Source organism: Pseudoflavonifractor hominis (assembly GCF_014288125.1).
Classification (GTDB): Bacteria; Bacillota; Clostridia; order Oscillospirales; family Oscillospiraceae; genus Pseudoflavonifractor_A; species Pseudoflavonifractor_A gallinarum.
In genome coordinates this window covers 113,116-168,429 of record NZ_JACOPR010000005.1, presented here as the reverse complement: position 1 = coordinate 168,429, position 55,314 = coordinate 113,116, and the positions used below count along the sequence as shown (strand labels likewise).

Genomic DNA, 55,314 nt, shown 5'->3' with positions numbered 1-55,314 from the left:
ACCTGCGAGACCGACTGGGATACAAGTCCAGCACCGCGAACAACTTTATGCGGATCTTTGAGGCCTACGGGGCGGAGCAGCAATCCCTCTTTGGCCCGGTGGCAAAATCCCAAGCGCTTGGCAATTTGAGCTACACCAAGGCCCTGGCTCTGCTGGTTTTGCCGGATGAGGAGCGTGAAAGTTTTCTTTCTGAAAACGACGTGGAGGGCATGTCCACCCGGGAGCTCCAGACGGCCCTCAAGGAGCTGGCTCAGGCCCGGGAGGATGTGCAGGCTGCAGAGGCTGCCCGGAAGAAAACCGAGGAGGACATCCGCCTGGCCAACGAGCGGCTTTCCGGGATGGGCCGGGAGGTGGAGGCCGCCCGGGAGGCCCAGCGCACCGCAGAGAACCAGGCGGAGGGATACCGCCTAAAGCTGGAAGAACAGCGCAGAAAGACCGAAGAGGCGGCAGCTTCCGCCGACGAGGAGGTCAGCCGCCTGCGTGCGGAGCTGGAGGAGCTGCGTGCCAGCCCGGTGGATGTGGCCGTGGAGAAGGTGGTGGACGAGGAAGCTGTCCGCGCCGCCGCGGAGCAGGCCCGGGCAGAAGCCGAGCGGGAGCTGGAGGAGCGCATCCGCAAAGCGGAGACGGAAAAAGAGCGGGCCCGAGAGAAGGCCGCCAAGGCAAAGGGCGCGCTGGAAGAGCTGAAGCAGCGGCAGGAGAAAGAGCTGGAAGAGGCCCGCACCGCCCGGGAGCGGGCCGAGGAGCAGCTGGCCCAGGCGGAAAAGAAGATCCAGGTGGCCAGCAGCGGGGAAGTGGCATCCTTCCAGGTCTACTTCCGACAGGCGCAGCAGATGGCGGAGGAGATGTGGGAGATCATCCGCTCCATGCGCGGCAACGGACAGGCAGAGACCGCCGACAAGCTCGCCCGCGCCATGGAGGCTCTGGCCGACAAGCTGCGTGAGGAGCCGAAGCCGGAGGACACGCATGAATGAGCGGATATGGGGGCGTGTCTCCCTGGCGTTCCGGAGCTGCGCGCCAATCGAAGAGAGGTTGGTTTTTCCGGGTGGCGTGGAGCTTTTCATCCAGGTATGCCGTGCGCCGGCCGTCTGGAAGCCGGCGGCGATGGTGATCCAGATGCGCCTGGAAGAACCGGGGATGACCCAGACCCAGACATTCGGCTCTCTAGAGCAGGCCAGGGACACCCTGGAGAAATGGAGGAATCGCATATGAGTCAAAGACAGTGCAAGCGCGCCAGAAAGGCGCTGAAAGAGCTGGAACAGAGGGACCGGGAGCTGTGGGAGTTTTTTGTGTACCTGTGCCGCCGTCCGGCTCCGTGGCGGATCGCCGCATACCTCAGATGGAGGCTGGAGGGAAAACGAACATGGGAGATCTGAACCGAAAAGAGGAGGCCATCCGCTGGCTGACCCAGGAGCTTCGGTCGCTGCGCCTTGCACCGGACATCAACGGATGCGATATGCAGCCTCATTGGCAGGAGCAGATCGACATCCTGGAGACCTGCCTGGAGGCGGTGCGGGCCTGCCATATAGGTGACACATCTAAAATGGTTCCACTGGCGCAGGCTGATATAGAAACAATGCACTTTGAGCGGGTCTGGATCGACTATGGAGAGGACAGAGAGGATGGAGTTGTCCTCTATGGCAGACTATACTCCATCGATACCCTCGATGGAGCCGGTTTTGAGGATTTGCTCTTGGACGCGACGGGACACGGCGGGGAAAACATTGAAAGCTCAAGCGGAGCGTATACGCTTTACCGCAGGCCGCCGGAAAGGAAGCGCCCGTAATCAAACAAAAAGCCGCCCCCTGAATGGGGGCGGCAGAGATCACGGATCACGGGAGAAGGTGGCCCACAGGGCCCAGAGGAACATGAGGAGCGAACACACGCCCAGCGCTCTGGACGAGAGATCATCCAGCATCGTACCGGCAAGGAGGCATACGATCAGCAGGAAGGCCGCGATGAACCAGATGATTCCAAGAAAAGACCGGCTGCGTTCCCGAAACCGGGCGGCAGGAGAGGAGGCCCGTTCGATCTGCTCGTCCAGCTCCCGCAGGCGGGCCTTCTTCTCCTCCAGCTGCTCCTCCAGATGGTTGAGAAAGGCGCGGCCGGGTGAATCGTGCGCCATCGCACGGACGGGCGCCATATCGGGACCGAGGGTGATGGAGGTCAGGCTGACGATTTGCTGGCGCAGCCTGGCGCGTTCCGCCTCCAGTTCCATCCGTGTCATAGCGATCTCCCCCTTTCTTATCTGCATCATAACAAAAATTGCAGAGAAGTCAAGGATGGTAATTATTTTGATAATCCAGAAAAAGGAAATCGCAGAACAGCCCGGAGAGGTGGACAAGCCCTCTCCGGGCATCCGACTCTGTGATGACGCCCCGGGCACTCGCCGGGGGCGCGGTCAGAGAGCCGGCACTCCTTATATATCTTATATATAAGGATACGCGCGTTCTTATGCGGGGCCCTTAGACCGCTAATTATCGCACCAGAGCCACAGGAGAAGAAAGAACAGAGAGCGGAGCAGGAGGAAAGGCAGTGAAGCAGCTCATGCGGTACAAGATCATATCCGGCCGGGTGGTGGAAAAACGGGATGTGCTCATGGAGGTAACCAGGACCCGCAAGCCAAGGGGAGGCCGCAAGGGAAAATCGACCATCAAGCAGGTAGAGCGGAACGAGCGGGAGAGCGTGCTTGCTCTGGCCCGGTTTCTGAATTGCAACTACCGGGGCGGGGATCTCTTCCTCACGCTGAAATATTCCGACAGACGTCTCCCGGCGGATCGGGCGGAGGCAAAGCGCATCGCCAAGAACTTCATCCGACGTCTGGCCAGGGCCTACCGGAAGAAGCACGGCAAGGCGCTGATCTGGGCGCTGGTCACGGCAGACCGCTCCTCAAAGACAGGAGACCCTGTGCGCCTGCACCACCATGTGGTACTCAACGCCATGGACTGGGAACTCATCGCCGCCAACTGGCCCGCCGATGAGTTCTCCTGCCGGCATTTGGATGACAGTGGGGACTATACCGCCGTAGCCCGGTACATGGTGCGCAATGCCGGATATGGACGGGGGGAGCAGTGCTGGAGCTCCGCCAAGAAGGGGGCAAAGCGGCCGGTCTACTCCACGCCGGTCCCAGTGCAGCAGGCAGGTTCTGTGCGAGTGCCCAAGGAGGCCAGGATCGTGGAGCGGGAACTGCATGAGAGCGCCGAGAGCGGATTCTCGGCGGCCTACATACGCTACATCATGCCCAGGGAGCGGGCGGAACAGTCCCACAAGGGGAGAAAGGCAGGTGGCAGACAGGATGAATGAGGGATTTCCCACACGCCTGCGCAGGCTCCGGGAGGCCAGGCGGATGAGCCGCCGGACGCTGTCCGAGCTGTGCGGGCTGAGTAAGAACATGATCGCCGTCTATGAGCGGGGGGAGGCGGACCCATCGGCGGCTACGCTGTGCCTGCTGGCGGATCACTTCGGCGTCTCCACCGACTACCTGCTGGGACGGTCAAAAAATTTTTGACGTGCCCAATATATTGGGCAACTTGCCTCCGGGGTGTGGTATGCTCAACCTGAACATTTGCAGGCAGGAGGGGAGGCATGAGGTGTGAACTACGAGGAGATGACTCTGGAAGAACTGGAGCGCACCCTGACCAGGAAGGAGCGGCTCTTCGTGGAGGAGTACGAGAAGGACGGCAACGGGACCCAGGCGGCCATCCGGGCAGGTTACACCCCCGGAAAGGGGAACGCCTCCGCGGCTGTGCAGGCCAGCAAGCTGCTAAGATCGGCTAAGGTCTCCGCGTACAGGCGTGCGCGCGCGATTGAATTGTGCCGTCAGCTGGGGCTGAGCCCGGAGCGCATTAGGCTCCACGCCATGGATGTCTACCGGAAATGCATGAACGAAAAGCCGGTGATGAAGTACGATCCGGACACCCGTGAGTGGGTGGAGTCGGGTGAATATGTGATCGACTCAAAGGGTGCCCTCAAGGCGCTGGAGCTCCTGGGCAAGCCGATCGGGGCATTTGAGCGGGACAGCCAGGCGGATCGAATGCGTGTCGAGGACGATCCCATTACCAAGGCTCTGAAGGAGGAGCGGAGCGATGGGCTTCTCTGAGAAGCAGCGGCAGATCCTCCGGTTTCCATACAGCGGCTATGAGGCGCTGATCTGCGACGGGGCCGTGCGGTCCGGAAAAACCTCCGTCATGTCGCTCTCGTTCTTCCTGTGGGCCATGGCCAACTTCAATGGCTGCGCATTCGCCTTCTGTGGGAAATCGGTTGGGGCAGTGGAGCGAAATATCGTGACCCCGCTCCTGGCCGTCCGGTACCTGCAGGAACACTTTGCGGTGAAATACAACCGAGCGGGACACGTCATTACCATCCGCCGCGGAAAGGTAGAAAATCTGATCTATCTCTTTGGCGGAAAGGATGAGTCTTCCGCGGCTCTGATCCAAGGCGTAACGCTGGCGGGAGTGCTGCTGGATGAGGTGGCTCTGATGCCGCGCTCATTTGTGGAGCAGGCCCTGGCCCGCTGCTCCGTCCGCGGGGCAAAGCTGTGGTTCAACTGCAACCCGGAAGGGCCGGAACACTGGTTCCGGAAAGAGTGGATACTCAAAGCCGAGCAGCACCGTGCCCTGCATCTCCACTTCACGATGGACGACAACCCTGCGCTGGACGAGGAGACCCGGGCGCGGTATCGCACCATGTACAGCGGCGTATTCTACGAGCGCTTTGTGATGGGACGCTGGGTGATGTCGGAAGGGCTGGTCTACGATATGTTCCACCCGGACGCCAACACCTACGAGGAGGGGCCGCCGTCCCTCCGCTTCAGCGGGACACGTACCATCACCTGCGACTATGGGACCACCAACCCCACCGTATTCCTGGATGTTTACGACTATGACGGGACGGCCTATGTCGAGAGGGAATACCGCTGGGACAGCCGGGACCGGGAGAACGGAGGCCGGCAGAAGACCGACGAGGAGTATGCGGATGATCTCCAGGACTTCATGGGAGACGATGTCTGCGCCGTGATCGTAGACCCGTCGGCGGCCAGCTTCATCGCCGCTCTACGTCACAGGGGAATCTATGTGATCCCGGCGGACAATACCGTACTGGACGGCATCCGCCGGACGGCCACCCTGCTCCGGCGGCGCAAGCTGCTGATCCATCGCCAGCGCTGCAAGCCGCTGCTGGGGGAGATGGGCACCTATCTCTGGGATGAAAAGGCGTGCCGGCACGGGGAGGACAAGCCGCTGAAGGAGCGGGACCACGGGCCGGACGCGCTGCGCTATTTCTGCAATTCTCTGCCAGAATGGAGGTTTGAATAAGTGTCCAGACGGAACAAAAATACATCCAAAGGAAGACAGACGAATGGCCAATTGGTCAGCGTTGCGGACGCGTTTTCTAACCCTCTTTTCCGGCTTGGGTACGGCTCCCAGTCTCCTATGGAGGCAACGGAATACCCCTTGACCCGTATGACCGACAACTATGCCCTGCTCAATTCCCTTTACCGGGACAACTGGGTGGTACAGAATGTGATCGGCCTCATGGTCGACGATATGCTCCGGGAGTGGTACACCCTGGGAGGAAGCCTGTCTCCGGACTATCTGGATGAGCTCTCCCAGCTGGAGCGCACCACCCGGATGCGGGAACGGCTGTCCGAAGGGCTCAAGTGGGGCCGCCTGTACGGAGGTGCGGCCGGACTGATCCTCATCCGGGGGCACGAGGGGATGCTGGACACGCCCCTGGATCTCGGTACCATCATGCCGGGCAGCTTTGCCGGGCTGTACATACTCGACCGTTGGAGCGGCATCACGCCGGACATGGGACTGGTGATGGAGATCCATGATCCGGACTTCGGTCTCCCGGAGTTTTATCAGATCAATAACGCGGAGGGGCGCATGGTGGCCCGGGTCCATCACTCCAGAATCGTCCGCTTCACCGGCCGTGAGCTCCCATACCTGGAGCGGGTGGCCGAGATGTACTGGGGCGAGAGCGAGGTGGAAGCCATCTACAAGGACGTAGTAGCCCACGATAACGTGAGCGCCAACATCGCCGCGCTGACCTTCCGGGCCAACATTGACACCATGGAAGTGCAGAACCTGGAGCAGCTCTTCGCCCTGGGCAGCGTAAAGCAGCAGGAGCGATTCTGGAGAGTCATGCAGGCACAGAGCGTTATGCGTTCGAATTTCGGCTTTCAGCTGGTCAACAAGGGGGACCAGGTGACCAACACGCAGTACAAGTTCGAGGGCATTGACAAGGTCTATGAGGCCATGTGTCTCAATCTGTGCGGCGCGTCCCACTATCCCATGACCAAGCTGTTTGGGCGTTCTCCGGCCGGCATGAACGCCACGGGGGAGAGCGATCTGCGCAACTACTACGACTATGTGGATACCCTGCGGGAGAACAAGCTGCGCCCGGCGCTGGAAAAGCTGCTCCCCATCATGGCGCTCTCCGCCTGGGGCGCCGTCCCCAGCGGACTGGAGATCATCTTCCCGCCGCTCTGGACCCCAAGCGCAAAAGAGACTGCCGACATCGCCAAGGCCAAATCCGAGAGCATCGTCTCCGTGTTCCAGGCCGGGCTTATGGATGTGCCCACCGCGCAGAAGGAGCTCAAGAAGCTGGCCGACGATACGGCCATGTTCGACAGCATCACCGACGAGGCCATCGCCGCCAACAAGGGGAGGACCTATCAGGATGTCACTGCGCTGCGGGACCCCCTGCTGGGCCTGGGGTATGGAGAGGAACTGACGCATGCCGACACTGGAACGAGCGCCGAATGAGCAGGAGCTGAAAAAACTGATATCCATCTACCTCAAGGCGGAGACCGACGTCATCCAGGAGATCGGACGGCTGCGGTCGAGGGGGCTGGTCGATTACCACGCGGTGGCCGCGCTGGAGCGGGTGCAGGCCATCCTGCAGAAGATGGAATCAGACTGCTGGGAATACGTCCCGAGGATGATCGAAAAGCAGTTCTATGTGCGGGTGCCCGAGGCGCGCAAGATCCTGGAGAGCGTGGAAAAGCACACGGCAGGCTATGAGAATGCGGCGGCCCTGACCGGGGAACAGACCGCGATCGTGGACCGTCTGACCATGCAGCTCATGGGGGAGATCACCGACGCGGCCGGGACCGCTCTATCCACCCTCCAGCGCGTCATCCTGGGCCGGACGGAGCCGGACCTCTTCCGGCGCATCGGCCTGGAGCAGGTGACTGCCATGCAGGCCGCCGGAAGAGGGGTAAACCGCAGTGTCCCCGGATTCGTGGAGGCGATCCGCCGGGAGGGCGTGACCGCATTCATAGATCAGGCAGGCCGGAAGTGGAGCCTCCACACCTACTGCTCCATGGCCACGCGCACCACATCCAGACAAGCGGAGATCCTTGCGGTCCTGACCGCTGACCCAGAACACGATCTCTATCAGATCAGCAGTCATGGGACCACCTGTAAGCTCTGCGCCCCCTATGAGGGGCGGGTCTATTCCAGAAGCGGCACGCATCCCGTCTTTCCGCCCTTGGCCGCCGCCTTCGGAAAAATCGATCCGAGCGGGCCGGACAGTCTGGCAAACACCTATCTGAACATCCATCCGAACTGTCTGCACGTCATCCTCCCGTGGACGCCCGCCGGACGCTCCCCCGAGGAGATCCGGAAGATCGAGGACTTCTCCGATCCGAAGAAGAATCCGTTCACGGTGGACCCCCGGAGCAAGAAGCAGATTGAGGCATACCGGAAGAAGGAACGGGCCCGCGCCAAGTGGCTTGCGGATTACCGGCAGTGGGAGCGTTACCGGATAACACTGGGAGACAGGGCGCCCAAGCGCTTTGAGACCTTCCTGCGGCACAAACGGCAGGGGGACGATATATTTAAAAATTGGACGCAGGAATATATCAAATCCACCCGGAATTATGATATAATCAAACAAAAACAGATGCGCGGCGAGCTGAATCTGAGCCTAAATCCAGGCCATCAGGCCAAGCACATCCGAATGGGCAAAGGATATGTGAAGGGGAAAAGCTACCTGTACGGCAGTATGGATGACGCGCAGGCGCTGGTTGAGCGGTACAGCGGAGCGGGCGCCCCTAAATTTGACAAAAAGGGCCGATGGGTAAAGAAGGAGTTCGTGACTGCTCCCGATCCTATCGGTGTGTATGTGAACCAGGATACCGGCGAGGAGCTCCAGACACGCCGCTTCGCAATTCATTACGGAAAAAACGGTGTGCATATCGTGCCGGCGAAGGAGATAGAAGAATGAAACTGTATGAGGCCTGTGGGAAACGAGTCCGCATTGTGACCGATGATGGGCAGATCTTTGAAGGCAAAGCCTATGACTACACATCTGCTCTGGACAACGAGCCAAATCCAGCCAGTATTTCCATCGGGGACACCGAGCTGTATGAGAACGAAATCATTTCCATCGTGGAATTGCCGGATTAAAGATCGGATGGAATGGTTGCCTGCATGGAGGGGATTTCATGGCAAAGTATCAGCAATACGAATCCGTTGTCCTGAAGGACGGGCAGATCGTTACGATTGTGGAGGTCTATGAGCCGAACGGCTATGATGCGGATGTCGGACATTCCCCCAAGGATTGGTCCATGGTCTGCGGTATCACGGATGCCGATATCGTAAGAAAGGCGACCAGGGAGGAACTGGAACAAGAGTATCAGGAGTCCATGCGCCAGCTAAAGGAGCAGGGGATTTTGAAGTGAGGCAGAGCATGACAGAACAGATGATCCGGGCCATCGAGGCCGCTTTGAAGCGCGGCTTGCGGGTGGAGCTGCTGATGGATAAGGACGGGACCATTAAGGTCCAGACCGTTTCCCGCAAAAAGCTGAATATTGTTCCCACGCCCTAAATGGTGGGCGGGAAGAGCTGAATGGAGCTGACAGGAGAAATCCTGCCGGCTCTTTTTTATTTCCCTGTGAGGTGATGACAATGACCTATCTGGAACTCCTCCAAAAAAATCTGGTGGATGAGATCGAGGCCACCCGTTCCTATGCGGCAACGATGGCTGCTGCGCCGCAGGAGGATATCCCGGTGCTACTGGAACTGCTGGCAGACGAGACTGACCACATCGCCCATGTAGCACAGCTGATCTCCCGCCAGAGCGGGAAGCCGGTGGACTACGCCGCGTTGGTATCGGGGGTGGACTGATGGCGCTGGCTTATTACGGGACCAATATCTCGCCCAATCAGACCGAGACGGCCGAAGGGTACCTGATCTGCCGGAACGTCCCCATCGCCCGGACCGGTCAGCAGGACTATCTGGCCCGGGAGCTTATGCTGGACGGCGATCCGGACCGGATCGTATCGGTGGAACGAAACCCCGAGGACGTCTTTGAGGCGGCCACGCTTGCCAGCTTTGAGGGGAAGCCCGTGACCGACGGGCATCCTCCGGAAAATGTAGGGCCGGAAAATTTCGCGGCGTATGTACGGGGCCATGTCCAGAACGTGCGCCGGGCAGGGGAGTACATCGTGGCAGATCTCTATATCAACGACGCCAATCTTGCCTCTGAGGTGAGGAACGGCGTCAAGCGGGAGGTCTCCTGCGGGTACCTCTGCAACTATGAGCCGGTCGGGACAGGCTTTAAGCAGTCCCGGATCCGCGGCAATCACGTGGCCATCGTCCCCCGTGGACGGGCGGGCCACGATGTTGCAATAAAAGACGCCGCCCCAGAGGCGGAGAAAGGCAGGAAATGCATGAGAGACTTTTGGAAAAACATCCTGACCGCCTTCGGCATGGCGGCCAGGGATGCCAGCCCCGAGGAGCTGGACACGATGGTGGAGGCTGCCGCGACCGCGCTGGATGCCGCACCCGCAGGCACTGCGCCTGCGCCGGAGGCAGAACCCGCAGGAGCCGGAGCTTCCCCGGAAAAAGACGCCCCGCCGGCAGAGAGCGCCATGGACAAAAAGCTGGATGCCATTCTGGACTTGCTGGCCAAGCTGATGCCCAAGGAGGAGACTCTCCACGATGAGGCCGATCTGGACGATATGATCGAAAAGCTGGCCGGGAAGAAGGAGAACGATCCCGAGGCCGCCGTTACGGTTCCCGCTGAGGAAATGGAGGATATGTCCCCTGTGTCCAAGGATGCAGCCGCCGAGCTTCTCCGGCGTGTCCGCCCTGCTGTGGCCTCCATCCAGGATCGCCAGCAGCGCGCCCGCGTCGTCGACGCGTTGCTCGCCACCCTCTCCGGCGGCAGCGGCATGGAGACCATCGTCAAGGCAGCCCAGGACAGCGCGATCAAGGCCGCCGAGGCATCCAAACGGACCACCTACGAGCAGGCCTGTGCAGAGTCGCAGGCCAACTATGACGCGCTCAACCCCCACAAGGGGAAGGAGTGATCGAGATGGGACTCAGGCCACAGTCCATCGGCAGCGTCATGAGCTTCGGCTTTGCTGGTTCTTACTCCAGACAGCCCGATATGGTGGTCACCACCGCTCCCCTTGAGGGGAGTGTGGACATCCTGTTTGGCACACCTCTGGTAAGAGGCTCCGACGGCGCGGTAAGGGCCATGGGTTCCGGCAGCACAGGCGCCCAGTTTGTCGGCGTTGCCGGCCGTGAGGTGAAGAGCGCCACCGGTTATCTGGCCCAGAGCACAGGCCGATATGCGCCCAATGACCCCGTCAGCGTGTTCCAGCGCGGAACGATCTGTGTCCACTGCCAGAAGGGCGCCCCGTCCATGGACGGACCAGTCTACGTCCGTGTGGTCAAAAGCGGCGCGTATGAGGTTGGCGGCTTTGAGGCAGAGGCAGACGGTGAGAACTCCGTAGTCCTTCCAAACGCCATGTGGAACGGCCCCAAGGACGGAAACGGCGTGGCAGAGCTTCGCATCGCCTACGTCGGCCCTATTCCCGCCGGCCCGACCTACACGCTGCCTGCCGCCACGCCGGAAGCACTCGGGGGAGTAAAACAGGCTCCGGCGATCCCCGACATCGGAGCGGCACCGACACAGCAAGATTTCAACGGCCTGCTTGCCGCGCTGCGCACCGCAGGCATCCTCGCATCCAATTAAAGAAGGAGTGATTTCTATGGGACTTAATCCCCAGGTCATCGGCAATTCGCTGACCTTCGGCTTCGCCGGATCCTATGCCCGGCAGCCCGACATGATCGTGAACACTCGCCCCGCAGGGGGCGAAGCGCCCTTCCCGTTCGGTACCCCTCTGAAGTATGACGGCAGCAAGGCAGTCGTCCCCATGGGCGCGGCGGCCACGGCCGCGGAGTTTGTGGGCGTCGCCGGCCGGGAGTTCAAGAGTTCTCTGACCTATCTGGACCAGAGTCAGGGCGCATATGCCCCCGGCGAGCCCGTGAGCGTGTTCCAGCGTGGTTCGATCCAGGTCAAATGTCAGCGGGGAGAGCCCGCTGTCGGCGGCAAGGTATACGTCCGGATCACCTACAACGAAAGCTATACCGGTGCAGTGGTGAGCGGGTTTGAGGCCGAAGCAGACTCTGATAAAACCATCGAACTGACCAATGCACAGTGGGGTGGCCCCAAGGATGCCAACGGCGTGGCCGAGCTGGTGATCCTCACCCGCCTCAACGCCTGAGAAGGAGGAAATAGACCATGGCAAAGTTTCGCAATGTGGGCACCGTTGACGGCGGTGTCGTGAGATTCCACGGGGCTGCTCCGGCCACCGGCGGCATCCCCACCATGGATGCGGAAGGTGTGGCCTCCGGCGGGGCCTTTCTGGTCTCCGAGCTGGAAAAGAGAGACCCCTTGATCCGCAAGCCCCTGACCTCTGTCACCTATCCCCGTGACATCCCCATCCAGACCGGCGGAGGCTGGGTCGATTATGTCTCGGCCATGTCGGTGGCCTACGGAATCACCGGAGGCTCGGGAAGCGGCCCCGTCCAGGCAGGCGGCTCCAACGGACTGCCCGTGGTCCAGGCATCCGTGGATAAGGGTGTCTATAAGGCCCACGTGTTTGCGGTGGCCCTGCGCGTCATGTTCCAGGACATGCAGCGGGCCAACTTCGTGGGGCGCTCCCTGGATCAGCTGCTCCAGGACGGCGTGCGCATGGCATACGACAAGCATAATGACGAGAACGTCTATGTGGGGCTCTCCGAATATGAGACCACCGGCCTCATCAATAACCCGGATGCCACGGTATCCACGGTGGCGGACGGGGCCAAGGGGAATGGCAACTGGGCCACCAAGACCCCGGACGAGATCCTCATGGATATCAACACGGCCATCACGGAGACCTGGGCCCAGGGTGAATATGACCTGGGCGCCATGCCCAACCACATTCTGCTTCCCTATGAGGAATACACCGATATTCTGACCCGCAAGGTGTCCGAACTGGCCACCGAGACCATCTTTGACTATGTCATGCGGAACAACGTGGCGGTCAAGAACGGCGGAAAGCTGTTTATCGGCGCGACCCGTTGGTGCAAGGGCGCCGGCGGCTCCAACACCGACCGCATGGTGGTGTATGTACACAACGACCGCTTCCTCAAGATGGACGAGCTGGTCCCCATGTCCCGCATCATGTCTGCGCCCAATGTGGCCAACGTCTGCTATGACACCGCCTATATGGCCAATCTCTCGGAGCCTCAGATCCTGTATCCGCAGACGATCACCTACTGGGACAACATCGGCGGGGACACCTGATAGGAGGGCTGTATCATGTTCATTCTGACAAGACAGGCTGTGCTCTTTTTCAGCAAGGACCGATCTGAAAAATTCCGCATCCCCAACGGGTATGTGGGCCCGGTCCCGGAGTGGGTAGCCGAGACCAAGCAGTTCCAGCGCATGGTGGCAGACGGCACCATCGCGGTGTCCGGCTCTGCCCGGGATAAAGCGCTGGAGAAAGCCGGAGAAACGGCGGACAAGAAGGCCCAGAAGGCAAAAGAGCGCAGGAAGGAGACCCAGAAAGGCGAATCCGCCGGTGAAGATGCCGCCGGTTCGGACGGCGGTGCTCCCAGTGCGGAGCCCGGCGCGGAAGCTGAGGTCTAAGAGGGGAGGACTGCGGAATGTACCGCTGGGATAACGCGCCGTTTTACGGCGTCCGGGAGACCGCCGCCAATCTGGGGAGGACCGATGGGAACTACACCCCGGAGCAGTTCCAGGAGGACTTTCCGCAGTTCTACCGGAAGGACGGGGAGCCCCTGGTCCCCCGCACAATGCTGGAGGAGATCATCCGCATGGCAAATGCCTCCGTTCAGCCGGACAAGTGGCTGGAATCCTGGCGCTATGCGGTGGGCCTGTACACGGCTCACTATGCCACCCTGTATCTGCGCACCTATGCGGAGAGCAGCGAAACACCCTCCCAGGCCGCTGCTACCGGCGCGCTGGTGGGAGTGGTCAAGTCCGCCACCCTGGGAGACTCCAGCGTATCCTATGATACCCAGGCGGTCACCCGGGGGACGGAGGCGTGGGGCGACCTGAACGCCACCACATACGGCCAGATGCTGGCCAACCGTGCAAAGCTCGTCGGAGCAGGAGGGAGCTATGTGATATGAACTTCCAGTCGTGGTACACCGATACTGTGGATGTATTTCGGGTACGCGCCGTCACAGAGCACGGCCTGACACGGCACGAACGGACGCAGGTGCTCTCCGCAGTCCCGTGCCGCGTCTATCGCTCCGACTCCCGTGCACTCCAGACGGAGCAGACCGCCGCCTATGTCCGGCAGGAGGACCATCTGATGCTGGACAATGCCGTGGACATCCGGGCGGGCGATGAGCTGCACATCCGCCGCGGGGCGCTGCTGGGGAAGGAGGCCGAGGAACTCCGGGCCTTTGCCTCGGAGCCAAACCGGTACTTTGAACCCTTTGGAGCGGTGCTCCCTGGGCTGGCGCATCAGGAGATCCGCCTGCTGCAGCAGGAGCGTGTGAAATGAGCTACACGGTCACATTACAGCAGCGTCTTCTGCAACTGAAAAAGATCGGGGCGGACTTGCCGGAGATCCTGTATGAGGTACAGAAGAACGCGGCGATGCGGGCCGTTGAGGCCGCCGTGGAGGCCACCCCGCCCAAAGTGGGGGACCTCCGCGGCACCGGCACGCGCAGTGGAGAGCTGAAACAGCACTGGGTCACAGACAGCGAAGTGGAGCCGCGGGGCGGCGGGATCTCCGGCGGCGGGATCTACCGCTCCCTCCTGAAAAATGATCTGGAATACGCCTCCTATGTCAACGACGGCCACCGGGTCGACCGGCATTTTGTACCGGGGCTGTACATCAACCCAAATTCGGATCAGCTGGAATACGATCCGGCGTATGCCGAGTCTGGCGGTGGTCTGGTTGTCGGCACGAAAACGACCTATGTGAAGGGGAAATTCATGACCGACAAGGGGAAAGAGGCCTATGAAAAAGCAGTGCTCTCTGAGCTGGACCGACACATTCAGGAGTTGATGAAATGAAATTCACACTTTCCACCGTGGCTCGGTCTCTGGCCGCACACCTGTCCGGAAACTTCCCAGGCGTGACGTTTTTCGAGGACCCGAACCAGCAGGGGAGCACCGTACCCTGTATGTTCCTCCAGCAGCGCTATTCCAACCTGAAGCTCCAGACCGCCGGGCGATGGCTGCGCACCATCGGACTGGATCTCACCTATCTGGAGGACTACAACCGGCCGGATATGCAGCGGCTCTATCAGGAGGTCGCGGAGACCCTTGACCTTGTGATGGAGACCTTTCCCTATACGGACGGCGCGGACACCGGGGCGCTGCGGACCTACGAGCGGGAGTGGCGGATCGACCTGGACGCGCTTCACTACAAGTTTGAGATCCGGGTGATCGTCCACCTCCCGGAGCCATACAACCCCATGCGCACCATGGACTACAAGGAGGACGTGACCGATGGAGGCTAAAAAGTATACCCGGGAGGCCCTGCTGCGGAGCGCCCGGTACAAGCAGTATCAGAAGGATTTTCTCAGCGCCGTGCTGAGAAAACCAGAGTACACCTTGACGCAGGCCGATCAGGCTGTCAAGGCATTTTTCGCAAAGGAGCGTGAGTGATATGGCAGGCGGTTCCTGGACGACCCAGAACAAAGTCCTTCCCGGTGTCTATATCCGATTCAAAACCAAGGGAGCCCTGGGTCTGAATGTGGGCGAGCGGGGCGTCGTTACGATCTGTGAGCCCCTGTCCTGGGGCGCGGTGGCCAAGGTCACGGAAGTCACCCCGGATATGGACCTGACTCCCATCATTGGCTACGACATCACCGACCCGAAGGCCCGTTTCCTGCAGGAGATCTTCAAGGGCTCCAACCGGACCAGCCCGCCCACCCGGGTGCTGCTGTACCGGCCCAGCGCATCCAGTGCCGCGAAGGCTACCGTTACGGAGGGGACGCTGACGGCCACCGCCCGGTATGAGGGGGTGCGCGGGAATGACATCTCTATCATCGTGACGGCCCTCACGGAGCCGGAGGATTCCTTCCTGGTATCCACGGTGGTGGACGGCGCTGTCATGGATCAACAGACCGGAAAGACCGTGGAGGACCTGACCGCCAACGACTGGGTCACCTTCAACGGCTCCGGAGCGCTGAGCGCCACCACAGGGGCGGCTCTGACCGGCGGAAACGATGGTACAGTGGCCGCAACGGCCTATTCTACCTACCTGACCGCCATTGAGCCCTACAAGTTCGATGTGATGATCTATGACGGCAGCGATGAGACGGTGCAGACCGCCATGCTGTCCTTCATCAAGCGAATGAACGATGAGAACGGCCAGCGCTGCCAGCTCTGCGCCTCCGGGCTCTCCGCACCGGATACACGGTATGTCATCCACGTCAACAGCCCGGTAAAGCTGGCAGACGGGACCGAGCTGACGAAGGAACAGGCTGTCTGGTGGGCCGGAGGAGCTTCCGCCGGCGCGAAGTTCAACGAGAGCCTGACCTATGCCCAGTATCCGCAGGCAATATCCACCCAGATGCGCACCAACGACCAGTATATCCAGGAGCTGGAGCAGGGGAATTTCGTCTTTTTTGCGGAGGACGGCGTGGTGAAGGTCATGCAGGACATCAACAGTCTGGTGACCTTTACCGAGGACATCGGAAAGATCTATCGGAAAAACCGGGTGGTCCGGCTCCTCTCCACCATCGCAAACGACCTCTATGCCCAGTTCTCCGCCAATTTTATCGGCGTGGTCAACAACAACGAGGCCGGACGGGCCCGGTTCAAAACCGCCATCGTCGGCTATCTCCAGCAGATCCAGGCGGAGCAGGGAATCCAGAATTTCTCCCCCGATGACGTGGAGGTGCTGGCCGGGCAGGAGATCGACGCCATCGTGGTAAATCTTGCCCTCCAGCCTGTGGATTCGGTGGAGAAGATCTATCTCACCATTGAGATCTCCTGAGGAGGTGGAATGCATGGCTTTTTTGCTTGAGCGAGATACGGTAAACGGCGCCGAGGGCACCGTCTATATCACCCGGAACGGGAAGCAGATCGAGGTGATCGGTCTGAAGAACATCCAGCCTGTGGGCGGGATCCAGTCCACCGATATGCGCAGCATTGGCACGCGGGTGATCCAGGACAAGCCCAACGGCGTCAAGCTGACCGCGAAGGGGAAGGTCTACTACGGCTCCAACGGCTCCAATCTGTTTCAGGAGATGCTCCTGAACTATATCACGAAGGGCGTCATGGAGTATTTTGACGTGCAGATCAACAACACCGACCCCACGGTCAGCATGGGCAGTCAGATCATGGCCTACTATGGATGTCATCTGACGGGAGAGATCCCTCTCTCCATTCTGGATGATGAGAAGGCGATGCTGGACTATGAATTTAATTTTGCTTACACCCGGGTGGCCCGGATCCAGGGCTTTACGGACCCGGTGAATGTGAGCCAGTAAGGAGGATCTGTTATGAGCAAGCTTTCCGCATTTCTTCACCCGGTCAAGACGGCCGTAGAGAAGGAGGTCATCATCTCGGACCGGTTTTTGGACGAGAACGGCAAGCCCATTCCGTTTCGCATCCGGGCGCTGAGCCAGGAGGAAAACGACCGTCTGGTTCGGGCCGCTACCCGGGTAGAAACCCGCAGCGGCCAGCGCCTCGAGTATCTGGACAGTGTGGACTATGCCCAGCGGACCGCTGTGGCAGCCACAGTGGAACCCGATTTTTCCAGCAAGGAACTCTGCGACGCTTACGGCGTGGTCAGCCCCCTGCTGGTGCCGGGGAAAATGCTGCTGGCCGGAGAATATAACCGTCTGATGCAGGCCATTCACGGGCTCTCCGAGCTGGAGAGCGATGTCATGGAGGAAATGGTAAAAAACTGATTTACGGGGCCGACCTGGACGCTGAGACACTGACAGCCTATTACTGCTTTGTCAATCTGGGTTGGCCCCCCTCCCAATATGACAGACTCCCGGCGGGAGAAAAACATCTGGTGACTGCGTTTGCCTTCCGAGACATGGTGGCCCGCAGGAAAGAACAGCAGGAGATCGAAACGAGGTGATTCTGTGGCACGGATTCAGGAAGAACTCATTCTGGTCGACCGGTTTACGGCGGCGTTCACATCCTACCTGCAATGTACCGGGCGGGCCGCGGAGGCCACCGAGCTGGCCCGGCGGCAGGCAAATCAATATTCCGAGGCCCAGCGCCAGCTGAGCGGGACCACAGACACCCTGACCGGAAAGATCCGGAACCTGGTCGGAGCTTATGCGGGGCTGAAAGGTCTGACCTCTCTGGTCGGCCTGTCTGATACTATGGCGCAGACCACGGCAAGGCTGAACCGGATGAACGGCGAGCTCAAGGACACTGCCCAGCTCAACCGGATGATCTATGAGAGCGCACAGAGATCCCGGGGGTCCTATCAGGCCACTGCGGATATGGTGGGAAAGCTTGGAACAATGGCTGGTGACGCCTTTAACAGCACCAGGGAGCTCGTCTCCTTTGCTGAGCAGATCAACAAGCAGATCATACTCTCCGGCGCATCCACGCAGGCGGCTGATGCGGCCCTGCTCCAGCTGACACAGGCCATGTCTTCCGGTGTTCTGCGAGGTGAGGAACTCAATTCCATTTTAGAGCAGACGCCGACCATCGCGCAGTCTATTGCGAAATATATGGGGGTCTCCGTTGGAACCATGCGGGAAATGGCCAGCGAAGGACAGGTCACCGCCGAAGTGGTCAAAAACGCCATGTTTGATGCCGCGGCTAGAATCAACGCCGAATTTGCGCAGATGCCAATGACCTGGGGGCAAGTATGGACATCCTTCCAGAACACCGCTCTCATGGCCTTCCAGCCGGTTTTGGTGGGAATCAACTGGCTGGCAAACAACCTGGACATCATCGGGCCGCTGGTACTGGGTGCCGCAGGCGCCTTTGCTGTATTCCAAATCGCAGCCAACTGGACCAAGATTGCAGCTGTCGCAACAGCAGCCTATCATTTTGTCGTAAACCTTTTGAGCATTGGCTTCGGTGTATTAACTGGGAATACAGCTGCGGCATCTGCGGCTGTATTTACCTTCAATAGTGCGCTCCTCGCCTCGCCCATCACTTGGATTGTGATGGGAGTCATTCTGTTGGTTGCGGCGCTCTATGCCGGCGTGGCGGCCTTCAACCACTTCACCAAGTCCAGTATTTCGGCTACCGGGATTGTGGCAGGTGCATTCTTCACAATGGGCGCACAGATCATGAATATGACCATCGTACCACTCCAGCGCGGCTTTGCTATGTTTATAAACTTCGTTGGAAATGCATTTACAGATCTCCCCGGAGCAGTTGAAATTTTGTTCCACGATATGGCTCTGGGCATTCTGGGGCACATCCGAAGCGTCGCAAGCGGAATTGAAGCCCTGATTAACGCAATACCCGGCGTGGAAGTAAGCCTCACCTCGGGCATTGACAGTCTATATCAGACCATGCAGGCCAGCCGGGAAAGAGCCATCGCCGCAGGCTCCTACAAGGAGTTTGTCAAGCCCATGGAGTATTTTGACCTGGGCAAGTCCTTCCAGAGCGGCTATCAATGGGGCTCCAATCTGAAACTGGGCGGATTCTCCATGCCCGGAATGGGAGACTATGGTTCGGGGTTCACTGTGCCCGCCTATGGAGAGCTGGCATCGATCAATGGAAAGCTGGGCGACATCTCTGGTAGTGTCGGGAGCATTGAAAAGGCGGTAAATCTCTCGGAGGAAGATCTCAAATCTCTGGTGGATATGGCGCAGCGTCAGTACGTGAACCGGATCAACCTGACCGCTCAGACGCCGGTGATTACCATAAACAGCGCCAATACCGGGCGCACGGCGGCGGACCGCCAGCAGTTGGCGGACACGATCCGGGATATCCTCATCGAACAGGTGGCGGCCGGCTCGACCGTCAGCACCGCGCGGGCCTATTGACGGGAGGCGGAACCATGACAAATAACTTTGGAATATTCTTCACACGTGACGGTGTCGTGATCCGTCTCCCGGTCAATCCGGACAAGCTGCCGGTGGCGGTAGAGTCGGACAACAGCGAATACAATGTGCTCGGGATCGGACCGATCATGGTGCCGCGCAAACCGAAGCTGAAAACCGTGACCATCTCCAAGTTTTTTCCCGGGAAACCCTTTCCGGGCGTGCTGACGGCCAACGGCTTTGAGCCTCCAGAGTTTTACATCCGCTTTTTCCAGTCCGCCATGGATGAGAAGGCGCCTATTCTCTACACCCCGGTTCGGTACTATGAGGACGGGACGCCCTTTATGACAGAGGATGCCGGCTTCCAGGTGCTGGTCACCGGATTTACCTATGAGGAGCGGGGCGGTGAGACCGGCGACTTCTATTATGATTTGACCCTGACGGAATACCGGGATTACTCTCCCAGAGTGATGCAGGTCCAGCAGCAGACGGCGGGCACGCCTGCGACGGTCACCACAGAGCAGACCAGAGACATCCCCCAGGGACAGCTGGTGGTAGGAGGGGTGTGCGTGGCAAACGGCCCCTATTATTACTCCAGCTATGGGGATGAACCGCACGGAAATGGGAACGGCCGCCGGGTCGTGGTATCCAGGATCGTGGATGGCAGCAGAGCCTGCCCGGTCCATGTGATCACGGAGTCCGGCGGCGCCCTCGGGTGGATGAAGAAATCTGCTTTGCAGGTGGTGAGCGTGACATGAACACGGAGCTTCTGATCGTCAATCAGTCGAGCGGGCGGATCTGGGAGTGCTCCAACAGCGTGGAGTCCGTATCCTGGGAGACCAACCGCACCGACACGCCCGGAAAGCTGACCTTCACCATCCTCAAGTCGGGAGACCTATCCTTTACCGAGGGCGATGTGGTCCGCTTCTCCGTGGATGGACAGCTCCAATTTTACGGCTGGGTGTTCACCAAGTCGAAAAACCGCTGGGGAGAGATCGACGTCACCTGTTACGACCGGCTGCGGTATTTCAAGGCAAACGCCTCCTATACCTTTTACAGCCAGAAGGCCGGAGACATCATCCGGCAAATCGCCGGAGACCTGCAGGTCGAGGTGGGAGATCTGGCGGACACCGGATATCCGATCCCGTCTCTCTCCAAAGAGGACCAGAGCTGCTTCGACATCATCGGGGAGGCTGTCCAGCAGACCCTTCTCAACACCGGGGATATCTATGTCTTTTATGACGGAGGGAGCGGGGTGGCGCTGCGCCGCCCGGAGGATATGATCTCCAATACCGTGATCGGAGAAAACTCTCTGCTGCTGGATTACTCCTACAAGACAGATATCGATGAGCAGACCTACAACTCGATCAAACTGGCCCGGCCCAACGAAAAGACCGGGAGGGCAGATGTGTTTGTGGCGCAGGACTCCAGTACCATCGGGCAGTGGGGTCTGCTCCAGCTCTATCAGAAGCTGGACGGGGATATCAACGACGCGCAGGCCCGCGCCCGTGCGCAGGAGAGCCTGCGGTACTATAACCGGCGGATGCGCACTCTGTCCGTGGAAGCCCTGGGCATTCCGGGCCTGCGGGCCGGGCAGATGGTGCTCATGCAGGTCCCCGGCCTGGGGGACATCGATCTGGACCGGTATGTCCTTCTGGAAAAAGTGACGCACACCTGGGAAAACGACGTACACACCATGAAATTTGAGACCCTGGCAATTTGAGGTGAACCATGCAGCTGAGAGATATTATCAACCAGATGATCGCGCAGCATCTCCGCGCCGCGCAGCTGACCGATCTGAGCGTGGGAACGGTGATCAGCACATCCCCGCTGGAGATCTCCACCAATCCCGCTATGGCGCCGCTCAAAGCCTGTCTGCTCTATCTGACGGAGCCGGTGGTGGAGAAGAAGATCCCTGGGACGGTCGCCTGCATCGAGAATGGAGAGACACTCCCGGTCGAGGATGGATATACCATTCTCAACCGGGGGTTGGAGCCGGGGGACGCAGTGCTCCTGCTCCGGGTACAGCGGGGGCAGAAATACATCGTGCTCTCCCGGATCATGGAAGGGGGGTAGGGGATGTCTGTGCTGCCTTCCGGCGGAGCGGTCGATCTGGAGGCCGGACTCCAATTTGAACAGCAGCCCTCGCTGACATGGTACATCGACCAGGCGTCCGGCCGTATCCGCGGCACCGTGAGCGGGTATGAGGCTGTCAAGCAGGCGGTGGATATCATCCTGCATGTGGAGCGTTTCCGCTGGCAGATCTATTCTCCCTATTCCGGGATGCAGTGGGATGGGCTGATCGGACAGGACCCCGGATATGTGGCCTCCGAGATCCAGCGGCGTCTGGAGGATGCTCTGGGGGTGGATGACCGCATCCGCGGCATCTCCGGCTTCACCTATGTGCTGGCCGGGGATACCATGACCGCATCCATGACAGTCCACACCGTCTATGGCGACATTCCCACTTCTGTGGAGGTGAATTTGGCGTGATCGATTTTACCGAAAAAACCTATGCCGCGCTCCGGAAGCAGATGCTGGAGTCGGTTCCGGACATCTACGATAAGCGCGATACCGCGCCCATCCCCACCGCGCTCAGTCCGGCGGCCTATGTGTTTGAGGGATTCTATCTCTCCCTCGATCTGGTGCAGCGCCAGGCCTTTGTCCAGACCGCCGTGGGCGCCTCTCTGGACCTTCTGGCACCGCTGGGCGGGATCTCCCGGTATCCGGCCTCACCGGCAGTCCGGCTGGGCGTGTTCAATACACCGGTGCCTCTGGGCGCGCGCTTCTCCACCATCAACGGGGCGGAGAGCATCAACTTTGTGGTGACCGCGCAGGAGGATACGCCGAACCAGTACCAGCTTACCGCTGAGACCGCCGGCGCCATCGGGAACGAGTACAGCGGGCCTATCCTGCCCATCACATCGGTCCAGGGGCTGACCTCTGCCCAGATCACCGATATCCTGATCCCCGGAGACGATACGGAGACCGACGAAGCGCTCCGGGCAAGACTGGTCACCGCCCTGACCGAAAAGCCCTTCGGTGGGAATATCGCCTCCTACCGCGCCGCCATATTGGAGATCGACGGCGTCGGCGGAGTGCAGGTGTATCCGACCTGGAGCGGGGGAGGGACGGTCAAGTGCTCCGTCCTGGGCGCCGACCTGCTACCGGCCTCTCCGGAGCTGGTGGAGCGCATCCAGACTGCCATCGACCCCCAGCGCACGGGCGCGGGGCTTGGGATCGCGCCCATCGGGGCCCAGGTAACCATATCGGCCCCGGAAAAAGTGGAGGTCAGTGTGTCGGCGGTGGTAACGCTGGCCGCCGAATACGATCTGGAGCAGGTGCAGCCCCTGGTGGAGGCCTCCATCGAGGTCTACCTGCGGAGCGTGCGGCAGGCCTGGGACACTCAGCTCGGCTCCGGCACCGTGGAATATGCGGCGGATGTGTACCTCTCCCGGGTCTTGGCGGCCATCGTAGGGACTACCGGTGTCGTCAACGCTGTATCTATCCAGCTCAACGGGGGCAGCGAGGATCTGATCCTCACAGAAACGGGCGCTCTCCAGCAGGTGCCCACGCTGGGGACGGTGACGCTGCGTGAATAAAATCGAATTGGACCGGGAACTTCTTTCCCTGCTTCCGCCCTGGTACCGGCGCATCCAGGACTATCAGCAGATCTGTCAGACGGAACAGGAGCAGTTCGACCTTCTGGCGGAGGAGATCACCTCGGTGGCGCAGAATTTCTTTTTTCAGAGTATGGATGTGTCGGCGGTCAGCCAGTGGGAAAAGGTCCTGGGAATCGTTCCAAATCCGGTCTCGGAGTCGATTTCGTTTCGGAGATCACGGCTTCTCAACCGGATCTCGACCAGACCGCCCTATACCATGGAATTTTTGCGCCAGCGCCTGGACGTGTTGATCGGGCCAGGAGCCTGGACCGCTCGGATGGACTATCCGAACTATACGCTGTATGTGGAGAGCTCCGCCGAAAACCAGCAGTATGCCGCGGAAGTGGCCGTGACGATCAACCAGATCAAGCCGGCCCACATCGTCTATGTCAATACTCCGCTGCTCAGTGCCGGACTGCTGCTGAGTGAGCAGATCGATCTCTCACAGCGGATTTACAACTATCGGCTCGGTGGATGGGGACTCGGAGTGGCCCCTTTTGCCAGTGAGACGCCCCAGGGAGTGATTAAAATGCCGGAAACCAAATCAATTCAGCAGAAATTGCTGGAGGGAGTCGCGGGCTTTGTATCCGGAGATATCGCGTCCGCCCGTGTGAATGGGACGGTCACCATTGCGGATCTGGAGAAGCGGGTCGATGGATCGAGACTGACGGTCACCTATTCGGTAGCACAAGATCAGGCTGCGGAGATCACACAGGTAGAGCTTCTGGACACGGACGGGAACGTGCTGACTGCCTCCACCGTTTATATCCCGGTAACCGGCTCCACCGTCCTGAAACATACGATTCCTGTCAGAGAAGGAGTGATTGCAAATGGCGGATAATCCGATCACCGTTCCGCTTCCGGCGGATCTTCCGGAAAACTGGACCTATGGTCAGACCGTTGCCCCAACCGGAGAGGAGGTGGGGCTGAGCAAACAGCACGGGTATAACTATCTGACGGAACAGGCAAATGCGACCCAGAGAGCCGTGAAAGAGATCGGAGAAGCGTTCTCTGCGCTGTACGGATCCGGAGATATCGTGCCTTTAAAAAATGGAGGCACAGGTGCAAAAACACCTCAGCAGGCTCTCTTCAACTTGGGGGCTGAAGTGCGACCTACCCTTCTCCGAAATGGCTTCTTTATCGGCGGCGGAAGCCAAAAAGGAGCTGGATTCTTTCCAATCAATCAGCGTGGGAAGCTCAGTTATGCGGACGGCTACACCATTGACGGCTGGAAGCTGAACAGCGGAACGCTGACTGTAAAAGACGACTGCATCGAGTTGGAGGCACCGTCTGGAAACTTTGCAACGTTTGAGTGCACCGTGGAAGCACCTTCCAATTACAGTGGTAAGACCCTCACTCTGTCCGCGCTGGCCGAGCGGATTAGCGGGACAGAGTATTGCTACATCACGAACATCTTTGACGAGTACAAAAAAGATGTTGCCATTCCGGACGAAAAGGGCTTTTGTTCACTGACGGACACCGCCGGGACGCTGACATCCTCCCTGAAATTTGTTTTTGTATGCGGCAAGGGGTGCAAGATTCGGATGTACGCCGCAAAGATGGAGGAAGGTGACTTCCACACTCTCGGATGGATGGATAAGTCTGGCTTGCCGCATTTGTTTGTTGGACCTAAATTTGGGGTAGTGCTTTCGGAGTGTCAGCGGTATCTATTCAAAGTTGGAATGAATAACGCATGGGGCTACGCCGATAGTTCAAGTGTAACGTACCTTTTTGTGCCAACACCAGTAACAATGAGATCAGAACCTGTTTGGAGTGGAAGAATTTCAAAGCTTTATCCGTATGATGGTAACTCGGTCACATTGGTATCAGTATGGTCACTGGCTGATGGCATGGTGTGTTTGCAGGTGCAGGGAACAGGGTTTACTCCTGGAAAGGTATACTCAGTGTCAGAAGTGTCAGATGGATTTTTGTCCGCAGAACTGTGAGGTGGCTATGGAAAGTATCAAGTCGAAAGTCTATGTCAAGGCCGATGGGCGTGGTCGTATTACTCACTGCGAGGGCGGCTACACCACCCCGGCAGACATCTCAGGGTGGATCGAGATTGACGAGGGTACAGGAGACAGGTACAACCTGTGCCAGTCGCACTATTTCCCGGACGGGACCTACACTAAGGATGGAATCCCACGCTACAAGTTGGTGGACGGCAAGCCGGCGGAGCGCACGGAGGAGGAGATCGCGGCCGACCAAGCGGCGCTGGTCCCGACCGCGCCCACCGCGCTGGAGCAGCTCCGAGCGGACGTGGATTTTCTGGCGATCATGCAGGGGGTAGATCTATGAATGTGGAGGAGCTGGCCCGGAAGTACTATCCTATGCTCTGGGACAAGCAGCGCATCGAGGCGCTGGTGGCAGCGGGCCGCCTGAGCCGCGAAGCGGCTGAGGCAATCATGGAAGGAGGGAAGAAAGAGTGAGCTATCGAATCTCGGAATATCCACAGGACAAATACCGCTTCCGGATCTACGACAACGTGAAGCGGCTGACCTGGAAGCAGATCCAGGCGGAACAGGGGGCGGACTGCGTAGGCGTGGTCAACCTGGCACTCTTCGCGCTGACAAACATCCCCGGCAAGGCAAAAGCCTACGACCATCAGAGCGCAATCATGATCGGCGGCGCGTGGGGCCTGCGACCCCAATACCACGAGTACGGCATCTTGATCGACGAGGCGGGTCGCCTCACCATTGGCACCGAGGACCAGGCCGTCTATGATTACGCCATCGGCTGCCCGCCGGTGGATATCAATGGCCGACGGTATACCGACAAGGACGGCGGGCGCAATGGCTGGACCTATACCGGCGTAAAGGCTGACGGTACAGTTGTGGTCCTGCTTTGCTCCAAGGACACTCCCGAGAACACGGACGCCCTGGAGGACGCCCTGCGGGCGCGTGGGTGCGTCCACATCCTCCGGTGGGACGGCTCCTGGTCATCCCAGGGCACCCTTGGACCGGGCCTGGAGGTGACGCCAAGCCAGCGGCGGATCTGCCGGTCCTGGCTGCTCATCTTCCGCCGGAGCGATGATGAGATGCCGGACGGAGACAAGGAGGACACCATGAGCAAACAGTACACGGTCACGCCGTCCATCGGCGTCAACATCCGCAGCGGCCCGGGTACGGGCTATGGAAAGACGGGAGCCTATCCCCGGGGTACGGTGGTCACCATTCTGGAGGAGCGGGACGGCTGGGGGAGAACAGACAAGGGCTGGGTTTCCTTGGACTACCTGGAGCCGGTAAAGACCCCTCAGCGGACCACTGACAACGGCATTGCCATCCAGACCGAATATATCCCGCAGGGTCGGAAGAACCGTCCTGGCGGCCTCAATCTGTGCAGCTATCTCACCATCCACGAGACTGGGAACACCGCCCGGGGAGCCGACGCGGCGGCCCACGCCTCTTACCTGAAGGGGTATAGTGCTTACAAAAATATGGTGAGCTGGCACTACACGGTGGACGACCACGCCATCGTCCAGCACCTGCCGGATACCGAGACGGCCTATCACGCCGGGGACGGAGCCAAGGGCCCCGGCAACACCAAGAGCATCGGCATCGAGATCTGCGTGAATCAGGGCGGTGACTTTGAGAAGGCAAAGCAGAACGCTGCCGCCCTGGTGCGCCTCCTGATGACAGAACACAGCATCCCCCTGGAGCTGGTGGTGCAGCACCACCACTGGAACGGCAAGGACTGCCCCCGGACGATCCGGAACACGCCCGGCGGCTGGGAGGAGTTCCTGAAGCTTTGCGAAGGGGAGGATCCCAATGTGTCCGACTTGGACACCGATGTGGAGGTGCTGGCCCAGGCCGGGATCGTGACCAGCCCGGACTACTGGAAGACCGGCAGCGGCTACGCGGACGCCAACGTGGTGTGCCTCATTCACGCCATGGCGGAGCATATTAGAAAGGGGAAAGACTGATATGGAGCATGTGAATACGCTCAAGGCCGCGCTGTCGACCTTCTGTGCCGCCCTCACCGCACTGTGGGGCTGGTTTGGCTGGCTGGTCATTGCCTGGATCGCCTGCATGGCCATTGACTATGCCACCGGATCCTGCGCGGCGCTGCGAGCGGGGAAGTGGTCCAGCCAGGCCGCCAGAGATGGCATTTGGCACAAGCTGGGGGCGGTCGTGGCAGTCATCGTAGCCGGTATCCTTGACATGGTGATCAGCATGATCCTGGAGCATATGCCTGGCATAAGCCTGCCGTTTACATATGAGGTCTTTTTCTGCCCGCTGGTGATCGTGTGGTATATCCTCACAGAAACGGGGAGTATCATCGAGAATGCCGGAGCGCTGGGCGCAGATATCCCGCCCTGGCTTACGAAGGCCGTTGAGTCCCTGCGCGAAAAGGTGGACGATGGAACGGGCGGAGAGGGATCTAACTAATTTAGGATTCGATAGAACATAGCAAGCAAAGTGGCACAGTTTTCACTGTGCCACTTTACCATATATTGATTTTGAAACAAGATATGGTAATATAAGTTCAGTCCACCATTAAGAAGTCATAGAAAAGTAACAGGAGGGGACACGCGAATGGATTTATTCTCGTTGATTCGAAAACATCCTTGGTGGTTTTCTTTACTTGTTTTGATATTAGTTATTATAGTACCATTTGTAATCCATAAAATATTCTCCACCAAAGTATCCTCAAACACAAGAAGTCATAGAAAAGTAGCAGGAGGGGACACGCGAATAGATTTATTTTCGTTGATTCGAAAACATCCTTGGTGGTTTTCTTTATTTGTTTTGATATTAGTTATTATAGTACCATTTGGAATTGATAAAGTATTCTCTACTTCATATATATCGAGTATATGGCCAATTCTTTCTGTTAGTTATAAACCAGAAGACATTCTTCCATTTTACGGGATAATATTGGGCAGTATTACGACAATCATCGCATTGATTGAAACAATACAGCATACAGAAAAAATGAATGCCTTGGATTACAAACGAAAATTAACACCTCTACTGAACAGTAATATATATAATCATTCATCTACATCTAAAGAACCACTGAGGATTTTATATGTGAATACGAGACCGATTCTTTATTTTGATCGAGTTGCTGTGATGGATGGAATTGACCCAAGAGACCTAGATTATTCGTTATTTTGCTGCCAAATAGACTACCTAGTACAAAATGTAAGCAACACAAGTGCAATTGACATCAGAGTATTTCTCAATGGTGAATTATTACATGGGCCCTTTTCTCTTGTTGCAGGAAGTGAAGAGAGCATTGGAATATGTTTCCTTGATGCAAAGGGGAAAATGATAGATTCGTATCCGAAGAACTGTACATTCGATATTGAAATTACCTACTCAAATTCCGATAAATCTGAATTTAAACAATCCGAGACAATAGGAATTGAATACCATCTCATGAGGAATGATGGCGGACCTATCATGAGTCCTGATTATAACAGTAGGACAGGGCTTTCCAGCCATATTATAAAGTAAGGAAGAATAGAAACCTAGATTTGGTATAATGAATATTTTATTGTCATCTAAGAAATAAATATTATAATAGTCTATTGTTGTATGGCGGACCCGACGGGGAGCTGGGCGCGTCCATCCGCTATCTCAGCCAGCGCTACTCCATGCCCTATCCCGAGCTCAAGGGACTGCTCACCGACATCGGCGTGGAGGAGCTGGGCCACCTGGAGATGGTGGGCACCATCGTCTATCAGCTCACCCGGAAGCTCTCGCCGGACGATCCCAGAATGGGGAACTTCGCCCCCTACTTCACGGACCACGGGGCCAGCGTATATCCGGCGGCGGCCTCCGGCGCGCCCTGGACCGCCTCCTATATCGGAGTCAAGGGCGACATCATCTGTGATCTGACCGAGGACCTGGCCGCCGAGCAGAAGGCCCGCGTCACCTACGATAACATCTTGCGGCAGTCGGACGACCCCGACGTCAGCGACGTCATCCGCTTCCTGCGCGAGCGGGAGATCATACATTTCCAGCGCTTCGGCGAGGCCATCCAGCTGGCCAAGGACAAGATGAACCAGAAGAATGTCTACTATATGAACCCCGTGCTGGACCGATAGAGACCATCCACCGGCAAAACAGGACCCAAGTCTTTGTTCTGACTTGGGTCCTGCATTTTTTACGGGTCCAGCTTCACTTTTACCACCATGCGCTTGACCGGAGCGGGCGCTCCGCAGGCCACACGGGGGGCATGGAGATCGTCCGGCCAGACGATATAGAACATGCCGGCCTCCAGCTTCAGGGTATCCCAGTCCCCGTTCCAGAAGCCGATGTCCTTCTGGGGATCATAGGGGACCGTCACCGGTACGGTACCGTTCTGGGCGTAGCCCACGCACTCGCTGCCCTCCAGGAGGTACTGGATGTCCGCATACCGCTTGTGGCCCTCCAGCTGGGACTCCTCCCGGGGCAGGGTGTCCACCTCAAAGAGCGTGGCAAAAATATTCTCCCCGTCAATGGTACATTTCTCTCCCGGCACCATGCTGGAAGGGTCGGCCTGCACCATCCATTCCAGCGCCTTCTGGAAGCGCTCCCCCAGGCCATAGTAGACGGCGGCATTCTTTACCCGATCGATCACCATCGTTCCATTCCTCCTTTTGCTTTCCAAATCGTTTCGCTTATATAGTACGTCTTTTGGCGCATAAATTCAACCGGAAATCCAGCCATGGATGAAAAAGATTTTCTGAAAAAAGAAGCCTTTACAAAAACTGAAATGAGCAGTATAATCAAGGCAACGCTGACGCGAAAGGGAGATGCTCCCTGACGGGGAAGGGTTGTGCAGAATACTGGTTTTCCGTATGGGCGCACCTTCTCTCGGTGCGTCCATTTTTCGTGCGTTACAAGGAGGAACCGATCTATGGAAGAATCGCGCGTGGCCCTTCTCGGCGTAGTGGTCGAGAATGCGGATTCCGTGGAAAAGCTCAACGAGCTGCTCCATCAATACAAGGACTATATCATCGGCCGGATGGGACTGCCCTACCGGCAGCGGGGCTGCAACATCATCTCCATCGTGCTGGATGCGCCCTCGGACGCCATCAGCGCGCTGTCCGGGAAGGTGGGCATGCTGCCCGGCGTGACCTGCAAGGCCATCTATTCCAAGCTGCCCAATGGATGAGCTGCTGGAAAAGCTGATCGAGGAGCATCATCTGAGCCGGGAGGAGTGGCGGGCGCTGCTGGCACGGCGCCGGTCCCTGGACAAGGCGCTCCTTTTCGGCCGGGCTGAGGCGGAGCGGCGCCGCTGGTATGGGGACGCCATCTACGTCCGCGGTCTCATCGAATGCACCAACATCTGCAAGAATAACTGCCTCTACTGCGGCATTCGCCGGGGCAATCCCGCGGTGAGCCGCTACCGCCTGGAGCGGGACACCATCCTAGACTGCTGCGCCCGGGGGTATGAGTGGGGCTTTCGCACCTTCGTGCTCCAGGGGGGAGAGGACCCCGGCCTCTCCCCGGACCAGATCGCGGAGTGGGTAGGGGCCATCAAGGCCAACTGGCCGGACTGCGCCGTCACCCTCTCTTTGGGGGAATGCGAGCGATCGGTCTACCAGCTCTGGTTTGATGCCGGCGCGGACCGCTACCTGCTGCGCCATGAGACGGCAGACGCCGCCCATTACGCCATGCTGCACCCCCCGGAGATGGCCCTGGGCCATCGGCTGGACTGTCTGCGCACCCTGAAGGAGATCGGCTACCAGGTGGGGGCCGGATTTATGGTGGGCTCTCCCGGGCAGACCCCAGACACCCTTGCGGCCGACTTCTGCTTCTTGCAGGAGTTCCAGCCCCATATGGTGGGGATCGGCCCCTTCATCCCCCAGAAGGACACCCCCTTTGGCGGAGAGACGGCCGGAACGCTGGAGGATACCCTCATTCTGCTGGCGCTGGTGCGTCTGCTGCTGCCCCGGGTCCTTCTTCCGGCCACCACCGCGCTGGGTACCATTCACCCCCAGGGGCGGGAGCTGGGGATCAAGGCGGGGGCCAACGTGGTCATGCCCAACCTGTCGCCCCCCGCCACCCGGGAGAAATATACGCTCTACGACCATAAGCTCTGCACCGGGGAGGAGGCCGCGGAACATCTGGCCGGCCTGAAACGGCGCCTGGCCTCCATCGGCTGCACGGTGGCGGTCCACCGCGGAGATTTCCCGGGGAATTAGAAACACCCAAGAAATAAAAACTAATGGGGAAGGGACTGTCGCCTGACCCAGAAGAGAGGAAGAGATCATCCATGTATAATCCCAAGTCCAGAAAAGCGGAAGAATTCATCGACCATCAGGAGATTTTGGATAGCCTCGCCTATGCCGATGCCCATAAGAGAGACGCGGCCGTGATCGACGCCATCCTGGAAAAGGCCCGGCTGCGCAAGGGCCTGACCCACCGGGAGGCCTCCGTCCTGCTGGCCTGTGAGCTGGAGGACAAAAATCAGGAGATTTTTGCCCTGGCCCGGCAGATCAAGAAGGATTTCTACGGCGACCGGATCGTCATGTTCGCGCCCCTGTACCTGTCCAACTACTGCGTCAACGGCTGCCTCTACTGCCCCTATCACGCCAAGAACAAGCACATCCCCCGCAAAAAGCTGACCCAGGAGGAGATCCGGGCGGAGGTCATCGCCCTCCAGGACATGGGCCACAAGCGCCTGGCTCTGGAGGCAGGGGAGGACCCGGTCCACAATCCGCTGGAGTATATTCTGGAGTCCATTCACACCATCTACTCCATCCAGCACAAGAACGGCGCCATCCGCCGGGTCAACGTCAACATTGCCGCCACCTCGGTGGAGGACTACCGGAAGCTGAAAGAGGCGGGCATCGGCACCTACATTCTCTTCCAGGAGACCTACCACAAGGAGAGCTATGAAAAGCTGCATCCCACCGGGCCCAAGAGCAACTACGCCTATCATACCGAGGCCCATGACCGGGCCATGGAGGGCGGCATCGACGATGTGGGCCTGGGCGTGCTCTTCGGTCTGGAGCTCTACCGCTATGAATTTGCCGGGCTGCTGATGCACGCGGAGCATCTGGAGGCCGTCTTCGGCGTGGGTCCCCACACCATCAGCGTGCCCCGGGTCTGCCCGGCCGACGACATCGACCCCGGTGATTTCGATAATGGCATCTCGGACGATATTTTCGCCAAGATCGTGGCCTGCATCCGGGTGGCGGTGCCCTACACCGGCATGATCATCTCCACTCGGGAGAGTCAGGCCGTCCGGGAGCGTGTCCTGGGCCTGGGCGTCTCCCAGATCTCCGGCGGTTCCCGCACCAGCGTGGGCGGCTATGCGGAGGCGGAGCCCGAAGAGGAGAGCTCCGCTCAGTTCGACGTGTCAGACCACCGCTCCCTGGATGAGATCGTCCGCTGGCTCATGGAGCTGGGCTATGTCCCGTCCTTCTGCACCGCCTGCTACCGGGAGGGGCGGACCGGAGACCGCTTCATGTCCCTGTGCAAGGCGGGACAGATCCAGAACTGCTGTCTTCCCAACGCCCTGATGACCCTCAAGGAGTATCTGGAGGACTACGCCGCCCCCGCCACCCGCGCAGCGGGCGAGCAGGTCATCGCAAAGCAGCTGGAGTACATCACGAATCCCAAGGTGAAAGAGATCGTCACCGAGCACCTGGCCCAGATCGCCCAGGGACAGCGGGACTTCCGGTTCTAAGACGGGGAGAGGACACATAATGAGCTTGAACGACACCCCTTCCGGCGAGCGCCTGCGCATCGCCTTCCTGGGCCGGCGGAACGTGGGAAAATCCAGTCTGGTCAACGCCTTCACCGGACAGGACCTGTCCATCGTGTCGGATACCAAGGGCACCACCACCGATCCCGTGTACAAGGCCATGGAGCTCTTGCCGCTGGGTCCGGTCCAGATCATCGACACCCCCGGCTTTGACGACGAGGGGGAGCTGGGCGCCCTGCGTGTCCGCCGGACCAAACAGGTCCTCAACAAGGCCGATCTCGCCATCCTGGTGGCCGACGCCACCCAGCCCCTGGGCCCCCAGGAGCAGGAGTGGCTCGCCCTGATCCGGGAGCGGCAGATCCCCTTCCTCCTGGTCTGGAACAAGGCCGATCTGCTCCCCGCCGTCCCGCCCCCGGAAGAGCATGCGATCTGGACCAGCGCGCAGACCGGCCTGCACATCCACGAGCTCCGGGAGGCCGCCGCAAAGGCGGCGGTGCAGGAGCAGCCGGAGCGTCACCTGGTGGCCGATCTTCTGGAGACGGGGGACACCGTTATCCTGGTGGTTCCCCTGGATGGGTCGGCCCCCAAGGGGCGGCTCATCCTGCCCCAGCAGCAGACCATCCGGGACTGCCTGGAGGCGGGTGCCTGCGTCATGGTGTGCCGGGATACCGAATTGTCCCTCCTGCTGGACAAGCTGGGCCAGCCCCCTAAGCTGGTCATCACGGACAGCCAGGTCTTTGCCTCGGTGTCCAAGATGGTCCCGCCCTCGGTGTGGCTGACCTCCTTCTCCATCCTGATGGCCCGCTATAAGGGGGACCTGGCCCTCACCACCCAGGGCGCCCAGGCCGTGTCCCAGCTGCGGGACGGGGACAAGGTCCTGATCGCGGAGGGCTGCACCCATCACCGGCAGTGTGAGGACATCGGCACGGTCAAGCTGCCCCGCTGGGTCCGCAAATTCACCGGGGTGGAGCCCGCCTTCACCTTCTGTTCCGGCCGGGATTTCCCGGAGGATCTGAGCGAGTACAAGCTGGTCATCCACTGCGGCGGCTGCACGCTGGGGGAGAAGGAGATGAAGTTCCGCCAGCGTACGGCGGCCGACCAGGGGATCCCCATCACCAACTACGGCATTCTGATCGCCTATCTCAACGGGATCCTGCCCCGCACGCTGGAGCCCTTCGCTGTATCGGGCGCCCCGCTGTGACCGTCGCGCCGGGAGAAAAGGAATGACTTGTGAGGATTTTCATTTTATGCTATACTTTTTAAGATAAGGTCGTTGGAGTAGGGCGGAATGCGCCCGCCCGCTCCGAAACTGACGCACAAAGGGGTTTCTGAAATGAGTAAGCAGGTATATGAGAGTCCGCTCTCCTCGCGCTACGCCAGCGATGAGATGCAATATATTTTTTCTCCCGACAAAAAGTTCACCACCTGGCGGCGGCTCTGGATCGCCCTGGCCCGGGCTGAGATGGAGCTGGGCCTTCCGGTCACCCAGGACCAGATCGATGAGATGGAGGCCCACCTCCACGAGATCGACTACGATCTGGCCGCCGAGAAGGAGCGTCAGCTCCGCCACGATGTGATGGCTCACATCCACGCCTTCGGCGCCATCTGCCCCAAGGCCATGCCCATCATCCACCTGGGCGCCACCAGCTGCTATGTGGGCGACAACACCGACGTGATCCTGATGCGGGAGGGTCTGGAGCTGGTGCGGGACAAGTTGGTCCAGGTCCTGGCCCATCTGGCCAAGTTCGCGGATGAGTACAAGGCGCTGCCCACCCTGGGCTTTACCCATTTCCAGCCCGCGCAGCTGGTCACCGTGGGCAAGCGCGCCACCCTCTGGATGAACGAGCTTCTGATGGATCTGGAGGAGGTCGAGTACCGGATCTCCAGCCTGCGCCTGCTGGGCTGCAAAGGCACCACCGGCACCCAGGCCAGCTTCCTGGAGCTCTTTGAGGGCGACCATGCCAAGTGCAAGGAGCTGGACCGCCGGATCGCCCGGGAGATGGGCTTTGACGCCGTCACCCCGGTCTCCGGCCAGACCTACTCCCGCAAGGTGGACGCGGCTGTCCTGGCCACCCTGTCCGGCATCGCCCAGTCCGCCAGCAAGTTCGCCACCGATCTGCGCCTGCTCTGCCACCTCAAGGAGGTGGAGGAGCCCTTTGAGAAGAACCAGATCGGCTCTTCCGCCATGCCCTACAAGCGCAATCCCATGCGGTGCGAGCGCATCTGCTCTCTGGCCCGCTATGTGATCGCCGACGCCGCCAATCCCGCGGTCACCGCCGCCACCCAGTGGTTCGAGCGTACCCTGGACGACTCCGCCAACAAGCGCATCTCCGTGCCCGAGGCCTTCCTGGCTGTGGACGCCATCCTGAACATTTACAGCAATGTGGCCTCCAACCTGGTTGTGCATGAGAAGGTCATTGAGAAGCACGTGCTGGAGGAGCTGCCCTTCATGGCCAGCGAAAACATCATGATGGACGCCGTCAAGCGGGGCGGAAACCGCCAGGAGCTCCACGAGCGCATCCGTGTCCACTCCCTGGAGGCCGGCCGAAACGTCAAGGATCTGGGCCTGAGCAACAACCTGATCGATCTCATCGCGGCCGACCCCATGTTCGGCATGAGCCGGGAGGAGCTGACCGCCCATCTGGAGCCCAGCCGCTACATCGGCCGGTGCCCCGAGCAGGTGACCGACTTCCTGAACGAGTATGTCAATCCCGTTCTGGAGGCCCACGCCACCGCTTTGAGCCAGAAGGAAACCGAGCTTAAGGTATAACATAGCAGACGAATGCAGTCCGTATTATTTTGCGGACTGCATTCTTTCTTTTCTGTTTTCTGTTTTATATTTACATTAATTTCTTATGAAGTCTTTTGAGACTTGTTTTTCTTGAAATTACATTGTAGAAAGGCAATAAGTGTGCTATAATAGCAATATCACGATGCAAATGCTCGGTAAGAAGGAGGCTCTTTCCATGGAAAGAAAGCAAGTACGCCGGATCGGCGTATTTACCAGCGGCGGTGATGCACCCGGAATGAACGCGGCGATCCGTTCGGTGGCCCGTACGGCGCTGCATATGGGGATCGAATGTATCGGTATCCGGCGCGGATATCATGGTCTCATCAACTGCGATGTGCTCCCCTTGGATTTCGAAAGCGTCAGCGGGATCTCCCGTCAGGGCGGCACCATGCTCTACTCCGCGCGGAGCAAGGAGTTTATGGTCCCGGAGGGGAGAGAGAAAGCCGTGGGCACCTGTAAGCTCCTGGGGATCGACGGCCTGGTGGGAATCGGCGGAGACGGAACCTTCCGCGGCCTTCTGGAGCTGTCCAAGCTGGGGGTCTCGGTGGTCGGCATCCCCGGAACCATCGATAACGACATCGCCTGCTCCTCCTACACCATCGGGTTTGATACCGCCTGCAATACCGCGCTGGACTCCATTGACAAGCTGCGGGACACCATGCAGTCCCACGAGCGCTGCTCGGTGGTGGAGGTCATGGGACGGCACGCCGGACATCTGGCCCTCTATGTGGGCGTCGCCTGCGGCGCGACGGCTGTTGTGGTCCCCGAGCAGGACATTGACTACGAGCACGATCTGATGGAGCCCATCCGCCGGGCCCGTCTGAGCGGACGCACGCATTTTATGGTCATTGTGGCGGAAGGCGTGGAGGGCGGCGCCTACGGCGTCGCGGAGAAGATCCGGGAGGCCACTGCGCTGGATACCCGCGTCACCATTCTGGGCCACGTGCAGCGGGGCGGACGTCCGTCCTCCCGGGACCGGGTGACTGCCACCTACATGGGATATGAGGCAGTCAAGCTCCTGGCAGCAGGGGAGAGCAACCGGGTCATCTGCCTTCAGGACGATCAGTATGTGGATTTTGACATTGCGGATGCGCTTTCCATGAAAAAGAGCCTGGATCAGCAGACTTACAGCGTGATGCGGGCACTGACCGGCATGGAGCAGGTCCGCCTCAAGGATCAATAAGCAACCAGAAAGCGCCCGATCGGATTACCGGTCGGGCGCTTCTATCTTTCGCTCGAAATGGACAAAAAAACACAGGGACGGGGGAGAACCCGTCCCTGTGTTTTCATTTTAATGGCGAAAGCGCCGATTACGCCGATTACATGGAGGTGGTGAGGACCTTCTTCAGCTTGGCGAAGCGGGGGAGAGAGTTCTCCTTGGGGCCGTTGGCCTCGCCCTGGATCAGGGGCAGGACATAGTCGATGAAGGGCTGCTCGATCCCGTTGCCGGCGGCATTGATCCACTCGCGGGGCACCTTCTTCTCGAAGTTGGCCACGATGTCCAGGGGCTCCAGCACGGTCTCGCAGTGATAGCCGCCCTCACGGCTGCACTTGAAGGCCACCATCTTGTCGGTGACGCCGGAGACAGCGGCCTCCACAGCGGCCTTACCGGCGGCAAAGGCCTCCTCGATGTCGGTCTTGGAAGCCACATGGGAGCCGCAGCGCTGGAGCAGGGAGAGCTCGATGCCGCGTACCTTGGCGCCGGTCTTGGACTTGACCACCTCGGCCAGCATGGCAGCCAGGCCGCCCAGCTGGGCATGGCCGAAGCCGTCGGTGGCAGAGGTCTTGGCCTCGGACACGAAGGAGCCATCGGCATAGTGGATGCCCTCGGACACGGCGATCATGCACTTGCCGGTCTTGTTGTAGATGGCCTGCACGTCGGCGATGAAGCGGTCCATGTCAAAGTCGACCTCGGGCAGGTAGATGAGGTCGGGGCCGTAGCCGGCCCAGGTGGCCAGGGCGGCGGAGCCGGCCAGCCAGCCAGCGTGGCGGCCCATGATCTCCACGATGGTGATCATGCCGGTGTCATAGACGTGGGCATCGCGATGCACTTCCATGCAGGAGGTGGCGATGAACTTGGCCGCGGAGGCAAAACCGGGGCAGTGGTCGGTGCCGTTCAGGTCGTTGTCGATGGTCTTGGGCACGCCGATGATGCGGCACTCATAGCCGGACTTCTGCATGTACTTGGAGATCTTGTTGCAGGTGTCCATGGAGTCGTTGCCGCCGTTATAGAAAAAGTAGCGAACGTCGTATTTTTTGAAGATCTCCAGGATACGCTTATAATCAGTATCGTCCTTGTCGGGGTCGGCCAGCTTGTAGCGGCAGGAGCCCAGCTCAGAAGAGGGGGTATATTTCAACAAATCCAGCTCGGCGGCATCCTCCTGACCCATGTCATAGAGGCGGTCCTCCAGCACACCCTTGATGCCGTGGGCAGCTCCCAGCACCCGAGTGATGTTCCCATTGTCCAGTGCAGTGCGAATTACGCCCAGCGCACTGGCGTTAATTACCGCAGTAGGACCACCGGATTGGCCAATAATGCACGCGCCCTTGAGTTCGTTCATAGCTTAATCCTCCCGTTAAGTGTTTTTTGCGTTGTTTTTGTGCAGTTTTTTCCTTTCTTAACTGAGAAATTTAGATATTTATGTACTCAAATCTAAATTTCGCATTATTATATCATGCCCTCTTGTAATTATCAATGTCTAATGATAAAATCTACTTGTAATTTAAAAAAGGAGATGAGCCTTATGCCTCTCGTTACCACTACTGAAATGTTCAAAAAGGCCTATGACGGCGGATATGCCATTGGTGCATTCAATGTCAACAACATGGAGATCGTTCAGGGCATCACTGAGGCGGCCAAGGAAGTCAATGCTCCCCTGATCCTTCAGGTTTCCAAGGGCGCCCGCGCCTATGCCAACCACACCTACCTGATCAAGCTGGTGGAGGCCGCTATTGAGGAGACCGGTCTGCCCATCTGCCTGCATCTGGACCACGGCGATTCCTTCGAGCTGTGTAAGTCCTGCATCGACGGCGGCTTTACCTCCGTCATGATCGACGCCAGCTCCAAGCCTTTTGCTGAAAACATTGAGATCACCCGCAAGGTCGTCGAGTATGCCCATGACCACGGCGTTGTCGTCGAGGCTGAGCTGGGCGCTCTGGCCGGCGTAGAGGATGAGGTCAACGTCTCCGCCGAGGATTCCCACTACACCCGTCCCGAGGAGGTCGAGGAATTCGTCTCCAAGACCGGCTGTGACTCTCTGGCCATCGCCATCGGCACCAGCCACGGCGCTTACAAGTTCACCGCCGCTCAGTGCACCCGCAATGAGAAGGGCGAGCTGGTTCCCCCTCCGCTGCGCTTCGACATCCTGGACGAGATCGTCAAGCGTCTGCCCGGCTTCCCCATCGTGCTCCACGGTTCTTCCTCCGTGCCCCAGGAGTTTGTGCGGATGATCAACGAGAACGGCGGCAAGATGCCCGACGCTGTCGGCATCCCCGAGGAGCAGCTCCGTCAGGCCGCCCGCGGCGCCGTTTGTAAGATCAACATTGACTCCGATCTGCGCCTGGCCATGACCGGTACCATCCGTCAGTTCTTCAACGAGCATCCTGAGAAGTTCGACCCCCGCGAGTACCTCAAGCCCGCCCGCGCCAACATCAAGGAGCTGGTCAAGCATAAGCTGATCAACGTCCTGGGCTGCGACGGAAAGGCGTAATCGATCCAAGTCTTGAAAAATGCGATGTGTTCCTTTCGAACACATCGCATTTTTTTGCTCTCCGCAGGCGCAATCCGGAGGAATCGGGCATACAATGCTTTGGAAAGGGGAGTGCTGTATGCTGACATTTCCATACGATCGCGTCCGTGCCGTGACCTATGCGCACCAGTGGGCCTATCGCCGGAACCCGCGTTACTACGACTACCAGGACATCGGAGGGGACTGCACCAATTTTGCCTCGCAATGCCTCTATGCCGGGTCGGGCGTCATGAATTTTACGCCCACGTTCGGGTGGTATTACCGCAATGCCAACGATAAAGCGCCTGCATGGAGCGGCGTGGAGTATTTTCGGAATTTTTTGGTGCGGGAAGAGGAGAATGAGGGCCCCTTCGGCAGAGAAGCCCCCATGGCGGACATCAAACCGGGCGATTTTGTCCAATTGGATCTCGGATATGGCCGCTTCAGTCACACTTCCATTGTGGTGGCCGTGGGAAGGCGTCCGAACCCGCAGAATATCCTGGTGGCCACCCATTCCATGGATTCCGATTACCGGCCGCTCCGCTCCTATTCTTACGAAAAAGTGCGCTTTATTCACATATTAGGGGTAAGATCCCTCATTTAATCCCAAAATCAGGCTAAAACAGGGATGAGGGCAGGGGGGAGGGCAGGGGGGAGAGGTCCCCAAAAACTCATTCCTCTTCCGAAGAGGAGTCCGCTTTTTTTCTCCGGATCTGGCCCAGAGGATTGGCCTTTGCGGCGGTCCTCAGATTTTCATTGTCCACGTGAGTATAGATCTGGGTGGTGTTCAGGTTGTCGTGCCCCAGGACTTCCTGCAAGGTACGCACATCCACGCCATTTTGCAGCATCAGGGTGGCCGCGGTGTGCCGCAGCTTGTGGCTGGAGTAGAGCGTACTGTCTAGGCCGGCCTTTTTCAGACGCTGTTTGACCATATAGTGGACCGCGTCCTTGGTCATGCGGGTATGCTTTCGGGTGATGAACAGGGCGTCCGGATCGGCCGAGGCACAGTGGCTGCGTTCCTCCAGCCAGTCATCCAGCGCCTGCCGGCAGGCGTCGTTCAAAAAGAGCACCCGTTCTTTGTTGCCCTTGCCAAGTACGCGGATCTGGTTGTCCCGCACATCGGTCAGATTCAGGGCGACTAACTCGGAGATCCGCATGCCGCAGTTCAAAAAGAGGGTCAGGATGCAGTAATCCCGGGCCTGATTGGGCTCGTCCACGTGTTCCAGCAATTGGATGCACTGCTGGAGGTCCAGATACCGGGGCAGCGTTTTTTTCAGCCGCGGGGCATCCAGATCATTCATGGGATTTTCTTCGATCAATTTCGCCTTGCTGGTCAGATACTTATAAAAGGAGCGGATGGTGGCAACTTTCCGCGCACGGGTGGGTGCACTCAGGCTGCGATCCCGGTCCAGGTAATCCATGAACGCATAGACGTCGGCCAGCGTGACGCTGCGCGCCAATGCGAGATCCACATCGGAAACCGAAATCTCATCCATGGGAGTCTGGGCCGGCACACATTTTTTTTGCAGCTTCATGAAGCGGAAAAAGGTGCGCAGGTCCAGATAATATTCATCGATTGTTTTTAAAGAGTGACCCTGAATGGTACGATGATACGTCAAAAAATCACGGATTAATTTCGGAGCTTCGGTACGGTAGTCCAAGGTGCGTCGAATGGGGTTTCAGGGCCCAAATCGGCCCAAAACCGGAGAAGAGCCGGAAAACCCTCCACTCAACTCAACAAAATTTTTATTTTGTTGAGTTTTAAATAGGGGCCCATCGGCACTTCCCCGAACGCCATTCTGTCCTCCTTTCTCGGGTTTCATATCGTTGGTTTCGCGTTGTACATCTATCTATGTGCAAAGTTCGTGTTGTACGTCTGTTTTTCTCTTACAGGATGGCAGCCAGCGCCTCCCGGATGTTTTTGACGCGGATCAGCTGCAAGCCATCCGGGACCGACAGCGTGCCGCTGCTGCGCGCCGGGATCAGGCACTTGGTAAAGCCCATCCGGCGCACTTCGCTCAATCGCTGGCCCAGTGCACTGACCGAACGCAATTCACCTGTCAGTCCGACCTCTCCAATGGCCGCCAGATCGTTTGGAATGGGCTTATCCCGAAAACTCGACGCCAGCGCCATGATCATGGCCAGATCTGCGGCGGGCTCCTCCAGACTCAGGCCGCCGATCACGTTGATATAGGCGTCGCAGGTGCTGACCATCAGCCCGCCCCGTTTTTCCAGCACGGCCAGCAGCAGCACAGCCCGGTTGAAATCAAAGCCGTTGGAGGTGCGGCGCGGCACGTTGAAGCTGGTGGGCGCCAGCAAGGCCTGCACCTCGGCCAGCACCGGACGCACGCCCTCCATCACACAGGTCACACAGGTGCCCGGCGTATCCTGTGGGCGCCCGTCCAGCAGCATCTCGGATGGATTGGGAACTTCTGACAATCCGTGGTCGGCCATCTCAAAGACCCCGATCTCATTGGTGGCGCCAAACCGGTTTTTCGCGGCCCGCAGGATGCGGTAGGCCATCTGCTGCTCTCCTTCGAAATACAGCACACAGTCCACCATGTGCTCCAGCACTTTCGGACCTGCGATGGAGCCCTCTTTGTTCACGTGTCCAATGACGAAAATGGTCACACCACTCCCCTTTGCCAGCTGCATCAGGGTCATGGTGCACTCCTTCACCTGCCCGACGCTTCCCGGTGCGGTGGAGAGATCTCCATTGTAGAGGGTCTGGATGGAGTCGATGATCAGAATATCCGGATTCAAGGAGTTTACCGCCTCCACTACCTCCTCCAGATTGGTCTCGGAGAGCAGATAAAGTCCATCGCTGTGGATCTGAAGGCGCTCCGCCCGCAGCTTGATCTGGCGCTCCGACTCCTCCCCGGAGACATAGAGCACCTTGGAAAAGCGGCAGAGATGGTCACAGATCTGGAGCATGAGGGTGGATTTGCCGATGCCCGGCGCACCCCCCACCAGGACCAGGGATCCCTTGACCGCTCCCCCGCCCAGCACCCGGTCCAGCTCGCTCATCCCTGTTTCAAAGCGCAGCTCGTGGGTGGCCTCGATCTCCTTCATCTGCTTAGGCAGGCGGAGCGACGTGCGTCCGCTCTCCCGCATGGATACGCTCATGCTGCTGCCGGCGGCCTTTCGCTTGCTCTCGGCGGGCCGCTCGGTGATGGTGTTCCATGCGTGACAGGCCGGGCACTGCCCCGCCCATTTGGGCAGCTCGTTTCCGCACTCTGTACAATAAAATTGGACCTTTGCTTTCATCTGTATAAGCTCCTCACATTTGCGTCAGTTCCTGGAGCCAGGCTCCCGACAGCACCACGGCCAGCTGACACTGGTACACGCTGCTGCGGAGCTTTGCCTCCTCCTCCGGATTGGTCAGAAAGCCGCATTCCACCAAAATGGCCCGGCAGGAAATATGATTCATGAGATAGACATCTTTGGAAATGGGCTTGGCGGCCCGCTGATTGGACGGATCCAGAGTCTCCCGCAGCAGAGTCTGCGTCCGTTCCGCAAAGGGCAGACTCAGACTCTCGTTAGCATAGAACACCTGCGCGCCATGGTAGGCCCCGTTGGGAAAGGAATTCTGGTGGATGCTCATGAGCGTGGCCTCCGGAAACTGCTCGATCTGCGCCACACGGTTGTGGAGATCAGAGCGTTTTTTCTCCCGCAGGCTCTGGGCCGAGCTGTCATGGAGCGAGCGGTCATCACGGCGCAGCAGCAGCGGCGGCTGCCCGCAGAAGGCCAGAATATCCTCCATATTGCATGCGATGGCCAGATTGATCCCACTCTCCGGCGTGCCGGTGAGGGAGACCGCTCCCCCATCCTCCCCACCGTGTCCCGCGTCGATGATCAGAAGCTCCGATGGGTCCCCGGAGGCCGGCGCAAAAGTTGGAACCCGTTCCGAGCGATTCGGAAGCAATGCCACCGCCAAAAGCAAGAGCAGCGCAATCCCGGTCCACCGCTTTTTCCGTATGTAGTTCATCCAATCCATAGTCTCCCTCCCCTGCCGTCCCATCTTATGCAACCTGAAGGGCCACTATGTGAAGTAGATTATAACACATATGTTCCATGCAGGCAATTGTTCCCCAGAACGCGCTGTCCTCTTTGCCCAAAAAAGAGCGCCCGGCGCACAGATCTCTCTGTGTTCCAGGCGCTCTCCTTATTATATTATAAGGTAGAATTACGTAAATTGAGTTATTCTGCCAGGAACCGCTCCAGACGATCCAGGCCCTCCCGGATGTTGTCCATGGAGGTGGCATAGGACCACCGCACGAAGTTCTTGGCGCCGAATCCGGCGCCGGGCACCACCGCCACCAGACCCTTTTTCAGGAAGGCGTCGGCGAATACGTCGTCATCGGTGATCTCTACGCCCTGGATGGTCTTACCGATCAGCTGCTCCAGGTTCATCATCACATAGAAGGCGCCCTCCGGGCACAGGCAGCTGACCCCGGGAATGCGGTTCATCCGCTCCACCAGATAGTTGCGCCGCTCCTCAAAGGCCTTGCGCATCTCCTCGATCTTCTCCTGGGGGCCGGACAGCGCCACCGCCGCCGCCTTCTGGGAGATGGCCACGGGAGAGCCCGTGGAGTGGCTGACGTAGTTTGCCATCACCTTGACGATCCGGTCATTGGCACAGGCATAGCCGATTCTCCAGCCAGTCATGGCATAGGACTTGGACACACCGTTGATGAGGATGGTCAGCTCCTTGGCTTCGGGGCTCAGGCTGGCGAAGCTGGTGAACTTCCGTCCGTCATAGAGCAGGCCATAGTAGATCTCATCGCTGATCACATACACGTCATTGGCAACGCAGACCTGGGCAATGTCCTCCAGCTCCTCCCTGCTGTACGCCATACCGGTGGGATTGGAGGGGTTATTCAGAATCAGGGCCTTGGTCTTGGGTGTGATGGCAGCGGCCAGCTTTTCCTTGCTCAGTTTGAAGTGCTCCGCCTCGGTGGCCGTCACCACCACGGGCACGCCGCCCACCATCCGAATGAGCTCGATGTAGCTGACCCAGTAAGGCGCGGGCAGGATGACCTCATCGCCGGGGTTGACCAGTGCGCGCAGCGCCAGATAGACCGCATGCTTGGCGCCGCTGGTCGCCACCACCTGGTTGGGCTTATACTGCACGCCACAGTCGGCCGCGATGCGGTCACAGACCGCCTGGCGCAGCTCCACGGTACCGGCCGCAGGCGTATAGCGGGTCACATTCTGCTCAATGGCCTGAATGCCCGCCGCCTTGATCTCGTCCGGCGTATTAAAATCCGGCTCGCCCGCACCAAAGCCAATGACATCAATGCCGTCCGCCTTCATCTGCTTAAACAGGGAATCGATGGCCATGGTGGTGGAAGCCTGGACAGACTCTGCAATTCGGGATAGCTCTTTCAATGTGGATCTCCTCCAACTCCAAAATTCCGTTCTGTATGTTATTATATGTTCCTTCCCTCAAAAATGCAAGTACGATTTTCAAAACTTTCAAAATTTGATTTTACCGATCGCTTCCTGCAGATTACAGGGCAGAAAAGAAGGGCCTCTTGTTCCTTTTTCCAAAAGAACCGGAAGCCCTTCCCCGTTTCTGCATGTTTTCTGTCATTTCTGCCCGGCCGATACGGAATTCCTTCACATACGCCGGTGCCGGAGCGCCTGATTTTTCTGGTAGATGAGAAAGAGTCCATCCAGAAGCAAATCTGCATTATAGACGATGGAATGCCTGCAATGCTTCAAAATATCCGGCACAGCGGTTCCCGTCGCGATGATGGAGGCAATGGACATACCGCTGTCCGCCTCGATCCGATCGATCATGCCGTCGATCATGCTGGCATTTCCGTAGACCACGCCGGAGCGCATAGCGTTGACGGTATTGTGCCCCAGCAGACTCTCGGGCGCCTCGATGGAGATGTGGGGCAGCTCGGCCGCCGCCTGGGACAGGGCCTCCACTGCCACCCGAACACCGGGCATAATGATGCAGCCCTCATAGCTGTTCCCCTGCAAAAGAGACATGGTGATGGCCGTTCCCATATCAATGACGATCAGGGGTGAGGGATAGCGCGCGATGGCGGCCACCGAGAAGGCGACAATGTCGCTTCCCAGCTGTGCATGGAGGTCGGACTTGATATTCAGTCCCGTCTTGACCCCCGGTCCCATGACCATAGGTTTCTTCCCTGCCACGAACTCTGCCGCGCCGCAGATGGCCGCCGTGACGGGCGGCACCACGCTGGAGATCATGATTCCGCTGGTGTCCGCCACACTGGCCCCGTGGAGCCGAAAGACGTCCAGAAGCTGGATGGCCCACTGGTCCTGAGTCGCGCTCTTATAGGTCGGCAGGACGGAACAAAATACCAGCGTCCCATCCTGCCGGAACAGCCCAATTGTGGTATTGGAATTGCCCACGTCGATCGTTAAAACCAAGCCTGTCACTTCCCTTTCGTATTCCATGTCGATTGTAACAGACTTTTGTTTTTCTGACAAGCATGGGCCTCTTTTGCGAACGGATTTTTCGCCCGTACTTTTTTATGCCCGCAGCTTCTGGCAGATCAGATCGCCCATCTGCTTGGTACCGATGGGGGTGACACCGGCCTCTGCGATGTCGGCGGTCCGCCAGCCGTCGGCCAGCACGCCGTCCACAGCGGCCTCAATGGCGCTGGCCTCCGCCTCCAGGTGGAAGGAGTAGCGCATCATCATGGCCACGGACAGGATGGTGGCGATGGGATTGGCCTTGTCCTGGCCCGCGATGTCCGGGGCAGAGCCGTGGATGGGCTCATAGAGACCGGGGGCGCTGTCGCCGATGGAGGCCGAGGGCAACAGCCCGATGGAGCCGGTCACCATGCTGGCCTCGTCGGAGAGGATGTCGCCGAACATATTCTCGGTCACCACCACGTCGAACTGCCCCGGCGCACGGACCAGCTGCATAGCGCAGTTGTCGACCAGGACGTCCTCATAGGCCACATCCGGGTACTCCTCCGCCAGACGGTGCATCACAGAGCGCCACAGGCGGGAGGTCTCCAGCACATTGGCCTTGTCCACGCTGGAGACCTTCTTCCGGCGCAGGCGGGCCAGCTCAAAGGCACGGCGGCCGATGCGCTCGATCTCCATCTCGGAGTAGGCCATGCGGTCGGCGCACTCCATCCCCCGGTCCTCGGTCTGGTACTTCTCCCGCTGTCCGAAGTAGATGCCGCCGGTCAGCTCACGGACCATGAGCAGGTCGATCCCTTGCTCCGCCGTCTCCTTCTTCAGGGGGCAGGCGTCCGCCATGGCCGGACGCAGGGCCGCGGGACGCAGGTTGGCATACAGCCCCAGGTCCCGGCGAATGGCCAGCAGGGCAGTCTCCGGCCGCTCCTCCGCCGGGCGGTCCGAGCCCCACTTGGGTCCGCCCACCGCGCCCAGAAGGACTGCGTCGCAGGCCTTGCATTTCTCCGCCGTTCCGTCCGGGTAGCTCTTCCCCACCGCATCGGTGGCGCAGCCGCCCAGGAGGACGTCCGTATAGGTAAAGGTATGTCCGAACCGCTCGCCCACGGCATCCAGAACCTTGACAGCCTCGCCCACCACTTCGGGGCCGATGCCGTCTCCGCGGATCAGTGCGATCTTAAAGTCCATTGTTGTGTCCTCCCCTCTTATTTGGCCACTCCGCGCACCTTCAGGGAGCGGAGCAGGCCGCCGTTGTCAATGATCTCGCTGACAAAGGCCGGGAAGGGCGCGGCCTGGTACTCCTTCCCCGTGGTCTCGTCCACGATCTTTCCGGTGGCAAAGTCCACCTTGACCTGATCGCCGGCCTGGATCTCGGCCGCAGCCTCCGGGCACTCCATGATGGGGAACCCGATGTTGATAGAGTTGCGGTAGAAGATCCGCGCAAAAGAGGCCGCGATGACGCACTTCACGCCGCACGCCTTGATGGAGAGGGGCGCATGCTCCCGGGAAGAACCGCAGCCGAAGTTGGCACCGCCCACGATGATGTCGCCCGGCTGCACGGTCTTGGCAAAGTCCGCGTCGATATCCTCCATACAGTGGGAGGCCAGGGCTTTGGGATCGGGATTGTTCAGATGGCGGGCCGGAATGATCACGTCGGTATCCACGTTGTCGCCATATTTAAAGACCTTCATGGTTGACTTCCTTTCTGTTCCAGTATCGGCGCTTACAGCGTCTGGGGATTTGCCACACAGCCCGCCACCGCGGAGGCCGCGGCCACCGCCGGGCTGGCCAGGATGATCTCCGAGCTCACCGGTCCCATGCGGCCCACGAAATTGCGGTTGGTGGTGGAAATGGCCCGCTCGCCGTCGGAGAGCACGCCCATGTGTCCGCCCAGGCAGGGACCGCAGGTGGGCGTGGAGACAGCACATCCCGCCTCGATGAAGATCTGGATCAGGCCCTCGGCCATGGCGTCCAGCATGATCTGCTGGGTGGCCGGGAACACGATGCAGCGCACGCCGTCGTGGACCTTGCGTCCCTTCAGGACCTCAGCCGCCTTGCGCATGTCCTCCAGACGGCCGTTGGTGCAGGAGCCGATGACGACCTGCTGGATGGGAGTTCCGGCCACTTCGTCCACGCTGCGGGTGTTGGAGGGCAGGTGGGGCAGCGCCACCGTGGGCTGGAGGGTGTTGAGATCGATCTCGATCTCCCGCTCGTACACCGCGTCCGGGTCGGCCTCAAAGGCCTCCCACTCCCGGCTGACCCGGCCCTGGAGATAGGCTCGGGTGGTGTCGTCCACGGGGAAGATGCCGTTCTTCGCGCCGGCCTCAATGGCCATGTTGGAAATGGTGAAGCGGTCATCCATGGAGAGGGCGGCCACTCCGTCGCCGGTAAACTCCAGCGAGCGGTAAAGGGCGCCGTCCACCCCGATCATGCCGATCAGGTGCAGGATCAGGTCCTTGCCCGACACATAGGGGCGGAAGGAGCCGTGCAGGGTCACCTTGATGGCGGAGGGCACCTTGAACCAGGCAAGGCCCGTGGCCATTCCGGCCGCCATATCGGTAGAGCCCACACCAGTGGAAAACGCGCCCAGCGCGCCGTAGGTACAGGTGTGAGAGTCGGCGCCGATCACCACCTCACCGGGGGCGACCAGGCCCTTTTCCGGCAGAAGGGCATGCTCCACGCCCATCTGGCCCACGTCATAGAAGTGGGTGATCTGGAAACGCTGCGCAAAGGAGCGCGCCTGGGCGCACAGCTGCGCGGACTTGATGTCCTTGCAGGGGGTGGAGTGATCCAGAACAATCGCGATCTTATCCCGATCAAAGACCTGCGTCAGGCCGGCCTTTTCAAATTCCGTAATCGCCACAGGGGTCGTGATATCGTTTCCCAGGACCAGATCCAGCTTCCCCTCAATCAGCTGTCCGGCCTCCACTGCGGATACGCCGGCATGCTTTGCCAAGATTTTTTGGGTCATTGTCATTCCCATGATCCATTCCTCCTGTGTATGGTTTTGTGCTTTTTATTATGACAGGTTTCTTGCGGAAAGAATGTAAACTGTGATACAATTAAAACAATACAGTACATCGGAGGACTTCGCATATGGATGTATGGGCGCCTCTTGCCGAGGGCAAAAAGCCTCAGCTCTACGCTCCGGGGCAACTCATTTATTTACAGGGGACCGAAGCGTCCCAATTTTACTACATCATGGACGGGACCGTAAAATGCTTCCTGAGCGCAGAATCGGGAGAGGAGCGGATCCTGACCTTTCACTATGGCGGCGAGCTGATCGGAGAGGCCTCGTTCTTCGACCGTCAGCCCCGGGTCTCCTCTGCGGTGGCGGTCACCCCCTGCTCCCTGGTCGTCGTGGACCGGGCACACCTTCAGCAGGTCTTTGAAAAGCATCCGGACCTTGCCATCCCCATGCTGGAGTATCTGGCACGGACGGTCCGGCTCCTCTCCGTCCATGTGGACAGCACCTTTCTCCAGGCGGACCAGCGGATCGCACGGCATCTGCTCTCCCTCTCCGCCGCTTCCGACCGCGGGGAGATCCTCTGTACCCATGAGGAGATCGGCGCGTCGGTGGGGGTCAGCCGGGTGACGGTCAGCCGGGTCCTGGGGGAATTTGTCCGCCTGGGCTGGATCAAAACCGGGTACCGCACCGTTCAGATCCTCCGCCGGCGGGCATTGGAACAACTGGTGGAGCGCGGCTCCCAGGAAGCGCACTGATAAGATAAGAAAGGCGTAAGAAAGACGCAGGTGATGGATGCTCTCCTCACCTGCGTCTTTTTCATCGGTTGATTCGGTTATCCGGTCACTCAGCTGGGAAAGACCTCAGCAAAGGTCCGCTTCTCCTCGATGGCCTGCATCATCTCGCCCATGCGGGACAGATCTCCCAGCAGGATCACGCCGCACAGCGCGCCGTTGGCAAAGTAATAGCGCTCCAGATGTCCCTGGGTGTCCTGGCGGATCTCCACGGTCTTATAGGATATACCCGGTGTCTTGCCCGGGTCTCCCAGGGAAAAGAGCTCCGTTCCCATGCCATGGAAGGCCAGCACCGGTGTGATGGGCTGATAGGTCACCAGATCTCCGGTGGCACAGGCGCCCGCCACCTTGCCCTGGGCCTGGGCTTCGGGCCACAGGGCGTAGTTGACGCCCTGGAACTGCGCGCAGTCTCCGCAGGCATAGACGCCGGGCACATTGGTCTCCATGGACTCGTTGACCACGATGGCCCGGTCCACCGTGATCCCGGCCTCCTGCGCAATGGCGGTATTGGCACGCACGCCGCAGGAGATGACCACCAGGTCCGCGGGGATGACTTCCCCGTTCTCCAGACGCACGCCGCTGACCGCTCCATCCCCTTCGATGGCCGCGATCTTGACGCCGGTCTCTACGCGCACGCCCTGTCCGCCGCACTGCTTCAGCAGAAGCTCGGCGGCCTGGTCATCCAGCTGGCGGGCCATGATCTGGGGGGCCAGCTCCAGGACCGTCACCTCGCATTTTGCCTTGCGCAGCTCCCAGGCAGCCTCCAGGCCCAGCACGCCGCCGCCAATCACCACGGCCCGGCGGAGCTGGTTCCCCATGGCCTGGATCTTCTCCACGTCGGAGATGCGCCGGATGGCCACCACGCCAGCCTGCTCATGGCCGGGGATAGGCGGAATGAAGCTCTCGCTGCCCAGGGCAAAAATCAGCTTCGTGTAGGGCAGGCGGTAATCCCCGTCCAGGGTGACCTCCTTGCCCTTCGTGTCCACCGAGAGGACCTTGCGGTGCAGGATGGGCACGATCTGCTGGGCCTCATACCATCCGGCGGGATGGAGGGCGATCTGCTCCTCGCTCAGGCCGGAGAGCATGGCCTTGGTCAGCATGGGTCTCTGGTAGGACGGTCCCTCGTCGGACAGGAGCAGGATGCGCCCGGTCTTGTCCCGCTCCCGGATGGCCTCCGCGGCGTTGACGCCCGCGCAGCCGTTGCCCAGGATCACATAGGTGTTCTGGGTGTCGTTGCGGAAGGTGACCTCGTCCAGCTCTACCTCCACAAACTTCTCCCGGCCCACGCCGCACACCGGGCAGGTATCCAGGGAGGCGTCAAAGATCTCGCCGCAGACCAGACATTTCACCAGCTTGCGGCCCCGCTTCTTCTCCTCCTTCTGCTTGGTCTCCCGGACCGGGACATAGTATTCCGGCCCCACGCCGCAGACCGGACACTTCTCCTTGTCTCCGTCGAAAACGGCCCCGCAGATCTTGCAGCGCACCTTTTCCGTCTTCTCCTGATCCGCGGTCTCCCCGGCCTGGGGGACAAAATGCTCTTTGCCCACCTTACAGACCGGGCAGACCTCCGTCCCCTCGTCAAAGACCGCGCCGCAGACGGCGCACTTTACCTTCCGCGCCGGTGCCCGCGGCACATCGTCCGCCTGCTTCAGCAGCGTCTCACCAAAGCGCACGCCAAATTCTCTGGCCTGCTCCAGCTCCGGCTCGCTGGGCTTGAAGCGGACCCGGAAGCCCTCCACCGTTTTCAGCTTCAGCTGCTTCAGACGCTCCATGATGTGGGGCACGCCCTCGCCGCTCCAGCCGTAGCTTCCAAAGGCACTGGCCAGCTTTCCGCCATGGGTGGCCGCGAACATGCCGCTGGTCAGATCCCAGATGGGCCGCAGGGCCTCCCCCACAATGGTGGGCGTGCCAAAGAGGATTCCGTCTGCATAGAGCAGCTCCTCCCTCACCTGAGCGGGATCTGCCTTTACCATATCATAGAGGCGCACATCCACCGCACCGCTTGCCTGGATGCCCTCCGCAATGGCCTGGGCCAACATGCCGGTATAGCCGTAGGCGCTCACATAGGGGATGATGACCGTCGGTCTGGGGTTGGGATTCCGGACGGCAGACCACTCCTCATAGGTCTGGAACATCCAGTCGATGTCCTGATCCAGAACCGGCCCGTGTCCCGGACAGATCATGTCCACCGCAAGGGGCTTGACTCGCTGGAGCGCCTTGCGCATAAAAGACTTGTAGGGGCCGATGATACAGTCAAAGTAGTACTTCGCGGCCCGGCGGTAGCCCTCCCGGTCGGTGACCGAGCTGAGGAGCACACCGTCCATGGCATAGTGGGAGCCGAAGGAATCGCAGGTGACAAGGACCCGATCCTGGGGGATATAGGTATACATGGTATCCGGCCAGTGGAGGTTGGGCACCACGATAAATTCCAGCGTCTTGTCATCCACCGTCAGCGACTGCCCGTCTTTGATGGGAATGGAATAAAAATCACGGTTTACGATCTCCCGGAGAAATTGCAGCGCACAGCCTGTCCCCACGATCTTCAGGCGGGGATTGAGCTCCAGCAGCCGCTCGATACTTCCGCTGTGGTCGGGCTCCGTATGGCTGACCACCAGATAGTCCACCTCTTCAATGGGAGTGATCTCCCCCACCTTCTTGAGCCAGCTCTCCAGACACTTGGCCTTTGCGGTCTCAAAGAGGACCGTGTGGTGCTGGGTCTTCAGGACATAGGAATTATAGGTCGTTCCGTACTCCGTGTACATAATGATGTCAAATACCCGGAGGTCATGGTCGATCGCGCCTGTAAAATACAGTCCCGGCTTTAACTCGAATGCTTCCATTTGAGGCACCCCTTTTCCACCATATTTTGCGTGGGTCATGTTCATTGTACTATATATACCAAAAAGTGCAAGCTATTTCCCCTCTGCTCCTGCCATTTGTATGGTCTTAGTATGGTCCACTCCCCACAAAAACACACACAGCGGCCCGAAAAACAGGCCGCTGTGTGCTATCTTTATGGCTTGCAGATCCCGCAGGGCTGGTATCCCTGCTCCAACAGGGCGTCCCGCTCGCCCGTATAGTCCTGCCGGTTTGCTTCGCTCATACTCTGAACACCGGAGCAGTCCGGCTTGTGGAACTTCTTGGAAGAGGTGTTGAGTACATACCGCTCCTCCCCGGAAGCCGTGTTCTCGGTGGGACTCGGCTCTTCCGCCGTCTCTGCCAGCCAGCTCTCCCCGGTGGCATAGTCGATCTCGATCCCGGGCTGACAGTTATAGACATAGACGTTATAGCAGACCTCGTCATCTTCCACCGACTGGGCCTCCATTTGTACGCCGCTGGCCACCAGATTGTCCCCCTCATAGATGGGGGTGACCCGGTAGAGCACGTGGTGCTCGGTCTCCTTCACATAGTCGGCCACCAGATTTTCAAAGGGGAGCATCCCCTCTACATTCAGATACCGGGTCCCGGTGATGAGGTTCTGCTCATTTGCGTTTTCGCCCGTGAGCTGGAACCCGATCAGATGGCACCGGTTGTAGAGGTACTTTCCGTCCACGATATCGTATTTGACGGTCTGCCACCCGGTTGGCTTGACCTGTCCGATGTTTCCCCGCTCTTCGGTGGGCATCAGATCCACCCCTATATTGGCATAGGCGGTGGTGCAGCGCCCCAGCTCGTCCAGGGGGCCGTAGGACTCAAAGGAATTGGTGGTAAAGTCCTCCTCGGGAAAATCAGGCTGGTTCTCATTCAAGACCACATAGGGCTCGCCGGAAAACGGCGGGACTTCGCTCAGGTGGAAGGACCCGGCCGACGTGGCAGCCGGACCGCCCGTCTCACACCCGCTCAGAAGCAGGCTGCCGGTCAGAAGGATTGGAAGGAACAGCGTGTGGATCAGTTTCATCTTGTATAGACCTCTTTCGTAATCCGTTCATGGGAGTGGCCGGGAAATTCCGTACAGCCGATCTGCCGCCAGCCCTCGGCCGCCGGGTCCAGATCGAGCCTGGCATCGGAGGGATAGTGCCGGTTCCAGCGATACAGGATCAGATGCTCGATGTTTTTCTCATAGGGCCGGAGGGACGCACAGGTCTCCACAAAGCAGTACTCGCCCGCTCCTGCCTGCTCCAGAAAATCCTCCGCCGTCCGGATGGCATTTCCCTCCGCGTCCGAAAACAGGGCCTGAGAATAGCGGTTCATCCATAGAACCTCTCCCCGGCACATCTGGAGGATATCGCTCTGGACCGCCCGGTCCCGGCTCTGACGGCGCTGGTGGAAGAGCATCCCACCGCGGTCATCCAGGCAAACGATCACATGCATCGCGTTTCCGCCTCCCATCCAAAGGGTTTGTGCCGATTATAACACCCTTTGTCCACCCCAGGCAAGTGCTTTTCACGCCAGCAAAAAGGCATTCTTCCTGTCGGCCCGGGCCGCGACAGGAAGAATGCCCAATCACACTCAGAGAATAATACAGATCAGTCCGCCGGACCCCTCGTTGATGATCCGCTGGAGGGTCTCCCGCAGCTTTCCGCGGGCATCCTCCGGCATCCGCTTGAGCTTGGTATTGAGGTCCTCGCTCACCAGCTCGTGGAAGGATTTTCCGAAGATATTGGACTGCCAGATGGCCTTGGTGTCCCCCTCAAACTCCTGGAGGAGATAATTGATCATCTCCTCGCTCTGCTTTTCATTGCCGACAATGGGAGAGACCTCGGTCTCGATGTCCGCCCGGATCATATGGATGGAGGGCGCGGAGGCCTTCAGACGGACCCCATACCGCCCGCCCTGCTTCACGATCTCGGGCTCCTCCAGCACCAACTCATCCGTGCTGGGGATCACAATACCATAGCCGGTCTGCTTCACGTCCTCCAGGGCGGAGGACACCTTATCGTACTCACATTTGACATGGGACAGCTCGGTCAGCAGGCCCAAAAGATCGCCGTCGTCGTGAATGGCAAAGCCGGACTGCTCGGAGATGGTCCCGTAGAACAGGCTCCGGGGCAGATCCAGGGTGGCGGCCGCCACGCCGGTCCCCAGGCTGATGGCGGAGATCTGCGCGCTGCTGACGTTTTCGCAGGAGGCGATGGAGTGGACCGCCTGTTCCACATCCCGGATACGACGCATCCCACTGGCACCCTCCCGGATGGCCGCATAGAGACTGCTCTTGATGGGATGAGTATAGTCCAGTGCGTCCACCCAGGGGGGCAGGAACAGGTCCAGCTCCTTCACCGGGAACTCGTAGAGTACGCCTTTGATGATATCGCGGACATCCGCCTCATCCAGCTCCAGGCAGTTTGCCACCACACAGGTCACATCGTACCGGGAGGAGAGATCCGCGCGGATGGCCTGTGCCCGCTCGGAATTCGGGTAGGCCGAGTTGAGCACCACCAGGAAGGGCTTCCCCAGCTCCTTCAGCTCCGAGATGACCCGCTCCTCGGCCTCCAGATAGTCCTCCCGGGGGATGTCCGTGATGCTGCCGTCTGTGGTGATCACGATCCCGATGGTGGAGTGCTCCGCGATCACCTTGCGGGTCCCGATCTCCGCGGCCTCGGTCATCGGGATCTCGTAGTCGAACCAGGGGGTCGTCACCATGCGGGGGCTGTCGTCCTCCATCTGTCCCACCGCGCCCGGCACCAGATAGCCCACACAGTCGATCAGCCGGACGGAAAAAGCCGCCCCATTCTCCATGGTGACTTCCACCGCTTCCTCGGGTACGAACTTCGGCTCGGCGGTCATGATGGTCCGTCCGGAGCCGCTCTGGGGCAGCTCATCTCTGGCCCGCTCCCGCCGGTAGACGTTCTCAATGTTGGGGATGACCATGGTCTCCATAAACCGCTTGATAAAGGTGGACTTTCCGGTCCGCACCGGTCCCACCACACCGATGTAAATATCACCCTCGGTACGCAGAGCAATATCCTCATAGATCTTGCGCTCTTCCAATTGCAATTCCTCCTTCGGCCGGATACGAGGGCTCCCCCGCATCTTGTGTGCCGGTCGTTTTCCCTATATAGCTATGGGGATAAGCTCTGACTTATACCTCACCGGGCAGAAAATCAGACGCCCGCCCCGGGTACACCGCCGCC

Annotated in this window: 65 protein-coding genes (1 of these 65 only partly in view); 50 read left to right on the top strand and 15 right to left on the bottom strand. The window is 59.4% G+C overall.

Going from position 1 to position 55,314, the window contains the following annotated elements; translation table 11 throughout:
• The 4 genes in view from H8S34_RS15360 to H8S34_RS09835 are tightly spaced (each overlapping or abutting the next) and all read left to right on the top strand, a layout consistent with a single transcriptional unit that may run on beyond the window.
• Positions 1-971 carry the 3' portion of a DUF3102 domain-containing protein gene (locus H8S34_RS15360; RefSeq protein ID WP_186963874.1) on the top strand. The gene continues 211 nt to the left of window position 1, outside the view, so the window shows 971 of its 1,182 coding nt (coding positions 212-1,182); its start codon lies beyond the left edge, outside the window; it ends in the stop codon at positions 969-971.
• Positions 964-1,209, top strand: coding sequence for a hypothetical protein (locus H8S34_RS09845; RefSeq protein WP_186963873.1), 246 nt, complete (start codon positions 964-966; stop codon positions 1,207-1,209). The genes H8S34_RS15360 and H8S34_RS09845 overlap by 8 nt, the downstream gene beginning before the upstream one ends.
• Positions 1,206-1,373: a hypothetical protein gene (locus H8S34_RS09840; RefSeq protein ID WP_186963872.1), complete on the top strand. Its 168-nt coding sequence runs from the start codon at positions 1,206-1,208 to the stop codon at positions 1,371-1,373. The genes H8S34_RS09845 and H8S34_RS09840 overlap by 4 nt, the downstream gene beginning before the upstream one ends.
• Entirely contained in the window at positions 1,361-1,783 is a 423-nt protein-coding gene (locus H8S34_RS09835; protein WP_186963871.1) for a hypothetical protein, read from the top strand. Before H8S34_RS09840 ends, H8S34_RS09835 begins: the two co-directional genes overlap by 13 nt.
• Before the next feature lie 39 nt (positions 1,784-1,822).
• Here H8S34_RS09835 and H8S34_RS09830 read toward each other — a convergent pair whose 3' ends face one another.
• A complete protein-coding gene (locus H8S34_RS09830) occupies positions 1,823-2,224 on the bottom strand; it encodes a hypothetical protein (RefSeq protein ID WP_186963870.1) in 402 nt (133 codons plus the stop codon).
• Positions 2,225-2,532: 308 nt separating this feature from the next.
• On the opposite strand from H8S34_RS09830, the gene H8S34_RS09825 reads away from it, so the two are divergent.
• The 37 genes from H8S34_RS09825 (at position 2,533) to H8S34_RS09645 (ending at position 28,964) form a co-directional block, all read left to right on the top strand.
• Complete coding sequence (locus H8S34_RS09825) at positions 2,533-3,300, top strand: hypothetical protein (RefSeq protein ID WP_186963869.1); 768 nt, start codon at positions 2,533-2,535, stop codon at positions 3,298-3,300.
• The gene (locus tag H8S34_RS09820; RefSeq protein WP_186963868.1) at positions 3,293-3,505 is read left to right on the top strand and encodes a helix-turn-helix domain-containing protein; all 213 of its coding nucleotides are present in this window, start codon (positions 3,293-3,295) and stop codon (positions 3,503-3,505) included. The genes H8S34_RS09825 and H8S34_RS09820 overlap by 8 nt, the downstream gene beginning before the upstream one ends.
• An 84-nt stretch (positions 3,506-3,589) precedes the next feature.
• Entirely contained in the window at positions 3,590-4,096 is a 507-nt protein-coding gene (locus H8S34_RS09815) for a terminase small subunit (protein ID WP_186963867.1), read from the top strand.
• Positions 4,083-5,309, top strand: a complete 1,227-nt coding sequence (locus H8S34_RS09810; protein WP_186963866.1) for a PBSX family phage terminase large subunit — start codon at positions 4,083-4,085, stop codon at positions 5,307-5,309. Before H8S34_RS09815 ends, H8S34_RS09810 begins: the two co-directional genes overlap by 14 nt.
• Positions 5,310-6,764 carry a phage portal protein gene (locus H8S34_RS09805; protein WP_186963865.1) on the top strand — a complete coding sequence of 485 codons (1,455 nt, stop codon included), beginning with the start codon at positions 5,310-5,312 and terminating at the stop codon, positions 6,762-6,764.
• Positions 6,736-8,229: a phage minor capsid protein gene (locus tag H8S34_RS09800; RefSeq protein WP_186963864.1), complete on the top strand. Its 1,494-nt coding sequence runs from the start codon at positions 6,736-6,738 to the stop codon at positions 8,227-8,229. The genes H8S34_RS09805 and H8S34_RS09800 overlap by 29 nt, the downstream gene beginning before the upstream one ends.
• Positions 8,226-8,411 (top strand): hypothetical protein, encoded by a 186-nt coding sequence (locus tag H8S34_RS09795; RefSeq protein ID WP_186963863.1) that lies wholly within the window; start codon positions 8,226-8,228, stop codon positions 8,409-8,411. The genes H8S34_RS09800 and H8S34_RS09795 overlap by 4 nt, the downstream gene beginning before the upstream one ends.
• Before the next feature lie 38 nt (positions 8,412-8,449).
• Complete coding sequence (locus H8S34_RS09790) at positions 8,450-8,686, top strand: hypothetical protein (protein ID WP_186963862.1); 237 nt, start codon at positions 8,450-8,452, stop codon at positions 8,684-8,686.
• Between the two features lie 8 nt (positions 8,687-8,694).
• A complete protein-coding gene (locus H8S34_RS09785) occupies positions 8,695-8,832 on the top strand; it encodes a hypothetical protein (protein WP_186963861.1) in 138 nt (45 codons plus the stop codon).
• 80 nt (positions 8,833-8,912) lie between these two features.
• Positions 8,913-9,131 carry a hypothetical protein gene (locus tag H8S34_RS09780; protein WP_186963860.1) on the top strand — a complete coding sequence of 73 codons (219 nt, stop codon included), beginning with the start codon at positions 8,913-8,915 and terminating at the stop codon, positions 9,129-9,131.
• Positions 9,131-10,318 carry a DUF2213 domain-containing protein gene (locus tag H8S34_RS09775; protein ID WP_186963859.1) on the top strand — a complete coding sequence of 396 codons (1,188 nt, stop codon included), beginning with the start codon at positions 9,131-9,133 and terminating at the stop codon, positions 10,316-10,318. The genes H8S34_RS09780 and H8S34_RS09775 overlap by 1 nt, the downstream gene beginning before the upstream one ends.
• 5 nt (positions 10,319-10,323) lie before the next feature.
• Complete coding sequence (locus H8S34_RS09770; protein ID WP_186963858.1) at positions 10,324-10,989, top strand: structural cement protein Gp24; 666 nt, start codon at positions 10,324-10,326, stop codon at positions 10,987-10,989.
• Between the two features lie 16 nt (positions 10,990-11,005).
• A complete protein-coding gene (locus H8S34_RS09765) occupies positions 11,006-11,521 on the top strand; it encodes a structural cement protein Gp24 (protein WP_186963857.1) in 516 nt (171 codons plus the stop codon).
• 17 nt (positions 11,522-11,538) lie between these two features.
• Entirely contained in the window at positions 11,539-12,588 is a 1,050-nt protein-coding gene (locus tag H8S34_RS09760) for a DUF2184 domain-containing protein (protein ID WP_186963856.1), read from the top strand.
• 15 nt (positions 12,589-12,603) lie between these two features.
• On the top strand, positions 12,604-12,933 hold the full coding sequence (locus H8S34_RS09755; protein ID WP_186963855.1) for a hypothetical protein: 330 nt from the start codon (positions 12,604-12,606) through the stop codon (positions 12,931-12,933).
• 17 nt (positions 12,934-12,950) lie between these two features.
• Positions 12,951-13,439, top strand: coding sequence for a DUF4054 domain-containing protein (locus H8S34_RS09750; protein WP_186963854.1), 489 nt, complete (start codon positions 12,951-12,953; stop codon positions 13,437-13,439).
• Entirely contained in the window at positions 13,436-13,819 is a 384-nt protein-coding gene (locus tag H8S34_RS09745) for a hypothetical protein (protein ID WP_186963853.1), read from the top strand. The genes H8S34_RS09750 and H8S34_RS09745 overlap by 4 nt, the downstream gene beginning before the upstream one ends.
• A complete protein-coding gene (locus tag H8S34_RS09740) occupies positions 13,816-14,337 on the top strand; it encodes an HK97 gp10 family phage protein (RefSeq protein WP_186963852.1) in 522 nt (173 codons plus the stop codon). The genes H8S34_RS09745 and H8S34_RS09740 overlap by 4 nt, the downstream gene beginning before the upstream one ends.
• Positions 14,334-14,786 (top strand): phage tail terminator family protein, encoded by a 453-nt coding sequence (locus tag H8S34_RS09735; RefSeq protein WP_186963851.1) that lies wholly within the window; start codon positions 14,334-14,336, stop codon positions 14,784-14,786. Before H8S34_RS09740 ends, H8S34_RS09735 begins: the two co-directional genes overlap by 4 nt.
• Complete coding sequence (locus H8S34_RS09730) at positions 14,776-14,934, top strand: hypothetical protein (RefSeq protein ID WP_186963850.1); 159 nt, start codon at positions 14,776-14,778, stop codon at positions 14,932-14,934. Before H8S34_RS09735 ends, H8S34_RS09730 begins: the two co-directional genes overlap by 11 nt.
• 1 nt (position 14,935) lies before the next feature.
• Positions 14,936-16,270, top strand: a complete 1,335-nt coding sequence (locus H8S34_RS09725; RefSeq protein WP_186963849.1) for a phage tail sheath family protein — start codon at positions 14,936-14,938, stop codon at positions 16,268-16,270.
• A 13-nt stretch (positions 16,271-16,283) separates the two neighbouring features.
• Entirely contained in the window at positions 16,284-16,766 is a 483-nt protein-coding gene (locus tag H8S34_RS09720) for a phage tail tube protein (protein WP_186963848.1), read from the top strand.
• A gap of 12 nt (positions 16,767-16,778) precedes the next feature.
• Positions 16,779-17,189, top strand: a complete 411-nt coding sequence (locus tag H8S34_RS09715; RefSeq protein ID WP_186963847.1) for a phage tail assembly chaperone — start codon at positions 16,779-16,781, stop codon at positions 17,187-17,189.
• 183 nt (positions 17,190-17,372) lie between these two features.
• On the top strand, positions 17,373-19,250 hold the full coding sequence (locus tag H8S34_RS09710) for a tape measure protein (protein WP_186963846.1): 1,878 nt from the start codon (positions 17,373-17,375) through the stop codon (positions 19,248-19,250).
• 14 nt (positions 19,251-19,264) lie between these two features.
• On the top strand, positions 19,265-20,005 hold the full coding sequence (locus tag H8S34_RS09705) for a hypothetical protein (protein ID WP_186963845.1): 741 nt from the start codon (positions 19,265-19,267) through the stop codon (positions 20,003-20,005).
• The gene (locus H8S34_RS09700) at positions 20,002-20,970 is read left to right on the top strand and encodes an XkdQ/YqbQ family protein (protein ID WP_186963844.1); all 969 of its coding nucleotides are present in this window, start codon (positions 20,002-20,004) and stop codon (positions 20,968-20,970) included. The genes H8S34_RS09705 and H8S34_RS09700 overlap by 4 nt, the downstream gene beginning before the upstream one ends.
• 8 nt (positions 20,971-20,978) lie before the next feature.
• Positions 20,979-21,323, top strand: coding sequence for a DUF2577 family protein (locus tag H8S34_RS09695; RefSeq protein WP_186963843.1), 345 nt, complete (start codon positions 20,979-20,981; stop codon positions 21,321-21,323).
• Positions 21,324-21,326: 3 nt separating this feature from the next.
• Entirely contained in the window at positions 21,327-21,740 is a 414-nt protein-coding gene (locus H8S34_RS09690) for a DUF2634 domain-containing protein (RefSeq protein WP_186963842.1), read from the top strand.
• Positions 21,737-22,849 (top strand): baseplate J/gp47 family protein, encoded by a 1,113-nt coding sequence (locus H8S34_RS09685; RefSeq protein ID WP_186963841.1) that lies wholly within the window; start codon positions 21,737-21,739, stop codon positions 22,847-22,849. The genes H8S34_RS09690 and H8S34_RS09685 overlap by 4 nt, the downstream gene beginning before the upstream one ends.
• A complete protein-coding gene (locus H8S34_RS09680; RefSeq protein WP_186963840.1) occupies positions 22,842-23,750 on the top strand; it encodes a putative phage tail protein in 909 nt (302 codons plus the stop codon). The genes H8S34_RS09685 and H8S34_RS09680 overlap by 8 nt, the downstream gene beginning before the upstream one ends.
• Positions 23,740-24,855, top strand: a complete 1,116-nt coding sequence (locus H8S34_RS15145; RefSeq protein WP_243207976.1) for a hypothetical protein — start codon at positions 23,740-23,742, stop codon at positions 24,853-24,855. The genes H8S34_RS09680 and H8S34_RS15145 overlap by 11 nt, the downstream gene beginning before the upstream one ends.
• Before the next feature lie 7 nt (positions 24,856-24,862).
• Entirely contained in the window at positions 24,863-25,207 is a 345-nt protein-coding gene (locus tag H8S34_RS09670; RefSeq protein ID WP_186963839.1) for a hypothetical protein, read from the top strand.
• Entirely contained in the window at positions 25,204-25,338 is a 135-nt protein-coding gene (locus H8S34_RS09665) for an XkdX family protein (RefSeq protein ID WP_186963838.1), read from the top strand. Before H8S34_RS09670 ends, H8S34_RS09665 begins: the two co-directional genes overlap by 4 nt.
• Positions 25,335-26,831, top strand: a complete 1,497-nt coding sequence (locus tag H8S34_RS09660; protein WP_366485836.1) for an N-acetylmuramoyl-L-alanine amidase — start codon at positions 25,335-25,337, stop codon at positions 26,829-26,831. The genes H8S34_RS09665 and H8S34_RS09660 overlap by 4 nt, the downstream gene beginning before the upstream one ends.
• A gap of 1 nt (position 26,832) precedes the next feature.
• On the top strand, positions 26,833-27,297 hold the full coding sequence (locus H8S34_RS09655) for a phage holin family protein (RefSeq protein WP_186963837.1): 465 nt from the start codon (positions 26,833-26,835) through the stop codon (positions 27,295-27,297).
• Positions 27,298-27,444: 147 nt separating this feature from the next.
• Positions 27,445-28,371, top strand: a complete 927-nt coding sequence (locus H8S34_RS09650) for a hypothetical protein (protein ID WP_186963836.1) — start codon at positions 27,445-27,447, stop codon at positions 28,369-28,371.
• Positions 28,372-28,445: 74 nt separating this feature from the next.
• Positions 28,446-28,964: a manganese catalase family protein gene (locus H8S34_RS09645; RefSeq protein WP_207724937.1), complete on the top strand. Its 519-nt coding sequence runs from the start codon at positions 28,446-28,448 to the stop codon at positions 28,962-28,964.
• Positions 28,965-29,023: 59 nt separating this feature from the next.
• On the opposite strand, the gene H8S34_RS09640 is transcribed toward H8S34_RS09645, so the two are convergent.
• Positions 29,024-29,482: a NanQ anomerase/TabA/YiaL family protein gene (locus H8S34_RS09640; protein ID WP_101693087.1), complete on the bottom strand. Its 459-nt coding sequence runs from the start codon at positions 29,480-29,482 to the stop codon at positions 29,024-29,026.
• Between the two features lie 276 nt (positions 29,483-29,758).
• Here H8S34_RS09640 and H8S34_RS09635 point away from each other — a divergent pair, with 276 nt between their 5' ends.
• The 6 genes from H8S34_RS09635 (at position 29,759) to pfkA (ending at position 36,531) form a co-directional block, all read left to right on the top strand.
• Complete coding sequence (locus H8S34_RS09635) at positions 29,759-30,016, top strand: TM1266 family iron-only hydrogenase system putative regulator (protein ID WP_101693088.1); 258 nt, start codon at positions 29,759-29,761, stop codon at positions 30,014-30,016.
• The gene (hydE, locus tag H8S34_RS09630; RefSeq protein ID WP_186963835.1) at positions 30,009-31,049 is read left to right on the top strand and encodes a [FeFe] hydrogenase H-cluster radical SAM maturase HydE; all 1,041 of its coding nucleotides are present in this window, start codon (positions 30,009-30,011) and stop codon (positions 31,047-31,049) included. Before H8S34_RS09635 ends, hydE begins: the two co-directional genes overlap by 8 nt.
• 71 nt (positions 31,050-31,120) lie before the next feature.
• A complete protein-coding gene (hydG, locus tag H8S34_RS09625) occupies positions 31,121-32,539 on the top strand; it encodes a [FeFe] hydrogenase H-cluster radical SAM maturase HydG (RefSeq protein ID WP_186963834.1) in 1,419 nt (472 codons plus the stop codon).
• Positions 32,540-32,558: 19 nt separating this feature from the next.
• Positions 32,559-33,758: a [FeFe] hydrogenase H-cluster maturation GTPase HydF gene (gene hydF / locus H8S34_RS09620; protein ID WP_186963833.1), complete on the top strand. Its 1,200-nt coding sequence runs from the start codon at positions 32,559-32,561 to the stop codon at positions 33,756-33,758.
• A 132-nt stretch (positions 33,759-33,890) separates the two neighbouring features.
• Complete coding sequence (gene purB, locus H8S34_RS09615) at positions 33,891-35,327, top strand: adenylosuccinate lyase (protein WP_101693092.1); 1,437 nt, start codon at positions 33,891-33,893, stop codon at positions 35,325-35,327.
• A 196-nt stretch (positions 35,328-35,523) separates the two neighbouring features.
• Positions 35,524-36,531, top strand: a complete 1,008-nt coding sequence (gene pfkA / locus H8S34_RS09610; RefSeq protein WP_101693093.1) for a 6-phosphofructokinase — start codon at positions 35,524-35,526, stop codon at positions 36,529-36,531.
• 136 nt (positions 36,532-36,667) lie between these two features.
• On the opposite strand, the gene H8S34_RS09605 is transcribed toward pfkA, so the two are convergent.
• Positions 36,668-37,909, bottom strand: a complete 1,242-nt coding sequence (locus tag H8S34_RS09605; protein ID WP_186963832.1) for a 6-phosphofructokinase — start codon at positions 37,907-37,909, stop codon at positions 36,668-36,670.
• A 183-nt stretch (positions 37,910-38,092) separates the two neighbouring features.
• Here H8S34_RS09605 and fba point away from each other — a divergent pair, with 183 nt between their 5' ends.
• Complete coding sequence (gene fba, locus H8S34_RS09600; RefSeq protein ID WP_186963831.1) at positions 38,093-39,058, top strand: class II fructose-1,6-bisphosphate aldolase; 966 nt, start codon at positions 38,093-38,095, stop codon at positions 39,056-39,058.
• Between the two features lie 118 nt (positions 39,059-39,176).
• Complete coding sequence (locus H8S34_RS09595; protein ID WP_186963830.1) at positions 39,177-39,680, top strand: amidase domain-containing protein; 504 nt, start codon at positions 39,177-39,179, stop codon at positions 39,678-39,680.
• A gap of 67 nt (positions 39,681-39,747) precedes the next feature.
• Here H8S34_RS09595 and H8S34_RS09590 read toward each other — a convergent pair whose 3' ends face one another.
• The 8 genes from H8S34_RS09590 to leuC form a co-directional block, all read right to left on the bottom strand.
• Entirely contained in the window at positions 39,748-40,695 is a 948-nt protein-coding gene (locus tag H8S34_RS09590) for a tyrosine recombinase XerC (RefSeq protein WP_366485835.1), read from the bottom strand.
• Positions 40,696-40,963: 268 nt separating this feature from the next.
• The gene (radA, locus tag H8S34_RS09585; RefSeq protein WP_101693098.1) at positions 40,964-42,343 is read right to left on the bottom strand and encodes a DNA repair protein RadA; all 1,380 of its coding nucleotides are present in this window, start codon (positions 42,341-42,343) and stop codon (positions 40,964-40,966) included.
• Between the two features lie 13 nt (positions 42,344-42,356).
• The gene (locus H8S34_RS09580) at positions 42,357-43,064 is read right to left on the bottom strand and encodes an N-acetylmuramoyl-L-alanine amidase (protein WP_186963908.1); all 708 of its coding nucleotides are present in this window, start codon (positions 43,062-43,064) and stop codon (positions 42,357-42,359) included.
• Positions 43,065-43,276: 212 nt separating this feature from the next.
• Positions 43,277-44,467 carry a pyridoxal phosphate-dependent aminotransferase gene (locus tag H8S34_RS09575; protein ID WP_243207975.1) on the bottom strand — a complete coding sequence of 397 codons (1,191 nt, stop codon included), beginning with the start codon at positions 44,465-44,467 and terminating at the stop codon, positions 43,277-43,279.
• Between the two features lie 231 nt (positions 44,468-44,698).
• Positions 44,699-45,487, bottom strand: coding sequence for a type III pantothenate kinase (locus H8S34_RS09570; protein ID WP_186963828.1), 789 nt, complete (start codon positions 45,485-45,487; stop codon positions 44,699-44,701).
• 102 nt (positions 45,488-45,589) lie between these two features.
• Positions 45,590-46,672, bottom strand: a complete 1,083-nt coding sequence (gene leuB, locus H8S34_RS09565) for a 3-isopropylmalate dehydrogenase (RefSeq protein ID WP_186963827.1) — start codon at positions 46,670-46,672, stop codon at positions 45,590-45,592.
• A gap of 17 nt (positions 46,673-46,689) precedes the next feature.
• Positions 46,690-47,175, bottom strand: coding sequence for a 3-isopropylmalate dehydratase small subunit (locus H8S34_RS09560; protein ID WP_186963826.1), 486 nt, complete (start codon positions 47,173-47,175; stop codon positions 46,690-46,692).
• Between the two features lie 32 nt (positions 47,176-47,207).
• Complete coding sequence (leuC, locus tag H8S34_RS09555; protein WP_101693103.1) at positions 47,208-48,467, bottom strand: 3-isopropylmalate dehydratase large subunit; 1,260 nt, start codon at positions 48,465-48,467, stop codon at positions 47,208-47,210.
• A 113-nt stretch (positions 48,468-48,580) separates the two neighbouring features.
• Here leuC and H8S34_RS09550 point away from each other — a divergent pair, with 113 nt between their 5' ends.
• Entirely contained in the window at positions 48,581-49,207 is a 627-nt protein-coding gene (locus tag H8S34_RS09550; protein WP_101693104.1) for a Crp/Fnr family transcriptional regulator, read from the top strand.
• An 89-nt stretch (positions 49,208-49,296) separates the two neighbouring features.
• Here the strand turns inward: H8S34_RS09550 and H8S34_RS09545 are convergent, their stop codons facing one another.
• From H8S34_RS09545 to spoIVA, 4 genes are all read right to left on the bottom strand, one after another.
• The gene (locus H8S34_RS09545; protein ID WP_186963825.1) at positions 49,297-52,083 is read right to left on the bottom strand and encodes an FAD-dependent oxidoreductase; all 2,787 of its coding nucleotides are present in this window, start codon (positions 52,081-52,083) and stop codon (positions 49,297-49,299) included.
• A gap of 173 nt (positions 52,084-52,256) precedes the next feature.
• Entirely contained in the window at positions 52,257-53,141 is an 885-nt protein-coding gene (locus H8S34_RS09540; RefSeq protein ID WP_101693106.1) for a DNA/RNA non-specific endonuclease, read from the bottom strand.
• Positions 53,138-53,554, bottom strand: coding sequence for a hypothetical protein (locus H8S34_RS09535; protein ID WP_101693107.1), 417 nt, complete (start codon positions 53,552-53,554; stop codon positions 53,138-53,140). Before H8S34_RS09535 ends, H8S34_RS09540 begins: the two co-directional genes overlap by 4 nt.
• Before the next feature lie 138 nt (positions 53,555-53,692).
• A complete protein-coding gene (gene spoIVA, locus H8S34_RS09530) occupies positions 53,693-55,171 on the bottom strand; it encodes a stage IV sporulation protein A (protein WP_328821029.1) in 1,479 nt (492 codons plus the stop codon).
• Between the last annotated feature and the right edge of the window lie 143 nt (positions 55,172-55,314).

Coding starts and splice junctions, on each gene's coding strand:
- H8S34_RS09790 (WP_186963862.1), top strand. CDS start 8,450: ATGGCAAAGTATCAGCAATACGAATCCGTTGTCCTGAAGGACGGGCAG.
- H8S34_RS09845 (WP_186963873.1), top strand. CDS start 964: ATGAATGAGCGGATATGGGGGCGTGTCTCCCTGGCGTTCCGGAGCTGC.
- H8S34_RS09820 (WP_186963868.1), top strand. CDS start 3,293: ATGAATGAGGGATTTCCCACACGCCTGCGCAGGCTCCGGGAGGCCAGG.
- hydE (WP_186963835.1), top strand. CDS start 30,009: ATGGATGAGCTGCTGGAAAAGCTGATCGAGGAGCATCATCTGAGCCGG.
- radA (WP_101693098.1), bottom strand. CDS start 42,343: ATGAAAGCAAAGGTCCAATTTTATTGTACAGAGTGCGGAAACGAGCTG.
- H8S34_RS09840 (WP_186963872.1), top strand. CDS start 1,206: ATGAGTCAAAGACAGTGCAAGCGCGCCAGAAAGGCGCTGAAAGAGCTG.
- H8S34_RS09770 (WP_186963858.1), top strand. CDS start 10,324: ATGGGACTCAGGCCACAGTCCATCGGCAGCGTCATGAGCTTCGGCTTT.
- hydF (WP_186963833.1), top strand. CDS start 32,559: ATGAGCTTGAACGACACCCCTTCCGGCGAGCGCCTGCGCATCGCCTTC.
- H8S34_RS09550 (WP_101693104.1), top strand. CDS start 48,581: ATGGATGTATGGGCGCCTCTTGCCGAGGGCAAAAAGCCTCAGCTCTAC.
- hydG (WP_186963834.1), top strand. CDS start 31,121: ATGTATAATCCCAAGTCCAGAAAAGCGGAAGAATTCATCGACCATCAG.
- H8S34_RS09605 (WP_186963832.1), bottom strand. CDS start 37,909: ATGAACGAACTCAAGGGCGCGTGCATTATTGGCCAATCCGGTGGTCCT.
- H8S34_RS09835 (WP_186963871.1), top strand. CDS start 1,361: ATGGGAGATCTGAACCGAAAAGAGGAGGCCATCCGCTGGCTGACCCAG.
- H8S34_RS09755 (WP_186963855.1), top strand. CDS start 12,604: ATGTTCATTCTGACAAGACAGGCTGTGCTCTTTTTCAGCAAGGACCGA.
- H8S34_RS09595 (WP_186963830.1), top strand. CDS start 39,177: ATGCTGACATTTCCATACGATCGCGTCCGTGCCGTGACCTATGCGCAC.
- fba (WP_186963831.1), top strand. CDS start 38,093: ATGCCTCTCGTTACCACTACTGAAATGTTCAAAAAGGCCTATGACGGC.
- H8S34_RS09540 (WP_101693106.1), bottom strand. CDS start 53,141: ATGAAACTGATCCACACGCTGTTCCTTCCAATCCTTCTGACCGGCAGC.
- H8S34_RS09545 (WP_186963825.1), bottom strand. CDS start 52,083: ATGGAAGCATTCGAGTTAAAGCCGGGACTGTATTTTACAGGCGCGATC.
- leuC (WP_101693103.1), bottom strand. CDS start 48,467: ATGGGAATGACAATGACCCAAAAAATCTTGGCAAAGCATGCCGGCGTA.
- H8S34_RS15145 (WP_243207976.1), top strand. CDS start 23,740: ATGGCGGATAATCCGATCACCGTTCCGCTTCCGGCGGATCTTCCGGAA.
- H8S34_RS09720 (WP_186963848.1), top strand. CDS start 16,284: ATGGCTTTTTTGCTTGAGCGAGATACGGTAAACGGCGCCGAGGGCACC.
- H8S34_RS09785 (WP_186963861.1), top strand. CDS start 8,695: ATGACAGAACAGATGATCCGGGCCATCGAGGCCGCTTTGAAGCGCGGC.
- H8S34_RS09655 (WP_186963837.1), top strand. CDS start 26,833: ATGGAGCATGTGAATACGCTCAAGGCCGCGCTGTCGACCTTCTGTGCC.
- H8S34_RS09780 (WP_186963860.1), top strand. CDS start 8,913: ATGACCTATCTGGAACTCCTCCAAAAAAATCTGGTGGATGAGATCGAG.
- H8S34_RS09695 (WP_186963843.1), top strand. CDS start 20,979: ATGCAGCTGAGAGATATTATCAACCAGATGATCGCGCAGCATCTCCGC.
- H8S34_RS09560 (WP_186963826.1), bottom strand. CDS start 47,175: ATGAAGGTCTTTAAATATGGCGACAACGTGGATACCGACGTGATCATT.
- pfkA (WP_101693093.1), top strand. CDS start 35,524: ATGGAAAGAAAGCAAGTACGCCGGATCGGCGTATTTACCAGCGGCGGT.
- H8S34_RS09580 (WP_186963908.1), bottom strand. CDS start 43,064: ATGAACTACATACGGAAAAAGCGGTGGACCGGGATTGCGCTGCTCTTG.
- H8S34_RS09740 (WP_186963852.1), top strand. CDS start 13,816: ATGAGCTACACGGTCACATTACAGCAGCGTCTTCTGCAACTGAAAAAG.
- H8S34_RS09830 (WP_186963870.1), bottom strand. CDS start 2,224: ATGACACGGATGGAACTGGAGGCGGAACGCGCCAGGCTGCGCCAGCAA.
- H8S34_RS09765 (WP_186963857.1), top strand. CDS start 11,006: ATGGGACTTAATCCCCAGGTCATCGGCAATTCGCTGACCTTCGGCTTC.
- H8S34_RS09700 (WP_186963844.1), top strand. CDS start 20,002: ATGAACACGGAGCTTCTGATCGTCAATCAGTCGAGCGGGCGGATCTGG.
- H8S34_RS09670 (WP_186963839.1), top strand. CDS start 24,863: ATGGAAAGTATCAAGTCGAAAGTCTATGTCAAGGCCGATGGGCGTGGT.
- H8S34_RS09775 (WP_186963859.1), top strand. CDS start 9,131: ATGGCGCTGGCTTATTACGGGACCAATATCTCGCCCAATCAGACCGAG.
- H8S34_RS09640 (WP_101693087.1), bottom strand. CDS start 29,482: ATGGTGATCGATCGGGTAAAGAATGCCGCCGTCTACTATGGCCTGGGG.
- H8S34_RS09810 (WP_186963866.1), top strand. CDS start 4,083: ATGGGCTTCTCTGAGAAGCAGCGGCAGATCCTCCGGTTTCCATACAGC.
- leuB (WP_186963827.1), bottom strand. CDS start 46,672: ATGGACTTTAAGATCGCACTGATCCGCGGAGACGGCATCGGCCCCGAA.
- H8S34_RS09730 (WP_186963850.1), top strand. CDS start 14,776: ATGGAGGCTAAAAAGTATACCCGGGAGGCCCTGCTGCGGAGCGCCCGG.
- H8S34_RS09665 (WP_186963838.1), top strand. CDS start 25,204: ATGAATGTGGAGGAGCTGGCCCGGAAGTACTATCCTATGCTCTGGGAC.
- H8S34_RS09705 (WP_186963845.1), top strand. CDS start 19,265: ATGACAAATAACTTTGGAATATTCTTCACACGTGACGGTGTCGTGATC.
- H8S34_RS09690 (WP_186963842.1), top strand. CDS start 21,327: ATGTCTGTGCTGCCTTCCGGCGGAGCGGTCGATCTGGAGGCCGGACTC.
- H8S34_RS09715 (WP_186963847.1), top strand. CDS start 16,779: ATGAGCAAGCTTTCCGCATTTCTTCACCCGGTCAAGACGGCCGTAGAG.
- H8S34_RS09800 (WP_186963864.1), top strand. CDS start 6,736: ATGCCGACACTGGAACGAGCGCCGAATGAGCAGGAGCTGAAAAAACTG.
- H8S34_RS09635 (WP_101693088.1), top strand. CDS start 29,759: ATGGAAGAATCGCGCGTGGCCCTTCTCGGCGTAGTGGTCGAGAATGCG.
- H8S34_RS09745 (WP_186963853.1), top strand. CDS start 13,436: ATGAACTTCCAGTCGTGGTACACCGATACTGTGGATGTATTTCGGGTA.
- purB (WP_101693092.1), top strand. CDS start 33,891: ATGAGTAAGCAGGTATATGAGAGTCCGCTCTCCTCGCGCTACGCCAGC.
- H8S34_RS09650 (WP_186963836.1), top strand. CDS start 27,445: ATGGATTTATTCTCGTTGATTCGAAAACATCCTTGGTGGTTTTCTTTA.
- H8S34_RS09760 (WP_186963856.1), top strand. CDS start 11,539: ATGGCAAAGTTTCGCAATGTGGGCACCGTTGACGGCGGTGTCGTGAGA.
- H8S34_RS09735 (WP_186963851.1), top strand. CDS start 14,334: ATGAAATTCACACTTTCCACCGTGGCTCGGTCTCTGGCCGCACACCTG.
- H8S34_RS09535 (WP_101693107.1), bottom strand. CDS start 53,554: ATGCATGTGATCGTTTGCCTGGATGACCGCGGTGGGATGCTCTTCCAC.
- H8S34_RS09750 (WP_186963854.1), top strand. CDS start 12,951: ATGTACCGCTGGGATAACGCGCCGTTTTACGGCGTCCGGGAGACCGCC.
- H8S34_RS09795 (WP_186963863.1), top strand. CDS start 8,226: ATGAAACTGTATGAGGCCTGTGGGAAACGAGTCCGCATTGTGACCGAT.
- H8S34_RS09725 (WP_186963849.1), top strand. CDS start 14,936: ATGGCAGGCGGTTCCTGGACGACCCAGAACAAAGTCCTTCCCGGTGTC.